Annotated in this window: 58 protein-coding genes (2 of these 58 cut by a window edge); 43 read left to right on the forward strand and 15 right to left on the reverse strand. The window is 43.0% G+C overall.

Annotation, left to right across the window (positions count from 1 at the left end; all coding sequences use genetic code 11):
• Positions 1 to 99: the end of a chromophore lyase CpcT/CpeT gene (locus AN944_RS13940; protein ID WP_055025242.1), read on the forward strand. Its footprint begins 534 nt before the window's first position; the window shows 99 of its 633 coding nt (coding positions 535-633); its start codon lies beyond the left edge, outside the window; it ends in the stop codon at positions 97 to 99.
• A 283-nt stretch (positions 100 to 382) separates the two neighbouring features.
• Complete coding sequence (locus AN944_RS13945; RefSeq protein ID WP_055025243.1) at positions 383 to 1,234, forward strand: mechanosensitive ion channel family protein; 852 nt, start codon at positions 383 to 385, stop codon at positions 1,232 to 1,234.
• A gap of 86 nt (positions 1,235 to 1,320) precedes the next feature.
• On the opposite strand, the gene yjjG is transcribed toward AN944_RS13945, so the two are convergent.
• From yjjG to AN944_RS13960, 3 genes are all read right to left on the reverse strand, one after another.
• Complete coding sequence (gene yjjG / locus AN944_RS13950) at positions 1,321 to 2,004, reverse strand: pyrimidine 5'-nucleotidase (RefSeq protein WP_055025244.1); 684 nt, start codon at positions 2,002 to 2,004, stop codon at positions 1,321 to 1,323.
• 33 nt (positions 2,005 to 2,037) lie between these two features.
• Positions 2,038 to 3,105, reverse strand: a complete 1,068-nt coding sequence (locus tag AN944_RS13955) for a phosphotransferase enzyme family protein (RefSeq protein WP_055025245.1) — start codon at positions 3,103 to 3,105, stop codon at positions 2,038 to 2,040.
• A gap of 125 nt (positions 3,106 to 3,230) precedes the next feature.
• Complete coding sequence (locus AN944_RS13960; RefSeq protein ID WP_055025246.1) at positions 3,231 to 4,451, reverse strand: hypothetical protein; 1,221 nt, start codon at positions 4,449 to 4,451, stop codon at positions 3,231 to 3,233.
• A gap of 343 nt (positions 4,452 to 4,794) precedes the next feature.
• Between AN944_RS13960 and gmk the strand changes: the two genes are divergently transcribed.
• From gmk to AN944_RS14105, 29 genes are all read left to right on the forward strand, one after another.
• Entirely contained in the window at positions 4,795 to 5,418 is a 624-nt protein-coding gene (gmk, locus tag AN944_RS13965) for a guanylate kinase (protein WP_055025247.1), read from the forward strand.
• A gap of 61 nt (positions 5,419 to 5,479) precedes the next feature.
• Positions 5,480 to 5,758, forward strand: coding sequence for a DNA-directed RNA polymerase subunit omega (gene rpoZ, locus AN944_RS13970; protein WP_055025248.1), 279 nt, complete (start codon positions 5,480 to 5,482; stop codon positions 5,756 to 5,758).
• Between the two features lie 13 nt (positions 5,759 to 5,771).
• A complete protein-coding gene (spoT, locus tag AN944_RS13975) occupies positions 5,772 to 7,889 on the forward strand; it encodes a bifunctional GTP diphosphokinase/guanosine-3',5'-bis pyrophosphate 3'-pyrophosphohydrolase (RefSeq protein ID WP_055025249.1) in 2,118 nt (705 codons plus the stop codon).
• Between the two features lie 113 nt (positions 7,890 to 8,002).
• A complete protein-coding gene (locus AN944_RS13980; protein ID WP_055025250.1) occupies positions 8,003 to 8,386 on the forward strand; it encodes a RidA family protein in 384 nt (127 codons plus the stop codon).
• Positions 8,387 to 8,783: 397 nt separating this feature from the next.
• Positions 8,784 to 10,439 (forward strand): AMP-binding protein, encoded by a 1,656-nt coding sequence (locus tag AN944_RS13985; RefSeq protein WP_055025251.1) that lies wholly within the window; start codon positions 8,784 to 8,786, stop codon positions 10,437 to 10,439.
• Between the two features lie 199 nt (positions 10,440 to 10,638).
• On the forward strand, positions 10,639 to 11,565 hold the full coding sequence (locus AN944_RS13990; RefSeq protein WP_055025252.1) for a calcium/sodium antiporter: 927 nt from the start codon (positions 10,639 to 10,641) through the stop codon (positions 11,563 to 11,565).
• A gap of 217 nt (positions 11,566 to 11,782) precedes the next feature.
• Positions 11,783 to 12,472, forward strand: a complete 690-nt coding sequence (locus AN944_RS13995) for a tetratricopeptide repeat protein (protein ID WP_055025253.1) — start codon at positions 11,783 to 11,785, stop codon at positions 12,470 to 12,472.
• A gap of 73 nt (positions 12,473 to 12,545) precedes the next feature.
• On the forward strand, positions 12,546 to 13,697 hold the full coding sequence (locus AN944_RS14000) for a sensor histidine kinase (RefSeq protein WP_235530922.1): 1,152 nt from the start codon (positions 12,546 to 12,548) through the stop codon (positions 13,695 to 13,697).
• A gap of 3 nt (positions 13,698 to 13,700) precedes the next feature.
• Positions 13,701 to 14,321, forward strand: a complete 621-nt coding sequence (locus AN944_RS14005; protein WP_055025254.1) for a response regulator transcription factor — start codon at positions 13,701 to 13,703, stop codon at positions 14,319 to 14,321.
• Positions 14,322 to 14,528: 207 nt separating this feature from the next.
• Complete coding sequence (gene recG / locus AN944_RS14010) at positions 14,529 to 16,604, forward strand: ATP-dependent DNA helicase RecG (RefSeq protein ID WP_055025300.1); 2,076 nt, start codon at positions 14,529 to 14,531, stop codon at positions 16,602 to 16,604.
• 133 nt (positions 16,605 to 16,737) lie between these two features.
• Complete coding sequence (locus tag AN944_RS14015; protein ID WP_055025255.1) at positions 16,738 to 17,610, forward strand: DUF3014 domain-containing protein; 873 nt, start codon at positions 16,738 to 16,740, stop codon at positions 17,608 to 17,610.
• Between the two features lie 265 nt (positions 17,611 to 17,875).
• Positions 17,876 to 18,646, forward strand: a complete 771-nt coding sequence (locus AN944_RS14020; RefSeq protein ID WP_055025256.1) for a beta-ketoacyl synthase chain length factor — start codon at positions 17,876 to 17,878, stop codon at positions 18,644 to 18,646.
• A gap of 18 nt (positions 18,647 to 18,664) precedes the next feature.
• Positions 18,665 to 19,513, forward strand: a complete 849-nt coding sequence (locus tag AN944_RS14025; protein WP_055025257.1) for a 1-acyl-sn-glycerol-3-phosphate acyltransferase — start codon at positions 18,665 to 18,667, stop codon at positions 19,511 to 19,513.
• A gap of 28 nt (positions 19,514 to 19,541) precedes the next feature.
• A complete protein-coding gene (locus AN944_RS14030) occupies positions 19,542 to 19,796 on the forward strand; it encodes a phosphopantetheine-binding protein (RefSeq protein WP_055025258.1) in 255 nt (84 codons plus the stop codon).
• 8 nt (positions 19,797 to 19,804) lie between these two features.
• The gene (locus AN944_RS14035; protein ID WP_055025259.1) at positions 19,805 to 20,053 is read left to right on the forward strand and encodes an acyl carrier protein; all 249 of its coding nucleotides are present in this window, start codon (positions 19,805 to 19,807) and stop codon (positions 20,051 to 20,053) included.
• On the forward strand, positions 20,053 to 20,604 hold the full coding sequence (locus AN944_RS14040; RefSeq protein WP_055025260.1) for a hypothetical protein: 552 nt from the start codon (positions 20,053 to 20,055) through the stop codon (positions 20,602 to 20,604). The genes AN944_RS14035 and AN944_RS14040 overlap by 1 nt, the downstream gene beginning before the upstream one ends.
• A complete protein-coding gene (locus AN944_RS14045; RefSeq protein WP_055025261.1) occupies positions 20,597 to 21,964 on the forward strand; it encodes an AMP-binding protein in 1,368 nt (455 codons plus the stop codon). Before AN944_RS14040 ends, AN944_RS14045 begins: the two co-directional genes overlap by 8 nt.
• Entirely contained in the window at positions 21,957 to 22,340 is a 384-nt protein-coding gene (locus AN944_RS14050) for a thioester dehydrase (RefSeq protein ID WP_055025301.1), read from the forward strand. The genes AN944_RS14045 and AN944_RS14050 overlap by 8 nt, the downstream gene beginning before the upstream one ends.
• Positions 22,337 to 24,091 carry a glycosyltransferase gene (locus AN944_RS14055; protein WP_055025262.1) on the forward strand — a complete coding sequence of 585 codons (1,755 nt, stop codon included), beginning with the start codon at positions 22,337 to 22,339 and terminating at the stop codon, positions 24,089 to 24,091. Before AN944_RS14050 ends, AN944_RS14055 begins: the two co-directional genes overlap by 4 nt.
• A gap of 4 nt (positions 24,092 to 24,095) precedes the next feature.
• Entirely contained in the window at positions 24,096 to 25,658 is a 1,563-nt protein-coding gene (gene hutH, locus AN944_RS14060; RefSeq protein ID WP_055025263.1) for a histidine ammonia-lyase, read from the forward strand.
• Between the two features lie 2 nt (positions 25,659 to 25,660).
• Positions 25,661 to 26,149 carry a thioesterase family protein gene (locus AN944_RS14065; RefSeq protein ID WP_055025264.1) on the forward strand — a complete coding sequence of 163 codons (489 nt, stop codon included), beginning with the start codon at positions 25,661 to 25,663 and terminating at the stop codon, positions 26,147 to 26,149.
• Positions 26,146 to 27,009 carry an outer membrane lipoprotein carrier protein LolA gene (locus tag AN944_RS14070; RefSeq protein WP_055025265.1) on the forward strand — a complete coding sequence of 288 codons (864 nt, stop codon included), beginning with the start codon at positions 26,146 to 26,148 and terminating at the stop codon, positions 27,007 to 27,009. Before AN944_RS14065 ends, AN944_RS14070 begins: the two co-directional genes overlap by 4 nt.
• Positions 27,009 to 29,480: an MMPL family transporter gene (locus tag AN944_RS14075; RefSeq protein ID WP_055025266.1), complete on the forward strand. Its 2,472-nt coding sequence runs from the start codon at positions 27,009 to 27,011 to the stop codon at positions 29,478 to 29,480. The genes AN944_RS14070 and AN944_RS14075 overlap by 1 nt, the downstream gene beginning before the upstream one ends.
• A 16-nt stretch (positions 29,481 to 29,496) precedes the next feature.
• The gene (locus AN944_RS14080) at positions 29,497 to 30,774 is read left to right on the forward strand and encodes an NAD(P)/FAD-dependent oxidoreductase (protein WP_082420024.1); all 1,278 of its coding nucleotides are present in this window, start codon (positions 29,497 to 29,499) and stop codon (positions 30,772 to 30,774) included.
• 2 nt (positions 30,775 to 30,776) lie between these two features.
• Positions 30,777 to 31,358 carry a DUF3261 domain-containing protein gene (locus AN944_RS14085; RefSeq protein ID WP_055025268.1) on the forward strand — a complete coding sequence of 194 codons (582 nt, stop codon included), beginning with the start codon at positions 30,777 to 30,779 and terminating at the stop codon, positions 31,356 to 31,358.
• Between the two features lie 73 nt (positions 31,359 to 31,431).
• Entirely contained in the window at positions 31,432 to 32,670 is a 1,239-nt protein-coding gene (locus tag AN944_RS14090; RefSeq protein ID WP_055025269.1) for a beta-ketoacyl-[acyl-carrier-protein] synthase family protein, read from the forward strand.
• 1 nt (position 32,671) lies between these two features.
• The gene (locus tag AN944_RS14095) at positions 32,672 to 33,172 is read left to right on the forward strand and encodes a thioester dehydrase (RefSeq protein ID WP_055025270.1); all 501 of its coding nucleotides are present in this window, start codon (positions 32,672 to 32,674) and stop codon (positions 33,170 to 33,172) included.
• A gap of 71 nt (positions 33,173 to 33,243) precedes the next feature.
• On the forward strand, positions 33,244 to 33,975 hold the full coding sequence (locus AN944_RS14100; protein WP_055025271.1) for a 3-ketoacyl-ACP reductase FabG2: 732 nt from the start codon (positions 33,244 to 33,246) through the stop codon (positions 33,973 to 33,975).
• Positions 33,972 to 35,204 (forward strand): beta-ketoacyl-ACP synthase, encoded by a 1,233-nt coding sequence (locus tag AN944_RS14105; RefSeq protein ID WP_055025272.1) that lies wholly within the window; start codon positions 33,972 to 33,974, stop codon positions 35,202 to 35,204. The genes AN944_RS14100 and AN944_RS14105 overlap by 4 nt, the downstream gene beginning before the upstream one ends.
• 9 nt (positions 35,205 to 35,213) lie before the next feature.
• Here AN944_RS14105 and AN944_RS14110 read toward each other — a convergent pair whose 3' ends face one another.
• On the reverse strand, positions 35,214 to 36,344 hold the full coding sequence (locus tag AN944_RS14110) for a 2OG-Fe(II) oxygenase (protein ID WP_055025273.1): 1,131 nt from the start codon (positions 36,342 to 36,344) through the stop codon (positions 35,214 to 35,216).
• A 153-nt stretch (positions 36,345 to 36,497) separates the two neighbouring features.
• Here AN944_RS14110 and AN944_RS14115 point away from each other — a divergent pair, with 153 nt between their 5' ends.
• Together AN944_RS14115 and AN944_RS14120 are read left to right on the forward strand one after the other, a co-directional pair.
• Complete coding sequence (locus tag AN944_RS14115; protein WP_225442151.1) at positions 36,498 to 37,250, forward strand: hypothetical protein; 753 nt, start codon at positions 36,498 to 36,500, stop codon at positions 37,248 to 37,250.
• A gap of 188 nt (positions 37,251 to 37,438) precedes the next feature.
• Positions 37,439 to 37,783 (forward strand): rhodanese-like domain-containing protein, encoded by a 345-nt coding sequence (locus AN944_RS14120; protein WP_055025274.1) that lies wholly within the window; start codon positions 37,439 to 37,441, stop codon positions 37,781 to 37,783.
• Between the two features lie 77 nt (positions 37,784 to 37,860).
• Here the strand turns inward: AN944_RS14120 and AN944_RS14125 are convergent, their stop codons facing one another.
• From AN944_RS14125 to AN944_RS14140, 4 genes are all read right to left on the reverse strand, one after another.
• On the reverse strand, positions 37,861 to 38,358 hold the full coding sequence (locus AN944_RS14125; RefSeq protein ID WP_055025275.1) for a thioesterase domain-containing protein: 498 nt from the start codon (positions 38,356 to 38,358) through the stop codon (positions 37,861 to 37,863).
• A gap of 12 nt (positions 38,359 to 38,370) precedes the next feature.
• Positions 38,371 to 38,820, reverse strand: coding sequence for a D-aminoacyl-tRNA deacylase (dtd, locus tag AN944_RS14130; protein WP_055025276.1), 450 nt, complete (start codon positions 38,818 to 38,820; stop codon positions 38,371 to 38,373).
• Positions 38,821 to 38,866: 46 nt separating this feature from the next.
• Positions 38,867 to 39,436 carry a hypothetical protein gene (locus AN944_RS14135; RefSeq protein WP_055025277.1) on the reverse strand — a complete coding sequence of 190 codons (570 nt, stop codon included), beginning with the start codon at positions 39,434 to 39,436 and terminating at the stop codon, positions 38,867 to 38,869.
• Positions 39,437 to 39,631: 195 nt separating this feature from the next.
• Entirely contained in the window at positions 39,632 to 40,612 is a 981-nt protein-coding gene (locus AN944_RS14140; RefSeq protein ID WP_055025278.1) for a virulence factor BrkB family protein, read from the reverse strand.
• 87 nt (positions 40,613 to 40,699) lie between these two features.
• Between AN944_RS14140 and AN944_RS14145 the strand changes: the two genes are divergently transcribed.
• The 3 genes from AN944_RS14145 (at position 40,700) to AN944_RS14155 (ending at position 43,159) form a co-directional block, all read left to right on the forward strand.
• Complete coding sequence (locus AN944_RS14145; protein ID WP_055025279.1) at positions 40,700 to 40,921, forward strand: hypothetical protein; 222 nt, start codon at positions 40,700 to 40,702, stop codon at positions 40,919 to 40,921.
• A gap of 29 nt (positions 40,922 to 40,950) precedes the next feature.
• Positions 40,951 to 41,598: a DUF2959 domain-containing protein gene (locus AN944_RS14150; RefSeq protein ID WP_055025280.1), complete on the forward strand. Its 648-nt coding sequence runs from the start codon at positions 40,951 to 40,953 to the stop codon at positions 41,596 to 41,598.
• Positions 41,599 to 41,968: 370 nt separating this feature from the next.
• The gene (locus AN944_RS14155; protein ID WP_055025281.1) at positions 41,969 to 43,159 is read left to right on the forward strand and encodes a GGDEF domain-containing protein; all 1,191 of its coding nucleotides are present in this window, start codon (positions 41,969 to 41,971) and stop codon (positions 43,157 to 43,159) included.
• A 164-nt stretch (positions 43,160 to 43,323) separates the two neighbouring features.
• Here the strand turns inward: AN944_RS14155 and flhA are convergent, their stop codons facing one another.
• The 7 genes from flhA to AN944_RS14190 form a co-directional block, all read right to left on the reverse strand.
• The gene (gene flhA, locus AN944_RS14160; protein ID WP_055025282.1) at positions 43,324 to 45,405 is read right to left on the reverse strand and encodes a flagellar biosynthesis protein FlhA; all 2,082 of its coding nucleotides are present in this window, start codon (positions 45,403 to 45,405) and stop codon (positions 43,324 to 43,326) included.
• Between the two features lie 15 nt (positions 45,406 to 45,420).
• On the reverse strand, positions 45,421 to 46,554 hold the full coding sequence (gene flhB / locus AN944_RS14165) for a flagellar biosynthesis protein FlhB (RefSeq protein ID WP_055025283.1): 1,134 nt from the start codon (positions 46,552 to 46,554) through the stop codon (positions 45,421 to 45,423).
• 2 nt (positions 46,555 to 46,556) lie between these two features.
• Positions 46,557 to 47,330 carry a flagellar biosynthetic protein FliR gene (fliR, locus tag AN944_RS14170; protein ID WP_055025284.1) on the reverse strand — a complete coding sequence of 258 codons (774 nt, stop codon included), beginning with the start codon at positions 47,328 to 47,330 and terminating at the stop codon, positions 46,557 to 46,559.
• A 64-nt stretch (positions 47,331 to 47,394) separates the two neighbouring features.
• Positions 47,395 to 47,664, reverse strand: a complete 270-nt coding sequence (locus AN944_RS14175; RefSeq protein ID WP_055025285.1) for a flagellar biosynthetic protein FliQ — start codon at positions 47,662 to 47,664, stop codon at positions 47,395 to 47,397.
• 95 nt (positions 47,665 to 47,759) lie between these two features.
• Positions 47,760 to 48,488, reverse strand: coding sequence for a flagellar type III secretion system pore protein FliP (gene fliP / locus AN944_RS14180; RefSeq protein WP_055025286.1), 729 nt, complete (start codon positions 48,486 to 48,488; stop codon positions 47,760 to 47,762).
• A gap of 1 nt (position 48,489) precedes the next feature.
• A complete protein-coding gene (fliN, locus tag AN944_RS14185; RefSeq protein WP_055025287.1) occupies positions 48,490 to 48,852 on the reverse strand; it encodes a flagellar motor switch protein FliN in 363 nt (120 codons plus the stop codon).
• Entirely contained in the window at positions 48,845 to 49,726 is an 882-nt protein-coding gene (locus tag AN944_RS14190; protein ID WP_055025288.1) for a flagellar motor switch protein FliM, read from the reverse strand. Before AN944_RS14190 ends, fliN begins: the two co-directional genes overlap by 8 nt.
• Positions 49,727 to 50,342: 616 nt before the next feature.
• Between AN944_RS14190 and AN944_RS14195 the strand changes: the two genes are divergently transcribed.
• The 7 genes from AN944_RS14195 to fliI form a co-directional block, all read left to right on the forward strand.
• Positions 50,343 to 51,239, forward strand: coding sequence for an OmpA family protein (locus tag AN944_RS14195; protein ID WP_144430198.1), 897 nt, complete (start codon positions 50,343 to 50,345; stop codon positions 51,237 to 51,239).
• Positions 51,236 to 52,531, forward strand: a complete 1,296-nt coding sequence (locus AN944_RS14200) for a sigma-54-dependent Fis family transcriptional regulator (protein WP_082420021.1) — start codon at positions 51,236 to 51,238, stop codon at positions 52,529 to 52,531. Before AN944_RS14195 ends, AN944_RS14200 begins: the two co-directional genes overlap by 4 nt.
• 30 nt (positions 52,532 to 52,561) lie before the next feature.
• Complete coding sequence (fliE, locus tag AN944_RS14205; protein WP_055025290.1) at positions 52,562 to 52,915, forward strand: flagellar hook-basal body complex protein FliE; 354 nt, start codon at positions 52,562 to 52,564, stop codon at positions 52,913 to 52,915.
• 78 nt (positions 52,916 to 52,993) lie between these two features.
• Positions 52,994 to 54,709: a flagellar basal-body MS-ring/collar protein FliF gene (fliF, locus tag AN944_RS14210; RefSeq protein ID WP_055025291.1), complete on the forward strand. Its 1,716-nt coding sequence runs from the start codon at positions 52,994 to 52,996 to the stop codon at positions 54,707 to 54,709.
• An 18-nt stretch (positions 54,710 to 54,727) separates the two neighbouring features.
• Entirely contained in the window at positions 54,728 to 55,738 is a 1,011-nt protein-coding gene (locus AN944_RS14215) for a flagellar motor switch protein FliG (RefSeq protein ID WP_055025292.1), read from the forward strand.
• A 35-nt stretch (positions 55,739 to 55,773) separates the two neighbouring features.
• Positions 55,774 to 56,568, forward strand: coding sequence for a flagellar assembly protein FliH (fliH, locus tag AN944_RS14220; protein WP_055025304.1), 795 nt, complete (start codon positions 55,774 to 55,776; stop codon positions 56,566 to 56,568).
• Positions 56,558 to 57,671, forward strand: the 5' portion of a protein-coding gene (fliI, locus tag AN944_RS14225) for a flagellar protein export ATPase FliI (RefSeq protein ID WP_200913377.1). Its footprint extends 242 nt past the window's final position; only the first 1,114 of its 1,356 coding nucleotides appear in the window; its start codon is at positions 56,558 to 56,560; its stop codon lies beyond the right edge, outside the window. The genes fliH and fliI overlap by 11 nt, the downstream gene beginning before the upstream one ends.

Consider the following 57,671-nt stretch of genomic DNA (forward strand, 5'->3'; position numbering starts at 1 on the left):
ACCAAAGACAGTATTCTGAGTTGGGATCGCGGCTATGACGGCGAGGATAAGCAAGTGTGGGGTGCAGAAAAGGCTGGCTATATATTCTTGAAGCATTAATCCGCTTTATCACTTCTAGTGCAATTTCATGTTAGCGAAGCTGTCTTTTTATCAAAGCTGGATTTTTATCAAAGCTGGATTTTTATAAAAACGGTATTCTGGCAGCTTCGCTTTCATTTACTTTTCTGCATTTTAACGTTATTACCACTGCGAGTGTGTCTTGCTTACATCGAAAGATTTTTCCATTAAAATTACTGGTCAAAGCTGACTTAATCTATGGCTATGTTACAGTGAACCTTATAGCTGAATTCATCACCAAGTTATCGTTATTAAAGAAGGTTTTGTGGAACAAGTTACTATCGTCATTGATTTTTTAGCAACTTATAAGTTGTTTGTTACTGTACTAATTATCCTACTGCTGTCGATGCTTAAACGCTTTGTGGTGTCTAAGATCCGTGGTGATGTGGCTTTTGTGAGTGAAGGCCAACGTAAATGGATGTCTCGCACCAAAAACGGCACCTTTATTTTAATCGTCATGGTGTTGTTTTTACTGTGGCAAACCGAGATTAATAAATTTGCACTATCGGTCACGGCTATTGCGATTGCCTTTGTGGTGGCGTCAAAAGAAATCATTTTGTGTTTTACCGGCTCGATACAACGTGCAAGCTCACGCTCATTTGTAATTGGCGACTGGATTGAAGTGGGCAAGCTGTGTGGTGAGGTCATCGAGCACAATCTAATGGCGACGGTGATCCAAGAGATTGATTTACACCATGGTCAGTACCATTACACGGGGAAAACGGTGACCTTCCCTAATAGTATGTTCTTTAGTTATGCGGTGAAAAACCTTAACTTTATGAAACGCTATGTGTACCACAGCTTTACGATTACAGTGGTTGAGTTTGTAAACTTGTATCCGCTGTTCCCTAATTTAGTTGAAAAAATTGAAGCTCACTGCGAAGACTTTTTAGAAGTCGCCACCCGCTACAACAATGTGATAGAAAAGCATGCAGGAGTCGATTTGCCAGGGCCAGAGCCTCATATTCATATCCATAGTGGGCCTGCTGGCGAGCAATTAGTGAATATTATGATTTTTTGCCCGACTGAACGTGCGACCCATTTAGAGCAACATATTAGAGAAGACTTTATGATTGCTTTTCATAAGGCATTTCCAAAGTCTGCGGCAAGCGAATAACTCTTACAAACTGAACGAAAAAGCCACTCAATTGAGTGGCTTTTTATCAATGATGGCATTGACGTTAAGCTGTCTAAAAAAGAGGTTTAGCGGTGACTTGAGTGCAATTTATCGTGCAGTTGATGCAAGTCTTTGACTTCAAAGGTGGGGGTAATCCCATCGACTACATCCTTTCCATGATGATTAAGCCAACAGGTATCAATACCTGCATTAACGCCACCAAGAATATCCGAATGCAGGTTATCACCCACCATCAATACAGTGTTTTTGTCTGGATGACCCATTAGCTCAAACGTGTGCTCAAAAATACTCACATCGGGCTTAGCTTTGCCAAACTGTTCAGAAATCACTACGTGTTCAAAAGCAGGTTTAAATCCAGTGCGTTCTAATCGCACATTTTGTAATTCTGTTAAGCCGTTAGTGATGATCCCTAAACTGGCTTTACCTTCTAAACTGTTAATGAGTTTTTTAGCGCCCGGTAACGGCTGACAAATATCTGCCATAGCAGCTAAAAAGTCGCTATTAAGCTGCTTGGTCGTTAAGCCTAATTTGGTCGCCCAGTGTAAAAAGCGTGTGTGTTGCAGCTCCGCGGCATCGATTAATCCTTGCTGATAATCAACCCATAACTGCTTATTTACGGTTTGATAAAAAGCGAAATCACTGGCATTAAATTCGATATCAAAGCGAGAGAACATCAGCTGTAAACCAGCAAAAATATCAAAATCAAATAGGGTTTCGTCGGCATCAAACAAAATCCATTGGTACTTCATGATTTACCCTTACTGATATATACAGTGACTGAATTATTCAAATAGCGTCATCAGTTGCGCTTCTTGTGCAACTAAGCTTTTGTATACGGTTAACTGGTTGGCAGCTCTGTCGAGGTTATGGCCTTCGCGATGAATACCGAAATACACATCACCATTTAAGTGATCGGTTAAAAAGCGCGACCCAAGCATTAACGCCATTACCTTTATGCCTAACCACAAACTACGTTTTTCTAGCGGGGTTAAAATTGCAGCTAATTGGTCGGTATACGCTTGGGTGGCTGCAGCAATGATTTCAGGACGAGCAACGACCTTATCAAGTGCTGTTGAGTCTTCTTCCTCTGGCGAGCAAAACGCGCGCACCATATCACCAAAGTCATACATTAAGTAGCCTTTCATGCAGGTGTCGATATCAATAACTGCCATGCTCGACATGTCACGTTTATCGAATAGCATGTTGTTGATTTTGGTATCGTTATGGCAAACACGCAGCGGTAATTGGCTTTCTATTTGTTCAAGCTCTGCAAAAAGTGCCTGCTGAGAAAGCACAAAGTCAGCCCAAGGCTTACAGTGCTCAAGCCTGCCTGCGTTATCTTCGGCAATGGCTTGTTTAAGCTGCTCGATACGTTGCGGTAAGTTTAAAAAGTTGGGAATAACATCGATTAGGCTGTTGGCATCTAAGTCACTTAATGCAAAAGCGAAGTGGCCAAAAGCACTGGCCGCCATTTCAGCTTGCTCAGTATTGGTGACGACTTCAATCGTATGGCTGTTAGCTAAGTAGCTGATGGCGCGCCAGTAACCTCTATCACCAAGGTCGACAGATAAGCGACCATCTTTTAATACGACAGGAGAAATGACATCAAGCTGATACTCACCAAGAGTGGACTTTTGTATTAGGTGATGACTGACTTTTGCCGCATTATCGATTAATACGTCTGGCTCGGTAAACACAGTAGTATTAATTTGCTGTAGCACAAGTTGCCCTGTAGACCATCTCACCAAAAAGGTTTGGTTAATATGGCCATTGCCTAACGGGGCAATACTGGCATTTTCATCAGTAATTCCATACAAAGGCAAAATTGTTTGCCTAATAAACTCCACCACCCAACACTCCATATTTTTTATCGCGAGCCCGATAGTCTAATCCATCCCTGAGCACAAGACTAGCTATGCACCAGTAATGCCTTAAAACTCAACAAAAACGACACTATTCACGCTATCTCACGAGGTTAAAGGCTTTTTAAGTAGTGCGCAAAATCAGGTTGACTAGACAATGTTGCTTGGCTGCCCTTCAAACTGAAATTAAATCCGCACATTTTAAAACTACCTCGCATGGCTATATTGTTGATGATCTTAGCGTTATCTAGAGGAGAAAAACGCGCTTCAGTACCGCTGTCTGCCATTAAATCTACCTGCATAGGGCGGAATTTGCTGCCGTCATTAAACACTAATTCAGCACAGCGTTTATCGCCTTCTGCGTTATCTAAACGCCAAATAGATTGCGCATCGCCTTCATCACCTAACCAGCGAATGATTAAAATGTCTTGTTGTAAAATCAGCCAAAACCCATCTGGTAGCTTAACTCTTGCTGTCTCGCTAATGATTGCAGGCTGCTCGATAGGCGCTATTTCTACTGGCTCTTGTTCAACATCGCTGTTACTAAATAGTAAGCTTATGAGGTAAATAATTACCGTAATGACACTAACAACACCCAGCCCTTTAGCTAGCATCATTAGCGTTTTTTGATTGTTTTGTCCCCAAACAAGCCATGACTTTAGCAGTTCAGATAACGAGCCAGACTCTAATGCACCACGGTCAACTCGGTAGGTCGGTTTATCATCGCTTTCATAAGCGGCTTGCTCATCAATATTATGTTGTTGGGCTTTAATATCATCTTTATAAACGGTTTCATGCTGATAACCTGGCTCATAACTGACATCATCGGCATCATAAACAGATTGCTCATTATCTTCAGTCATTGATGAAAACGCATGCTCGCCGCCCATAACTGGCTCTTGTCTTCGGCGTACATCGCCAAGCTTTACCGATGCTTTAGCATGAGGCCCAAAGTAGCCCATAACATAAGCAGGTTTACGCTGATTTGTTTTAGGCGCAGCAAGCCAAGCAAAGCAACCCGCTGTCAGCGCAGCAAGAATAAAAACAATACTAGACACAGCCACAGGGAAGCTAAAACTGAGCGACATACTAAACAGCAGCAACAACAGTACAGGGATCGCAAGCAACGTATTGGGTTTAGCCGCATCTTTTAAGCGACGTAAAGTGCTTAACGCGCAAATAGGTAACGCTAAGACAGCTGCAATTAATGTCACAATCGAGTTTGAAAAAAGTAGCGCAATCAATAACACAAAGACTAAGCAGCTTAATTGAATGGCTAAGGCTCTTAGGCCGTTATCTCGACCTTGGCGACAAAATAAGGAGGCGAATGACACAAGCAATCCCAATATCTAAATAAATGAACTGTTGGCAGACTAAACAATTTCAACGCTAAAGTCAGTGAAACCCACGTAAAATGGCACAAAAAAATGCTAAAAAGCACTATTTGGTACTAAATCGAAGGGGAAACTTATCCATTGTCTTTTTCGATTAAGGTTAAATTCAGGCTAGTTAGGTGCTGCATCTATATCAGTCGGGGATTGAGTGCTAAATTCAACGCAGAATTCTTTGCTATTTTTAGTGCAGATTTTTGCATTTTTCTCTATCACAAATCTCGCAAATTGTATGGCTTTGAGTATAATACTCGGCCTGATAAATAATCTGGTTGGAAATTGCACTATGAGCGCTCGAGGAAATCTATTTATTGTGTCTGCCCCAAGTGGCGCCGGTAAATCTTCACTTATCTCTGCTTTACTGAAAGATAAGCCAAGCGACATGCAAGTGTCTGTGTCTCATACCACCCGTCAGCCACGTCCAGGTGAAGTGAATGGTCAACATTATCACTTTGTCTCGGTTGAAGAGTTCAAAGCGCTTATTGCTGAAGAATCCTTCTTTGAATGGGCTGAAGTGTTTGGTAACTATTACGGCACATCCCGCACGGTTATTGAACAAACATTAGCAAATGGTATTGATGTATTTTTAGATATTGATTGGCAAGGCGCTGAACAAGTCAAAAAACTCATGCCAGAAGCCATTGGGGTATTTATTTTACCTCCTTCAAGAGCTGAACTTGAACGCCGTTTAACTGGCCGTGGTCAAGACAGCCAAGACGTCATTGACGGACGTATGGCTGAAGCTGTATCAGAAATGTCACACTATAAAGATGCAGATTATATTATTGTAAATGATGATTTTGATGTGGCTTTAGGCGATCTTTGCGCGATCATTCGCAGTCAAAGATCAACCTGTGCTAGTCAGATCCATACTCACAGTGGTATGATTAACGATCTGTTGGCAGATTAATTGTCATAGTGTACAATTTTGCGTCATTTTTTTCCCATAGATAACACTGGAGTTTCACCACATGGCTCGCGTAACTGTAGAAGACGCCGTAGAACAAATCGGCAACCGTTTTGACATGATCCTGGTTGCAGCGCGTCGTGCACGCCAAATCGCTGTGCAAGGTAAAGACCCTATGGTTGAAGAGATGAATGATAAGCCAACGGTTATCGCTCTACGCGAAATCGAATTAGGCTTAGTCACCTCTAACACTTTAGATGCTGACGAACGTCAAACTGTTCGTGAGCGTGAAGCCGCTGAAATTGCTGCTGTTGCAGCAATTGCTGAAGGCCGTACGCTTTAAGGAGTAGCGCCACTTGTATCTGTTTGAAGGTCTTAAGGAGTCTGCGTCAGGTTATTTAGAACCCGCGCAAGTAGAGTTACTCAAGCAGGCGTACATTGTTGCGCGTGATGCCCATGAAGGGCAAATGCGCACAAGTGGCGAACCCTATATTACCCATCCCGTTGCGGTAGCCCGCATTGTGGCTGACATGCGTCTTGATCACGAGACATTAATGGCAGCCCTGCTTCATGACACCATCGAAGATACCCCTGTTACTAAAGAAGAGCTCACTGAGTTATTTGGCGTAACCGTGGCTGAACTCGTTGAGGGTGTATCAAAACTCGACAAAATTAAGTTTCGCGATAAAAAAGAAGCCCAAGCCGAAAACTTCCGCAAGATGATGATGGCAATGACGCAGGATATCCGCGTTATTTTGATCAAGCTTGCTGACAGAACGCATAACATGCGTACTTTGGGTGCATTACGTCCTGACAAGCGTCGTCGTATTGCTCGCGAAACCTTAGAAATTTACGCACCGATCGCCAACCGTCTTGGTATTCATAATATCAAAAGCGAGTTAGAGGATTTAGGTTTCCAAGCCTATTATCCAATGCGTTACCGTGTGCTTAAAGAAGTCGTTAAAGCAGCCCGTGGTAATAGAAAAGAACTGATTAACAGTATTGAAGGTGCGATTACGACTCGTCTTGAAGATGCCGGCATTAAAGGCACTGTCAAAGGTCGTGAGAAAAACCTTTATTCCATCTATCGTAAGATGAGCAATAAAGAACTGCAGTTTCAAGAAGTCATGGATATCTATGCGTTCAGAGTCATGGTCGATTCCATTGATACCTGTTACCGCGTATTAGGTGCCATGCATGGTCTTTACAAGCCGCACCCTGGGCGTTTTAAAGATTATATTGCGATTCCAAAAGCCAATGGTTACCAATCATTGCATACCTCATTATTTGGCCCTCATGCGGTTCCTGTTGAAGTACAAATTCGTACTGAAGAAATGGACTTAATGGCAGATAAAGGGGTTGCTGCTCATTGGATGTATAAGAGCGGCACCAGTAGTTCGCAACAAAGTACCACTCAAATTCGTGCCCATAAATGGATGCAAAGTCTGCTGGAGCTGCAACAAAGCGCCAGTAGTTCATTTGAGTTTGTGGAAAACGTTAAAACCGAACTCTTCCCAGAAGAAATTTACGTCTTCACGCCTGAAGGTCGTATTTTAGAACTTCCGGTTAACTCGACTGCCGTCGATTTTGCTTACGAAGTGCATACTGATGTGGGTAATACCTGTGTTGGCGCACGTGTTAACCGTCAAGCATACCCACTCAGTCAGCCATTAATCTCCGGTCAAACTGTTGAGATTATTACCGCTAAGGGCGCACGTCCAAATGCCGCTTGGTTGAACTTTGTGGTAACAGGTAAAGCGCGCGGTAAAATCCGTCAAGTACTGAAGAGCTTGACCAGTGACGATGCTGTAGCATTAGGTAAACGCCTATTAAATCATGCCTTGGGTGAAACCAAGCTTGATAGCATTGATGCTGAGCAACTGGATAAGGTCATCTCTGAAACCAAACATGACGATTTAGAGTCACTCTTGGCGGATATCGGCTTAGGTAATGCCATGAGCATTGTGATTGCTCAGCGATTACTGGGTAAGAACCTCACAACTAAGAACGAAGATGACGACGATCACGAAGAGCATTTAATGCCGATTCGTGGTGCTGAAGGTATGCTTGTTACCTTCGCAAACTGTTGTCGCCCGATTCCAGGTGATGCCGTCGTTGCCCACGTGAGTCCTGGTAAAGGCTTAGTGGTTCACATGGAAAACTGCGCCAATATTCGTGGTTATCAAGGTGAGCCTGATAAATATATTCCAGTACATTGGGATAACGTTGAAGGCGAAACTTACCAAGCTAACTTGCGGGTTGAAATTGTTAACCATCAAGGCGCTCTAGCTAAGATCACCAATATTATCGCTGCGGCAGGCTCAAACATTCATAACTTGAGCACTGAAGAGCGCGATGGCCGTGTTTACCTCATTAACCTGCGTATCTCAGTTGATGATCGTGTTCACCTCGCCAATGTCATGCGCCGTATTCGCGTATTGCCAGAAGTCTTGCGCACCTCACGTAATCGCTAGTAAGATTGCTAATCTAACTTTCCTAAGCTGAATGACTCTAACTCTATGAGGCAGCTTAGGTTTGCTTGCATTTTATTTTCAATTTTGAAGTTTTTACTTTCGCAGAGGGCGTCATGGCAGAAAAAATCATTATCGCAACCGATAAAGCTCCACAAGCAATTGGCACATATTCTCAAGCTGTAAAAGTGGGTAGCACTGTTTACCTATCAGGCCAAATTCCGTTAGTTCCAAGCACAATGGAAATGGTCAGCGATGACTTTTCTGCGCAAGTTGTGCAAGTATTTGAAAACTTAACTGCAGTATGTGAAGCCGCTGGCGGCAACATGTCAGATATTGTGAAGCTCAATATCTTCTTAACTGACCTTTCTCACTTTGCAACTGTAAATGACATCATGGCTAAATACTTCAGCCAACCTTACCCTGCACGTGCTGCAATTGGTGTAAAACAGCTTCCAAAAGGCTCTTTAGTCGAAATGGATGGAATAATGGAGATCTAGGTCACAAACCGACTTTTCCTCTACAGGGCGCCAATAGGCGCCCTTTTTATTAGAGCTATTACTCGATAACGGTTCACATCTCAGCTGAATATGCTAGTTTATTAGTTGTATTTATTAAAAATTAACAGCTTAACGTTTGCGAAGAATGCGTTAAATCGCCATACTGATAATCATCGTGTTCATTATTTACTCGTTCAATGGGAGCCAGTTAGTGTAATACCTGAAGATGTTACATATGTGAGTACTAGTCGTACTTTATGCATATATATAACGTTTTAGGCCTACATAACTGGTCTGAACTGATTAAATATTCAATGCGATTACAATAGATTATTACGTTAAAGACATTGAAATAAACACGACCTACATTAAAACAAAAAAGAACATGGAATCGTCAATGGAAAATCTAATGAAAACGCCAGTAGAAATGTTGTCGCACTGGGTAGAAACCCAGGGTAATGAAGTCTATTTACGCCAACCTATCAATGGTCAGTACGTTGACTTTACTTGGCGTGAAGTACAACAAAAAGTTCAGCAAGTTGCCGGTGCACTGCGTCATTTAGGCTTAGTACCAGGCGATAAAGTCGCAGTACTTTCTAAAAACTGTGCTGAATGGTTTATCACTGATTTAGCATTAATGCATGGCGGTTATATCAGTGTGCCGATTTACCCAACAGCAAATGCTGAGACTATTCGTTATGTCCTTGAGCACAGTGAAGCTAAAGCCATTTTTACAGGTAAATTAGATTTCTGGGCTGATCAAGAAGCCGGTGTAGGTGGTGAAATCTTACGTCTTGCAATGCCATATGACACCATGCCTTCTCAGTATCACTGGGACAAAATTCTTGAACTTGGCACGCCATTAGTTGATGCGCCGACGCCAACCGCAGAGCAAGTCATGACGCTGATTTATACCTCAGGCTCTACCGGTAAACCTAAAGGCGCAATTCAAACATTTGGTAGCTACGGTTGGACTTGTGAAGCCGTCGTACGTGATTTAAAAACCAATACCACTGACAGATTATTATCTTACCTGCCATTAGCCCACATTACTGAGCGTGTCGCAATTCAAGGATCATCATTCTACTCAGGTTCTTCGGTCGCCTTTGTTGAAAGCCTAGACTCGTTTGTTGCAGATGTGCAGCGCTGTCGTCCTACGGTATTTTTCTCGGTGCCACGTTTATGGACACTATTCCAGCTCAATATTATTGAAAAAGCCGGTGAAGCTAAATTGGACTTCCTGCTTAAAGTCCCCATCATTAGCAGCTTAGTTAAACGTAAGATCCAAAAAGGCCTAGGGCTGGAACATTGTCGTTTGCTGGGGTCAGGTTCAGCACCTATTCCACCAAGCCAGCTTGAGTGGTACCACAAAATCGGCATGAACATTTCTGAAGCTTGGGGCATGACTGAAAACTGTGCTTACTCGATAATTAACTTCCCATTCGATGCCACTAAAATTGGTACAGTTGGGCGCCCAGTCGAAGGTTGCCAAGTGCGCCGTAGTGACGAAGGTGAGCTGATGGTTAAAAGCCCTGGCTTAATGCAAGGCTATTACAAACAAGAAGAAGTCACCAAAGCTTGTTTTGATGAAGATGGTTTTTTCCATACTGGCGATTTATGTGAAATTGATGATGAAGGCTTTATCTCAATTACGGGTCGCGTTAAAGACAACTTCAAAACCTCAAAAGGTAAGTATGTTGCGCCAGTCCCAATTGAGCGTAAGTTAGCTCAAGATTCACATATTGAATTATTGTGTGTCATTGGTTCGGGTTTACCGCACCCTGTGGCATTGGTTCAATTATCAGAAGGTGCTGCGTTGCAACCTCGTGAAGAAGTACGCTCATCACTCAAGGCGACCTTAGACAGCATTAACCCTAACTTAGAATCACACGAGCATGTTGACGCTATGGTTGTGGTAACAGAGCCTTGGACCATTGAAAATGATGCAATGACTCCAACGCTTAAAATTAAACGCCACGTGCTAGAAAAGCAGTTTAGTGCCAAAGTTGATGGTATTCGTGGTGCGAAAATTTGCTGGGAAGATGAAATTTAACCCGCTGTTTGGTTAGACTGATTAAAGCACACCTTATTGGTGTGCTTTTTTGTTCCTGGTATTTGCGAAATAACCCTATGCTATACCTAAGCTATATGAACAAAATTTAACCTCCGGCTCGATAATTTAAATTGCGCAAAACTAAAAAATCACTATGCTTGCCGTCCATTTCGGTTTCAGCCATTTTTGAGAGTGAATCATGCTAATTATGTTGTCGATTATCGGCGGTTTTTTGATTTTAACCCTAGGTGCAGAAGCACTCGTGCGAGGAGCAAGTCAAATCGCGCTCAAGTTGGGACTTACGCCGCTTATTATCGGTTTAACAATCGTGGCCTTTGGTACCAGCGCCCCTGAGCTTGCAGTGAGTGTTAAATCAGCTATTGCAGGTAATAGCGGAATTGCGTTGGGCAACGTTATCGGCTCAAACATTGCCAATATCGGTTTAATCTTAGGAATAACCGCGCTTATCCATCCAATAAAAATCGAATCACAAATGGTGCGCCGAGATATCCCTATTATGATTGCGGCCTCATTATTGTTTTGGGGGTTATTACTGGATGGTGGTTTAAGCTTTTTTGATGGCGTCATTCTCACTACGTTGCTTATCAGTTACTTATTATTTAGCTATTTCACAGCAGACAAACAACAAAATGACGACTCTGAAAGTGCAACAAATCAAAGCAACCTCCTTTCAGTACTAATGATTATTGTCGGTATTTCTATGCTGGTCGGAGGCGGTATTTTGTTTGTCGATGGCGCAGTTGCTATGGCAAAGTCGATAGGTATTAGTGAGGTGGTTATTGGCCTCACCATCGTCGCGATAGGTACCAGTATGCCAGAGCTTGTCACCTCTATTGTGGCAGCACTGAAAGGCGAAAGTGATATAGCGATTGGTAATGTTGTTGGTTCAAACCTATTTAACATTTTAGGAATTTTAGGAGTAACGGCCCTCATCCACCCTATTATCAGTAATGAGATAAGCCAAATAGACTGGGTGGTGATGATCGCATTAGCAGCAGTACTACTGCCCTTTGCTTACACAGGCCTGCGGATTGGTCGCCGAGAAGCTGCTGTTTTAGTCGCCAGCTATTTAGGCTATATCAGTTACTTAGTGATCCAAGCGTAAGTGTAAACGGTTCAGTCTATGCGATAGGGTAAAACAAAAAGCCTAAGACGATAACATCAGGACTAAACCATAAGCCAGCATGCTAATTCAGTATGCTGGCTTTTTTATTAATGACATTTGTCATCATAAACTGATGACGTTTGTGCCTGCACACATTCACGCCAATATTGAATACTAACTCTGCACTCAACACACACTTGAATAAACGGAGTTAATCATGAAAACATTATTTATTGCCGCTACCTTATCTTTAGTCAGTCAAACCAGTGTCGCAGATATCAGTAGTATTGATGCAGCAGCCAATACCATGAACCTTGAAGCGCTCAATCAAATCAGCCAGCAAAGTGTTGATTATGAACATGCATATGCCCAATACCGTATTGCAATTACTGCCAATATTTTAGGACAACGTGGTGTCGCAAAACGTGCGCTTACTGATGCACAAGCCACACTTGAAGCAGTTATCAGTCGTGAAGATCATGCTGAATCGATGACATTACTCGCGCAAATCTATGGCATGCAAATCGCTTATGACGGCGCTAAAGCCCAACAATTATCATCTAAAGCAGGCGCTTTATTACAGCAGGCTGAACAATTAAGTCCCGATAACCCTCGAATTGCATTAGTTAAAGCTATGAGTGCATTTTACACGCCTGCGCAATATGGTGGAGGTTACGACAAAGCCAGTGAGTTGGCCTCAATAGCCATTGCACGCTATCAAAACCCTTGTGATGAGATCTGTTGGGGACATGCTGAAGCTTACACTTGGCGAGGTCTTGCCAAACAAGAGCTCGGTCAACAAGACGCTGCAGAGCAGGACTGGCAACAAGCGTTAACCATTAATCCAGACTATGGTTGGGCTAACTTCCTGCTAAACCCAACCTCTACAGTGAATGCTAGTCAATAATGCCACGGGGCCTGTAAGCTACTGCTACCCATTGCCGATGGGTTGCAGTATGCTAACTTGTTAAGGAAAGGTTATGAATACTCAAGATACTGGCAATCAGTCTGCTCAAGGAATGGTTCACACGGATATGACCACTAACGAAAACAACCACCCAGAAAAAGCCTACAAGCAAAAAACGGCTTGGGTCTATTTGTTAAACCTCACTTTTTATTTCATACCTATTTGGTTTATGCGTGATGATGTTATGCGTGTAAGCATTAGTCTATTGCTATTAATTCCGTTCTTATACGGTTATTTTTGGGCTTATAAAAGTAGCCAAGCAAAAGCCATATACCCTATATCCTTAATGATTTCGACTGCGGTTATCGCCAGTTTATTTACCAGCGGCGGAATTTCATTTTTTAGTTTTGCGGGCTTTTTTATTGGTTTTTTTTACTCATTACGCACCAGCATTATCAGCTTTATCGCCATCAGTATTGGGTTATGGACACTAAACTATTTTGTAGGGTATCCCGCATTTTATTTCCCGCTATACGGCATGTTAATCGTGTTTGTGGTGGGATTATTTGGTGTAGTAGAACATAACAATGAGCGAATTAGACGTCAGCAACGTCAATCAAATGATGAAATTGCCAGTTTAGCGACTGCCCTTGAACGAGAAAGAATTGCTCGAGATCTTCACGATATTATGGGTCACAACTTATCGTCTATCGCCCTTAAAGCGCAGTTAGCGGAAAAACTCGTTGAAGCAGGAAACCTGCCTTTAGCAAAAGAACATTTGAGTCAATTAGCAGAAATAGCCAGAGACAGCCTTAGTCAAATCAGACAAACAGTATCGGATTATAAACATAAAGGCTTGGCTGACACCTTACAGCAATTAACCGCATCCCTTCGAGAGCAAAGCATAGAAGTGAACGTCAACGGTCAACTGCCCGAGATGCCCAAGTTATATGAATCACAACTAGGGTTAATGTTTACTGAACTAGTCAATAACATGCTCAAGCACGGCACCGCAACTGAATGTTGGTGGCAGTTTAGCCATCAAAACAACACCCTAAACGTACGTTTATCTGATAATTCATCAACACAGGCGATAGTGGAAGGGAATGGACTAAAAGGCATCGCAGAACGGGCTCAATTGCTCAAAGGCGCATTTAACTATCAAATTACCGATGGTTATCAGTTCACGATTTCATTGCCTCTTTCTACCGATAAGGACAGCTGATTCATGAAAATTTTACTGGCAGAGGATCAAGCTATGGTGAGAGGAGCGCTTTCAGCACTGCTCACTCTTAGCAATGATGAAACCATTGGCCCAGTTGAAGTCACAGAAGCCGAAGACGGCACTCAGGCTATTGCGTTACTCAAACAACACTCGTTTGATTTACTGCTCAGTGACATCGAAATGCCAGGGCATACAGGCCTTGAATTAGCGCAATGGCTTAAAGAACAGCAAGGTGCAGCACTGCAAACCAAAGTCATTATCTTAACCACCTTTGGTCGAGCCGGTTATATCAAGCGAGCGCTTGGCTGTGGCGTCGATGGCTTTTTATTAAAAGATGCCCCCACAGAAAGTTTATTATCGGCAATCAAGCAGGTCATGGCTGGCAAAAAGGTGATCGATCCTGAGCTTGCAATCAGTGCCATCGGGGATATTGATCCGCTAAATGATAAGGAACGAAAAGCGTTACGATTTGCCAGCGAAGGATTATCTACCAGTGATATTGCCGCAAAGCTGTTCATTGCCGAAGGGACAGTCAGGAATTACTTGTCTGAAGCGATCAGTAAGCTTAATGCCAGTAATCGTATTGATGCTGCCCGTATCGCTAAACAAAAAGGCTGGTTATAGCGTTGCTTAGCTGCCAAAAAGGGGAATATTATTGCCTTGTATTCAAACTCTGCTAAGATAGGCATAAATATCTGTATATATTTACAGTACTATTGTCTCTAGCAAGCATTCTCACTCGATAGTGAACTGTATAACTTATTGGATAACTCTGTTAACCCTTGCTAGCATGATAGCGCCAACACTCGACAATATGAAGGCATTGTGGATTTGCAACCATTGGATCAGGTTCCTATTACCGACTTAAAAGGCGTAGCCAAAAAAGTCGCTGAAAAACTCGATAAGCTGGGTATTAAAACAGTACAAGATGTGCTGTTTCATCTGCCTATGCGCTACGAAGATCGCACCCAAATCTATCCCATTGCGAGTTTATATCCTGCCATGTATGGCACTGTCGAAGCAGAAATCATTTCTACCCAAATTGTCCCTGGCCGCAAACGCATGCTGACCTGCACTATTGCAGACGACACAGGAATGCTAACCCTACGTTTCTTTAACTTTTCAGTTGCCCAACGTAATGGCATGCAAAACGGCGCGATTATTCGCGCTTATGGTGAAATTAAGCGCGGTAAAAGACACTTTGAGATTATTCATCCCGAATACAAGATAATCAAAGAAGGCGAGAATCCAGCATTAAGTGATTCACTGACCCCCATTTACCCTTCAACAGAAGGTCTTAAACAAGCCAGTTGGATTAAACTAACCGAACAAGCACTGACTCACCTAACTCACGGCGGGTTAACCGAGTTGCTCCCCGCCGAGTTGCAACCCAATAATATGAGTATTAGCCATGCTTTACAGTTAATACATAGGCCTCCCAATGACATCGAACAAGCTGACTTGGAGATGGGGATGCATCCAGCTCAGCAGCGGTTAGTGCAAGAAGAGTTATTGGCGCACAATTTAAGTATGCTAAAGCTGCGTCAACGTAACAACCTTGATAAAGCTGTCACACTTTCGGCAACAGGCCAACTACTAAACCCGTTTTTAAAAGCCCTGCCCTTCAAACCCACAGGGGCTCAACAGCGAGTGGTCGCAGACATAAGCCGAGATATTGAGAAACCAACACCAATGATGCGTTTAGTGCAAGGTGATGTCGGTTCAGGAAAAACCTTAGTTGCTGCACTGGCAGCGCTACAAGCCATTGAAAATGGCTACCAAGTGGCGATGATGGCACCCACCGAATTGTTGGCTGAACAACATGCTATTAATTTTGCAGCGTGGTTTGAGCCGCTCGGACTAAAAGTCGGCTGGCTTGCAGGTAAACTAAAAGGCAAGGCAAGGGCTCAATCACTAGCGGATATCGCTGATGGTAGCGCCAATATGGTCATTGGCACCCACGCCATCTTCCAAGAGCAAGTCAATTTTGACAAATTAGCACTGATAATTATCGATGAGCAGCATCGCTTTGGAGTGCATCAACGGTTGGGCCTACGTGAAAAAGGCATTAGCCAAGGTTTTCATCCTCATCAATTGATCATGACAGCCACTCCGATACCTCGCACATTAGCAATGACAGCTTATGCCGACTTAGAAACCTCTATCATTGATGAGCTACCACCTGGCAGAACGCCTGTCAGTACAGTTGCTGTGAGTGATAATCGCCGTGATGAAGTCATTGAGCGGGTCAAGCAAGCAGCCTTAAACGACAATCGACAAATTTATTGGGTCTGCACCTTAATTGAAGAATCTGAAGTGCTGGAATGCCAAGCTGCTGAAGATACAGCAGAAGAGCTCAGTCGTTTATTACCAGAGCTCAACATTGGTCTGGTGCATGGACGAATGAAAAGCGCAGAAAAACAGCAAATAATGGCTCAATTTAAAGCGGGTGAGCTACATTTACTAGTGGCAACCACTGTGATTGAAGTTGGTGTTGATGTACCCAATGCCAGTTTGATGATTATTGAAAACCCCGAAAGGCTGGGCTTAGCGCAATTACACCAATTACGTGGTCGTGTCGGTCGCGGCTCAGTCGTGAGTCATTGCCTACTGCTTTACAAAGCGCCATTGTCGCAAACAGCAACAAAACGACTTGGTGTATTAAGGTCGAGTAATGACGGTTTTGTTATTGCCCAAAAAGATTTAGAGATCCGCGGCCCAGGTGAAGTGCTCGGCACTCGTCAAACTGGGCTGGCAGAAATGAAAATAGCAGATTTGGTCAGAGACCAGTATTTAATTGAAAACACCCAAAAACTTGCCGCACATGTCATGCGACAAGTACCTGAAAATGTTGATGGCATCATTCACCGTTGGTTAGGTGATCGCCAGCAATACGTACAAGCATAAATTATTGTTAACTTAGGTCTATTATCACTAGACAAGCGTTAATAATATTGCAGAATGAGTGATGAGCTTGAGGCTAAACAATATTTATCTCGTGTTCAGTTCCACTTTTGATGTTTAAAGCTAAGGAATAGAAATGCAAGTCAATCAAGAAGACAGAGCAACACCACAATCGAGCCGTGCAGGTGGCAGCAATGCAGGTGTTATCGGCGTAACCATTGCCGTTATTTTGGCTGGTGCAGGTTATTTCTATTTCACGTCAGAGCCGTCTGAACCTGAGGTGATAGCCCCAACACCAGTACAATTGCCAGAGCCGGTGCCTGAACAGCCCATCGAGCAAGAGCCAATTGAAGAAGTGATTGTTGAACCAGAAGTGGTAGAGCCGACCGAAATCATTCCAACAGAACCTGAAGTGGTCGTTGAACCACTACCAGCACTGACCGAAAGTGATGATTTTGTAGAGCAAAAAACCATTGAAATGGCTGATGGAATGAAAATCGAATCCATCATCCTTAAAAAAGACATTGCTCGCCAGTTTGTGGTATTTGTCGACAACATGGCACAAGGTGAAGTCATTCATAAAGCCAGCCCTTTAAAAGGTCCTAAAGACAGCTTTAGCGTCAGTGAAATTACCGACAAAATCTACTTAAACCCAGACAGCTACCACCGTTATGATCTCTATGCAGACATGATAGCGGGCATGAATGATGAACAGTTAATCAGTACTTTTGAAGAGTTATCGCCTTTATTTGACGAAGCATTTGAAGAACTTGGTTATAGTGACATGAGCTTCAATGAACGTATGGTAGAAGCATTTGATGTGATTTTGGCAGCCCCCATTATCGAAGATCCAATTGAGCTGTCATCAATCAGTGTTAACTATTTATTTGTTGACCCTAAACTTGAGTCGCTACCTAACATTCAAAAATTAATGGTGCGCATGGGGCCTGAAAATACCAAGAAAATCAAAGGTGCTGTAAGAAAGCTTAAACAACAGCTAAACAACTAGCTTTTGTAGGTATTTTTAGTACTAGCCAACCTATCGCAGCCAAACCCTAATCGAATAAGAGCAAGTTACTCGATTAGGTTTGCAGTTCAAGCACCCACAAAATAGCGACCTTATGTCGCTATTTTTTGTTTTTGTGATGCTAAATATTACGGTACAATTGCTGACGTTATTAAATTAACAACAAGCTGCCATATTCATAGCGTCCAAACCCTATCGATGTGGCCATCTCAGCAAGGGATACCTGAGTCGTACCAGAGGCAATGTAGTGCAATTAGTATTTGATATTCTTTCATGGGGCGCATGGTCTCTAGACTTTCAAGATAAAGAAAGCTGGCGCCAATGGGATAATGCTGCCAACCCAACTACAGAAAATAAAACCTCTCCCGCTTTAGCTCACGTGCCAGCCATGCAACGTCGCCGTTTTAGCCGCTTAACTAAAATGATGCTGACTGCAGCCCATGACTGCCAACCCGCAAAACATTGCCGCAGCGTGTTTGCTTCTCGTCATGGCGAACTCACTCGCACACTGGGTTTATTACAAGATATTGTTGATAAAGAAGCGCTTTCTCCATTAGCTTTCAGCCAGTCAGTACACAACACAGCCAGTGGCATTTACGGTATAGTGAGTGGCAATACCGCAGCTTCAACTTCTGTTGCAGCAGGTGAAGAAAGCCTATCCCAAGCCATGATTGAAGCATTTGCGCAGCTAGCTGAAAACCCGGAACCGGTTCTGCTTGTCTTTGGTGACGATCCTGTCCCGCCTATTTACAATCAATACACCCAAGAATATGAATTACCTTTGGCAATGGGCTTATATCTTGCCCCAGCCAACAGCACTGAGCATCAGCACACTGTTCTAGGTCAATTGACGCTATCAAACGGCAATACAAACGAGTCCCAGCCAATCAGTTATGCGCAATTTATTCATGCTATTGCTTCGCAAACTTCGCTAACAGGTCAATTGGCTCATTGGCAGTGGCAATTGACGCCACAATTAGATCATGACCACACGACCCAGCGACATGAAAGTCGTTGATATTATAAGTTGCAGAGTATGACGAATAAAAACAGCGCAGTAGAGTTCCCTGAACCGGCCCCTTACTTAACGGGGCTAGCATATGTACCTCGTTGGATAGGTGGCACCTTATGTTATGTTGTTTTTGGTTTAGGTGGACTATTAAGCTCGCTCACTGTTTTACCTGTATTACGTTTGTGGCCGGGTACAAAACAGCAACGAATTGCCAGAGTACAAAAAGCGGTCCACATTATGTTTAAAGGTTTTGTGTGGATGCTCAGTGCAACCGGAGTCATTAAAGTCAGTACCAAAACGCTCCCTAGCTTAAGCGAGGCAAAAGGAGTGATAGTGGTGGCTAATCACCCAACCTTGGTTGATGTGGTGGTGTTAATCAGTTTAATGCCCAATGCCGGTTGTATTGTTAAACAAGGATTATGGCGCAACCCCTTTATACGCGGTGTATTAGCATCAGCAGGGTATATTCCTAATCGTGGTGCAGACTTGTTACTAAAAGACTGTCAGCAAGTGTTAGCAACAGATACAAACTTAATTATTTTCCCAGAAGGCACTCGTACCCTTGTGGGGGCTAAAACAAATCCATTTGCACGTGGCGCTGCAAATATCGCATTACGTACACAAACTGATATCATGCCAGTCATACTTCGTATTGATGTGGCCGGACTGACAAAGCAGCAACCTTGGTACGAACTACCAAGGCAAACAATCAATATGTCTGTAGAAATGGGCGCACCTTTTGAGTACCTAAGGTATGATGCTAGTCAAAACAATGAAGCTAAAATGGCCAGAGTTCTGACAAGAGAGTTGCAGCAGTATTACGCTGAGCAACTCACAGCATTACCGCCATTACGCAACATGAGCAAACATTAATTACACCAATCACAATTAGAATATTAATATGAATTTACACAACGAAATTAAGCAGCTCATTATTGACTGCCTCGACTTAGAAGATGTCAGTATCGACGATATTGAAACTGACGCACCACTATTTGGTGAAGGCTTAGGATTAGACTCAATCGATGCGCTTGAGCTAGGTTTAGCAATTAAAAAGCAATTCGATATCAAAATAGAAGCTAATTCAGAAGCAACTAAAGCACACTTTTACAGCGTAGCAAGCTTAGCTAGCTTTATTGAATCACAGCGTTCTTAGGAGTCATCATGGAAAATCGTGATCAAATCCTAGACATGTTGACGCAAATTTTAGTCAATGATTTTGAAATTGAAGCAGAAGATATCACCTTAGATGCTTCACTTTATGAAGCACTTGATTTAGACAGTATTGATGCTGTGGATTTAGTGATAAAGCTTCAACAAATGACCGGAAAAAAGATTCAACCAGAACAATTTAAAACAGTGCGTACAGTTGAAGATGTCGTTAATGCGATTGAAGGTTTAATGAAAGATTAATGGTGCTAGTACTGCAAATTATCACCGCCATCGCACTTATTTGCTACCCGATAGCGGTGTATTTAGGTTTGCAGTTCTTACCACCAGGCGCAATAGCATTACTGCTTTGTGCTGTATTAATTGCGCGACTTGCGCTGAGTAAGCAACAACTTAAGTCTATGGCGCTGCCGCTACTGGTGGGCATTGGACTCACAGCTGCGAGCTTTATTGCTAAACGCAATGATTGGTTACTGTTCTACCCAGTGGTGATAAACCTCACCATGCTAGGGCTATTTAGTTACTCACTAAAACAAGGCCCAAGTATGATTGAACGTTTGGCCAGATTAAAAGAACCAGATTTACCTGATTCGGCCATTGGTTATTTAAATAATGTTACCCGTTTATGGTGTGGATTATTTATCATCAATGGCAGTTTCGCGCTCTACACTGCACAGTTTGCCTCGCTTGAATGGTGGACGCTTTATAATGGATTCATTGCCTATATCCTCATGGGTTTATTACTCGGTGGAGAATGGTTATATCGCAAATTTTGGTTGAAAAAACATGAATAACTTGCTGATAAACTGGCTACATAATGGCCCTAAAACGCAACAATTAATTAGTTTCAATCATCATGACATTGTGACGGGTTCACTGTTTACAGCCCATGTTGCCCATCTATTTGAACAACTTAATGCCAGCCCGATCAAACGTTGGTTACTCGCAGCTGAAACCAGTGATTTATTTGCTGCTGGCATGTGTGCAGCCTTGCTTGCAGGTAAGCAAGTGGTTTTGCCCGCTAATATCCAAGGTGGCACGCTAACTGAGCTAAACCATGCCTTTGATGGGGTAATTTCAGATCAACCTCTTAGTGAAGTTAAGCAATTTATTTTGCTTAAAAAAGAGCTCGGCCTTGCCAATAAATCTTGGCCTGAAACCAGCCAAATTGGCGAGTTAGTTTTATTCACATCAGGGAGTAGCGGCGAACCTAAAGCCATTGCAAAGTCAATTGAACAACTGGATGCTGAAGTCAGCATTTTAGAACAAACCTTTGCATCTCGACTGCCACAGTGCAGCGTTATTTCTACCGTTTCACATCAACATATTTATGGTTTGTTATTCAAAATATTGTGGCCTTTAGCTGCAAGTCGTCCGTTTTTAAGTGATCTCGTTGAATACCCTGAAACCTTAAGTTACTACATCGCCTTAATGCCGAACTTATGCTTGATAAGTAGCCCAGCCCAATTATCACGCTTGCCAGAAGCTTTGGAGTTTGAACAACAACAGTTAGCACCAAGTCTGATATTCAGTTCAGGTGGCCCTTTGTCATACGATGCCTCTCAGCACATTCATACCTGCTATGGTCAGTTCCCTATAGAGGTCTTTGGCAGCACAGAAACAGGCGGTATTGCCTATCGACGTCAAATGGAGCCAAACAGAACTTGGCTTCCTTTCAGCTGCGTTGAGATATGTGAGAATGATGAAGATGGTGCATTGATGCTCAAATCACCTTATTTACCTGCCAGTAATGGATGGATGAAGTGTGATGACAAGATTGAATTAGCTGAAGATGGCCGTTTTACCTTGTTACACCGACTCGACCGAATCGTAAAGGTGGAAGAAAAACGTTTATCTCTAGCGCAAATGGAAGGCTTGCTCTGCACTCATCCGTTTGTGAAAGAAGCTGCTGTGGTTCAACTAACCGAGCCAAGAATCATGCTAGGTGCGGCAATTTGCTTATCTGAAGAAGGATTAGAGCAGCTTGATGATGCCGGTAAATTAAGTGTCAATAATCACCTTAAAAAGCATCTATTAAGTCAGTTCGAACGAGTCACGTTACCACGCCGCTGGCGCTATCCTGATACATTACCGCTTAACGCACAGGGTAAGCGTGTACAAACCGATCTATTAGCAGTATTCAATGATGATTAAATCAGCGTTACCCCAAATATTAGCGCAACACAGCAATGAAGATGAGATCTGTTGGCGGATCTTTGTGTCTGCCGAGTTAGATTATTTTAAAGGCCACTTTGAAGAACAAGCCGTATTACCTGGCGTCACCCAACTTGATTGGGCAATTCAGCTTGGCTGCCAAGCATTTGGATACGAGCCTACCGTTGCCACGCTAGAAGTGCTTAAATTTCAACAATTAATGTTACCTGATACTGAAGTTGAGCTATTCATTAGCCATAATGCCGCCAAGTCAAAATTAACCTTTAGTTATCGTGATGGTGACAAACGGTTTGCTTCAGGCCGCATCGCATTAGCTTTGGCCTCTGCAACATGCAATAAGGATAGCCAATCATGAAACTGGCTCTGATTATTCCCAATTATAATCATCAACAAGCCATTGCTGACACATTAATCGCTTTAGCACCTTTAGGCTTGCCTTGTTATTTAGTTAACGATGGTAGTAATGATGAAACGCGTTATTTATTGCAATCATTAGCAGATAAGTATGATTGGGTAACCTTACTAACGCATCCCTTTAATCGAGGTAAAGGCGCAGCAGTTACCACAGGTCTGCGGGCAGCTTATGCAGATGGCTATAGCCATGCTTTGCAAATTGATGCCGACGGTCAGCACTGTCTAGATGATATTCCAGCCATGATTGAAGCCGCATCAGAACAACCTGTTGCGTTGATTTCAGGCAAACCCGAATACGATGAGTCAGTTCCTAAAGGGCGTTTATATGGCCGTTATATCACCCACTTTTGGGTGTGGGTTGAAACCCTGAGTTTTGATATTCAAGACTCAATGTGCGGTTTTAGGGTTTACCCTCTTGCTGCTACAGAGCAGCTATTTAAACAGCAAGCGTTAGGCGAACGCATGGACTTTGATATTGAAATCATGGTCAAGCTGCACTGGCAAGGTGTACCAATCAAGCATATTTCTACCAAGGTGATTTACCCTGAAGATGGCATTAGTCACTTTCAAGGTATTAAAGATAATGTCCGCATTTCAGCAATGCATACCGGCTTATTTTTCGGGATGCTAAAACGTTTGCCGCAAATTCTGTCAAAAAAAAACGCTAATAAGCACTGGTCAGCTATGGGTGAGCGTGGCAGTTATTGGGGAATTAAGCTCATTGCTGACAGCTATCGTTTAGGCGGTCATTGGCTTTGTAGAGCAATCATGTACCCTGTGATTTGCTACTTCTTCCTTACTGGCGTAACCGCAAGAAACGCCTCCATGGACTTTTTACGTCGAGTTAAGCGTAAACATCCGCAGCATGAACAATTATCTGATCCTGTTACTTGGCGAGACAGCCTGAAGCACTTTTTTGCTTTTGGAAATGCGGCACTGGATAGAATCGATGCATGGTGCGATCGTATTAAACTGGCACAGGTAGACTTTCCTGACAGACACGTTTTAGCAGACCAAGTGGCATCTGGCCAAGGTGCAGTATTATTGGTGTCTCACTTAGGTAACCTTGAACTTTGCCGTGCGATCTCTATCCACCAGCAACAAGTCAAAGTCAATGTGATGGTGCTGACCAGTCATGCAGAAAACTTTAATAACGTGCTAAAACAATTAAACCCAAATAGTGGTTTAAATCTGATTCAAGTCAATGAATTGGGACCAAGCACGGCGATGCTATTACAAGATAAAATTGCCGCTGGAGAATTAGTCGTTATCGCAGCAGACCGCACCTCATCTGATACTGCCGGTCGCGTTTTTTATAACGACTTTATTGATCAACAAGCTGCATTCCCACAAGGCCCCTTTATTCTAGCTGGGCTACTTGATTGTCCGGTTTACACTATGTTTTGTTTACAAGAGCATGGTCGTTATCGTGTCCATGTCGAACACTTGTCAGACAGTTTAAAAGGGCCTCGTAAAGGTCGAACAGAGCGATTAGCTGACGCGGCGACAGAATATAGCCGCCGACTTGAGCATTTTGCGACACAACAACCATTGCAATGGTTTAATTTTTACGATTTTTGGCGCCGTGATGAAGACTCCCAAAGAGATTCAGGCCCCACAGAAGTGACACCTTCGACTGAGCTGTCGTCGCCCTCACATTCAAGCAATCCCAATTTCAAGCAGGAACAGTAATACCATGAGCCAATCAACCACTTCTTCAGCAGCAACTTTGGCAACGGTCACTTTCGGTCAGCAATCTATTAGCTTAGAGCAAGTTGTCAGTGTCGCAAAAGGCGCACCAGTAAAGCTAAATGATAGCCAGCAATACCAAGAGTACATTCAAAAAGGCGCACGCTTTATTGATAGTCTCTTACATGAAGAAGGTGTGGTTTACGGGGTAACAACCGGTTATGGCGACTCATGTACTGTGACAGTCGGATTAGATTTAGTCCACGAGCTACCGCTGCATTTATCACGTTTTCACGGCTGTGGTTTAGGAGATATATTCTCGCCAATGCAGTCGCGTGCCATTATGGCTTGTCGTCTCAATTCCTTGGCTGTTGGTAAATCAGGTGTCACTTACGAGTTATTACAGCGTATTGAGCTACTGCTAAATTTAGACATTTGCCCTGTAATACCAGAAGAAGGATCGGTAGGCGCAAGTGGTGATTTAACCCCGTTATCTTATTTAGCAGCCGTTTTAGTCGGTGAGCGAGAAGTGACATATCAAGGTCAACGTCGCGCTACAAAAGACGTATACGCTGAGCTAAATATTGTGCCATTAACCCTTCGTCCAAAAGAAGGCTTAGCCTTAATGAATGGCACTGCGGTTATGACGGCTTTAGCTTGTTTAGCGTATGACCGAGCTCAGTACTTGGCACGATTATCAAGTCGTATCACCGCCATGGCATCATTAACGCTCAAAGGAAACTCGAACCACTTTGATGATATTTTATTTGATGCTAAGCCTCACCCAGGCCAAAACCAAATTGCCACCTGGATTCGTGAAGACTTAAATCACCATACCCATCCAAGAAACTCTGACAGACTGCAAGATCGCTACTCGATTCGCTGTGCTCCACATATTATTGGCGTACTGCAAGATGCATTACCTTTCATGCGTCAGTTTATTGAAACTGAATTAAACAGTGCTAATGACAACCCGATTGTCGATGGTGAAGGTGAGCATATTCTTCACGGTGGTCATTTCTATGGTGGCCACATCGCCTTTGTCATGGATTCAATGAAAAACACTGTGGCTAACTTAGCTGATTTAATTGACCGTCAAATGGCGTTAGTCATGGATCCTAAATTCAACAATGGGTTACCTGCTAATTTATCTGCAGCAACTGGCGCACGACAATCCATTAACCATGGCTTTAAAGCGGTACAAATTGGCGTATCCGCTTGGACTGCTGAGGCACTTAAAAATACAATGCCAGCCAGTGTTTTTTCACGCTCAACTGAATGCCACAACCAAGACAAAGTCAGTATGGGCACCATTGCAGCTCGAGACTGTATGCGAGTATTACAGTTGACTGAACAAGTCGCAGCTGCTGCACTGCTCGCAATGACTCAAGGTATTCACCTGCGAATTGCTCAACAAGAGTTGGCAGAAGAATCATTAACCCCTTCTTTGGCGAAAACCGTTCAACAAGTCAGTGCAGACTTTGAATTATTAACCGAAGATCGCCCACTTGAAGCCGTTTTACGTCAAAGTGTTAGCAAGATTCAGCTCGGTGAGTGGGAGGTCTGTTAACAATGAAAGCCATTTTTAGCACTGAATTAGAAATGATAGTGCCTTTTCATGATGTCGACTCTATGGGCATCACTTGGCATGGTAACTACTTACGCTATTTCGAGGTTGCCCGTTGTAAGTTACTTGACGAACTTGGCTATAACTATCGTCAAATGATGAATTCAGGCTATGCTTGGCCGATTGTTGATACCCAGCTTAAATATGTAAAAAGTAGCACCTTCGATCAAAAGCTCATTGTCCATGCCGCAATTGTTGAATGGGAAAATCGATTACGGATTAATTATCAAATTAAAGATGCTGACACCCAGCAACGCATCACCAAAGGCTATACCATTCAGGCTGCCGTTGAGATTAACACTGAAGAGTTGTGCTTCGTTACTCCGGATATATTTCGCGCGAGAATCCTGCCATTACTGGACGAATCAAGCCTCACTGATGAGCTCATTCAGGAACGTGAGCGATTATCATCACTGAAGGTGAGTGCGTCATGAAGTCCCTAGGCCGTTTTTACTGTGTACTCGTATTTTTCCTGCTAGTAGGTCAAACTTACGCATATGGCAATGGCGCAGACAAGACGAATGGCTTTGAGCTTAAGCAAGCTCAAACAAGTGAGCAAAGTGTCGGCGACACCACACAGACAAGCCTACCCGCTAATACAGTACCTAAAAAAATACAGCCAACAGCACTCAGCACAGCGCAAGTTGTCACTCTCTTTAATACGACCGCCTCCAACGAGCAGTTAACCCATCTTGCGAGCCAACTACAACTCGGGACGCAAGCCAAGGGGCTGTTTCAACAAACTCGCCATTTAGCGGTGTTAAAACGTCCACTAAAAAGTGCTGGTCAGTTTATGTTTAGCCAAGACATTGGCTTACTATGGCAACAGCAAACCCCTTTTAAAAGCACCTTGTTATTGAAGCAAAATACCCTGTTTCAACAAGACAGCTTTGGCAATATTCAACAAACAACAGCAAACCAAACCAGTTCAGCTATGGCAGAGCAACTACCGCAATTAATGCAAGGTCTTCTCACGGGGGATGTTGATGCGTTAGCTAAAGATTTTCATCTATACATGGCGCCCCAAATTGACCAACACAACCCATATTGGCAGCTGGGGTTAGTGGCCAAAGACCCGCTAATTGCTAAAGCCATCGGGGCTATGGTGCTCGAAGGACAGCAGCAAATACATCGCCTTACCATGCTATCTGAAAAGCCAACAATCGCCGAAAAAGACCAATTAAGCGGAGATAAAACCGTTATCGAGTTTGTGCATGTCAGCCCAACCCTTAGCAAAATGGATTTACAACAATTTGACCTTAAACCCACACCATCCGTGACTGAGGGTCAATAATGTCACGCCTTGCCAGCTGGTTTAACTCACCGCAACACGCATTATCACGATTTATCGTTTGGTGTTTACTCATCATAGTCGTCAGTGGATATGGGATAAATTTATGGCAAGCCGGTGCGACGATTCAAAGTAATATTTTGGCGATGCTGCCTAAAATATCAGAAGCACCACTGACCCAAACGGCATTAAATCGTGTCGAAAAACGCTTAGCCGATCAAGTTTATATCGGCCTGATTGCCGATAACAACGCTGAAGCGGTTAATGCGGCAACCCTGCTGATTAACCAGCTAAAACAAGAGCCAAGCGTCTTTACTGATGTTCGTAGTGGCGACAGTCATACCATGCAAGCCTTGAGCAAATACTACTTCTCAAAGCGGTTTATGTTACTGACAGAAAAACAACGGTCGGCACTTGGCATCACAGCACAAGGCTCGCCCTTATTAACGTCGAGCACACCCAAGCCATTGCCTCCTCAATGGCAAGGATTGCTCACTGCCGCGCAGCAACAGCTATATAGCGGTTTTGGTTTTGCCAGTAGCGCATTGTTAACGCAAGACCCACTACTGCTTTTTCCTGATAATTTACTGGCACTCGCGCCAATCAACTCGCTTTCCACTGAACAAGGAATACTGCTTGGTTCTAGCCAATCTCAGCCCGTTGCTATTGTTATTGCCAAAGGAGTACAAAGCGCTTTTAGTCCTCAAGGACAAGCAGATCAAAGCCGAGTGCTAACCGACAGCTTAGCGGAGATAAGCCGCCAATATCCTCAGATAGACACGATCCAAGCAGGCACCTTATTTCATGCCCAAGCAGCAACTGAAACCGCCAAATTTGAGATTTCGACCATTGGCAGCATCTCCCTAATTGGCGTGATGCTGTTAGTATGGTTCGCTTTTAGAAGTGTTATGCCGCTATCACTAGCCGTTGTGACACTTTCTAGCGGCTTTTTATTTGCCACAGTGGCCACACTCGCCCTATTTGGTGAAATGCACTTACTGACGCTGGTATTCGGTACTAGCTTAATTGGTGTGGCAATAGACTATAGCTTCCATTTTTACTGTGAAAAAATGGCGTTAAAAAACCAATCGGCCACTCAAGTCATTCAACGAATATTGCCAGCATTAACACTGGCATTAGTGACCAGCAGCATCGCATTTATCGCGATTGGTTTAACCCCTTTTCCCGGCATGCAGCAAGTCGCAATCTTTTGCGCTGCAGGCCTGTTTGGTGCTTATTTAACCCTAGTGTTTGCCTATCCTTTATTAGCCAATCATCGCTTACCTAGCGCGACTAAGGCATTATCATGGGCAAGTCGTTACCTAAATTGGTTAAATACAATCATCATCAGCCCCACTGATCGCAAGCTATCCAAAACAGCGATTGTGATGATGGTTGGCATACCTCTATTTATCGGCTTAGGTTTTACCCAACTCAGTAACGATGATGATATTCGTAACTTACAGCAAAGCCCTGATCGCATTGTCCAAGCCGAAAACCAGCTGAGGCAAATACTGAGTGGTGGCACTGACAATCAGTTTATTCTAGCCAGCGCTGATACCGAACAAGGTTTATTATCTCAGCTTGAACAGACTCAATCACTATTATCCCAAGCAGTAGAGGCAAACGAGATACAAAGCTTTGTTAGCCTAAGCCCCTATTTACCTAGCAAGTTGCAACAGCAGCAAAACTATCAAGCATATCAGGCACTCTACCTGCAGCACTTAGATGACATTACTGCAGGCCTTGGAATCGATGAATCCATTAAACCAGCGCTGCTCAAGCAGCTTGAGCAAGCAAGCAGCCAATTCATCGAACCAAACGCAGTGCTTAACATTGCAGGTGATGATTTAGCGGCATTATGGTTAGCACCATCAGAACACTCTCAAAGCCAGCAATATGGCAGTATTATCTTACTCGGCGGGATTAATGATTTAACAGCGTTAACACAACGAGTTAATGACAGCCAATTATCTATTACTGTAGTAGATAAAGTCGGTGAAATTTCTCAATTAATGAGCCAGTTTCGGCTCATTACATTGCAATTGTTGGCCCTAGTTTGCGCCATCGCTATTGTCATCTTTAGTGTAAGATTTGGTCTTAAATTGGCGGCAGCGATTGTGCTGGTTCCAGTCAGTTCCATTCTACTGACCTTAGCCAGTTTGGGTATTGTCGGTTCGCCATTAAGTTTGTTCCACGCGTTGGCATTAATTTTAGTGCTCGGTATTGGAATTGATTACAGTTTATTTTTTGCTTCGGTAAAACCGCATAAGAAGGCAGGGGCTAATGGAGTGATGATGGCAGTCTTTATGTCGGCTTGCTCAACATTGCTCGCTTTTGGATTGTTAGCACTCAGTCAAACCAATGCGATACATTATTTTGGCTTAACATTGTTGTTTGGGATCGGGTTTACCTTTTTACTCGCACCACTTATCAGTTTCATAACAAGAGAAGTTACCCAATATGGAAAGTAACCCATTCGGCACTAGCATGGATGAAAACAGTGCAAACTTACCTCAACATCTGCACGTCGATGTAGTGATTATAGGCGCAGGCCCTTCTGGCGCAGTAGCGGCTAGCTTATTACACCAGCAAAGAAAACGCGTATTGGTTGTAGAAAAGCAGCACTTCCCTCGATTCTCTATTGGAGAAAGTTTATTACCTTGCTGCATGCAATTTATTGAACAAGCCGGCATGTTGCCAGCAGTTGAAGCGGCGGGATTTCAATTTAAAAATGGCGCAGCATTTCGCCGAAATAATCAGTACACGACTTTTAATTTTACTGAAAAATTTACTCCCGGTCCTGGCACCACCTTTCAGGTACAACGAGGCCAGTTTGATAAGATATTGGCAGATACAGCGGTATCGCAAGGGGTAGAGATTCGCTATGGCCATAGTGTTAATGCTATCGACTTAGGCGAAAACCAACATGCCTCACCAGTGCTAACGGTGACTGATGAGCAAGCAAACAGTTATCAAATTACGGCACAATATGTACTTGATGCCAGCGGTTTTGGTCGAGTGCTTCCAAGGTTATTAGATCTTGAGCAAGCATCTAGCCTGCCTTCACGCAGTGCAATATTCACTCATATTGACGATAATATTACTGATGCAAATTTTGACAGAGAAAAAATTCTCATCAGCGTCCATCCGACACAAAAAGATATTTGGTATTGGCTTATTCCGTTCAGTAATGGCCGCTGCTCAATTGGGGTGGTCGCAGAGCCTCACTTAATTGAACATCACCAAGGTGATTTAGAGCAGCAATTATGGCAACTGATTAACGAAGAGCCTGGTTTAAAAGCGTTATTAAGCCAAGCTAAGGTCGTGCAAGAATGTGCGACGTTAAAAGGTTATTCAGCCAATGTGTCAACGTTAGCCACGCCTCAATTTGCACTATTAGGTAATGCTGGTGAGTTTTTAGATCCGGTATTTTCATCCGGTGTCACCATTGCAATGCAGTCAGCACAAATGGCTGCAACGACATTAGTGAAGCAGCTCGATGGCGAACAAGTTGATTGGGAGCAAGATTATGCCAAGCCCTTAATGCTTGGCGTAAATACCTTTAGAACTTATGTTCAAGCTTGGTATGACGGACGCTTCCAAGATGTAATTTTTTACAACGATCCTAATCAAACCATTAAACAAATGATTTGTTCCATCCTCGCAGGCTACGCTTGGGATACGAACAACCCTTTTGTTAAAGATTCAGAGCGCCGACTCAATATGATTGTTGATTTGTGCCGTGAACAAACGATAGCGAGTTAATCATGCGTCAATTAATGCCAGTCATAGGAATACTACTCGTCATGTTAACCACAGGCTGTAGCCACCAGCTACAGCGACAAACTTGCGTAAAGCTGACGCCAGAAGTGAATTATTGCTTGGCACCTTTGTTACAAAACAGCTCCAATAGCGAGCAAGTGTTAAGTCAGAAGATTAGCTTTACCCATGGTGAAAAGCATCACGAACTACTCACAGAACTTGCATTAGACACCTCAGAAATGACCTTAGTCGGCCTTGCTCCAATTGGACAGCCATTATTTACGGTCACCTATAACGGCGATGAAGTGTTAAGCCAACAGAACGTGTTAATGGGTGAAGATTTTAAAGCTGAGTATTTAATGGCAATTATGCAGCTGATATATTGGCCTCATGAGCAGGTCAATGGCTATTTAAACCAAGGTGAAATGATTGACTTTGATTGCCAACAACCACGATGCAGTGCGTTAATGGTGAATAAAAAACACGCGATTACAATTGATTACTCCGATGTTAACCCTTGGAAATCCAATGTGAGCTTACATTTTCCAGCCGCGAATATCACCCTAGTGATTACGCCATTGCTATAATGCAAAAATGTTGAGCCAGCAAAGTGCTATCTGGCTTTTCTAACATCACTGAATTTGAGATGAAACATTAACTATGAGCTGTGCCATAGCAATTACACAAATCGGGCTTTGTACGCCACTAGGCAATAGCAGTGAAGACGTGCTGCAAAACTTGCTATCAGCAAGCACTGACGCCATGGTGCTGCGTGATGACTTGCTGTTTAATGCAAGCACACGAGTCGGCGCCATTAATAATGCTAACCTTTTGGACATTCCTGCTGAATTGACGCAATTTGATTGCCGTAATAATCAATTGCTTTACACCGCCGCAGCCTCAATAACAGCCGATATCGAGCACGCTAAAAAGCAATACGGTGCAGATAGAGTGGCAGTGGTGCTAGGCACCAGCACATCAGGCATCTCTAAAGGCGAGGCAGCACTGGCCTATCATCAACAACATGGTGAATTTCCACCTAGCTATCATTATGCCCAACAAGAACTTGGCAGCACGAGCGACTTTTTGCGTCAGCTATATCAATTAAGCGGCCCTTGTTACACAGTTTCTACGGCATGTTCATCGAGTGCCAAAGTATTCGCTAGTGCTAAGAGATTACTTTTAGCTGATTTATGTGACGTTGTTATTGTTGGCGGTGTGGATAGTTTATGTCAATTAACGTTAAACGGCTTCAATGCCTTAGAGTCAGTGTCTAAAGGCTTATGTAATCCCTTTAGCCAACACCGTGATGGAATTAATATAGGTGAAGGTGCCGCCTTATTTGTGCTGAAAAAAGCACAGGAGGATGCGCAATCACGCTCGAAATCTCAGGTCTATTTAGCGGGTATTGGCGAGTCATCAGACGCTCACCATATTTCAGCGCCCCACCCTCAAGGCTTAGGTGCAATTAGCGCTATGCAGGCAGCACTTGCCGATGCCAGTATCACTTCTGCACAAATTTCTTACGTTAACTTGCATGGTACAGCAACGCCTAAAAATGATGCGATGGAATCCTTAGCCATGCAGCAAGTTTTTAATTCAAGCAATAACAACGAAGCGGCAAGCATCCCTTTATGTAGCTCGACAAAACCCTTAATTGGCCATTGCTTGGGCGCTGCTGGCGCCATTGAGGCGGCTTTTTGTTACTTATTGCTCAGTGACGCTAATCAGCAGCAACAATTACCGCCGCACGTATGGGATCAGCAACAAGATATGAATAACCCGATATTGCCATTCGTTACTCCAGGACAATCAGCCGAGCTCACATTCATCATGAGTAACTCGTTTGCCTTTGGCGGCAGTAATGCCAGTGTTATTTTTGCAAAAGCGGAGCATTAAAATGACTGAGCAACAGACCAAGCTAATCGCTCCTGAAACATTGCTATCGCAAGATATATCAGCCTTTGTGCCTCATAAAGCACCGATGATATTAGTGACACGCATTATTAAACATCAACCTGATAGCCTCACCACTGAAGTTGAGATCACTGAGCAAAGCGCTTATTTCAGTCAACAATTGAATGGCGTCCCTAACTATGTTGGTATCGAATACATGGCGCAAAGTATTGCCGCATTAGCAGGCGTGGAAGCGCACCTTATTGAAGATAAAATTCGAGTCGGCTTTTTATTGGGCACCCGTAAACTGAGCATGATGCAGCCAACGTATCTGCTCAATAACACATATCAAGTTGATGTGACTCGTTTATATCAAGAAGCATCAGGACTTGCGGTGTTCGATTGTCAAATTACTCTTGATAATGAAATCATTGCCTCAGCCAATGTTAATGTATTTCAGCCTCAAGATACCCAAGCTTATATCAATGAAACCTTATCGACTTAGGCTCGATATCAGTGACGAGCGTACTATGAACACAACGATTAATGTAAACCTGCAGTCCCTACGGAGAAACAATGACAACAACAAATAGAGTCCTAGTGACAGGTTCAAGTCGTGGTATAGGTAAAGCCATCGCGCTCAAACTTGCAGCGCAAGGCTTTAATATTGCCATCCATTTTCACAGTAACACTGCAGCGGCACAGCAAACTCAATCAGAAATCCAAGCCTTGGGTGTCGAAGCCAGTTTAATTCAATTTGATGTAGCAGACCGACAGGCTGCGAAGCTGCAAATTGAAGCTGATATTGAACAACATGGCGCTTATTACGGCGTGATTTTAAATGCAGGTATCACCAAAGATACTGCTTTCCCGGCAATGACAGAAGATGAATGGGACAGTGTTATTCACACCAACCTGGATGGATTTTATAATGTCATTCAGCCAACCATTATGCCAATGATCCAAGCTCGTAAAGGCGGTAGAATCATCACTATGGCATCAGTTTCTGGCATCGCTGGTAATCGAGGTCAAGTGAATTACAGCGCATCAAAAGCTGGACTTATCGGAGCGACAAAAGCACTGTCTTTGGAGCTTGCCAAACGCAAAATTACCGTCAACTGTATCGCACCAGGTTTAATTGAAACCGACATGGTTAGCGACTTCCCTAAGGACATGGTTAATCAAATCGTACCGATGCGCCGTATGGGTAAAGTGAATGAAATCGCCGGGCTCGCCAATTTCTTAATGTCTGAAGATGCAGCCTACATTACTCGCCAAGTGATTTCGGTCAATGGAGGCATGATATGAGCCATAGAGTTGTTATCACAGGTATTGGCGGTATTTCAGCATTGGGCCAAGACTGGCCAACTATCGCTAAACGGCTACAAGATAAATACAACTGTGTGATCACGATGACTGAGTGGGATAAATACCCTAATCTCAATACTCGTCTTGCCGCGCCAATAACCGATTTCGAGCAACCCAAGCATTACTCTCGAAAAAAAACCCGTTCCATGGGACGTGTCTCAATCATGGCAACGCGTGCCAGTGAAATTGCATTAGAAGATGCAGGCTTACTCGACGATCCGGTTGTGTCATCAGGAGATATGGGCATCGCTTACGGCTCATCAACTGGCAGTACAGACCCCATTATTGGTTTTGGTGACATGCTGAAACATGGCGATATGTCCGGCATCAATGCCACCAGTTATATTCGTATGATGGCCCATACTACCGCTGTCAATGTCGGCGTATTTTTCGGCCTAAAAGGCCGAGTGCATACAACAAGTAGCGCTTGCACTTCAGGAAGCCAAGCAATTGGCTACGCCTATGAAGCCATTAAGTTTGGACAGCAAAAACTGATGCTTGCAGGTGGCGGTGAAGAACTTTGCCCAACAGAAGCTGTAGTATTTGATACTTTATTTGCCACCAGCACGAAAAATGACTCACCAACAACGACACCAAGACCATTTGATCGTCAGCGCGACGGTTTGGTTATTGGAGAAGGCGCTTGCACCTTAGTGCTTGAGCAGCTTGAACACGCTGAAGCCCGTGGCGCTAAAATTTACGCGGAGCTCGTTGGGTTTGGCACTAATTCAGACGGGTTGCATATCACTCAACCCAATGCAGAAACAATGGAAGTGGCGATTCGATTGGCTATAAAGGATGCTGCAATCGCACCAGAGCAAGTGGGTTATATCAATGCCCATGGCACTGCAACTGATCGAGGCGATATTGCAGAATCACAAGCAACTTACGCAGTATTTGGTTCACATACCCCTATATCATCATTGAAAAGCTATACAGGGCACACCTTAGGTGCATGCGGCGCACTCGAAGCTTGGGTCAGTATAGAAATGATGAATGCAAATTGGTTTGCACCCAGCTTAAACCTTGATGAAGTTGACCCTGAGTGTGCACCATTAGATTACATTCAAGGCGAAATTCGCTCTATCAGCACAGACTATGTCATGAGTAATAACTTCGCCTTTGGCGGGATTAATACTTCGCTTATTTTTAAACGTTGGCAGGGATAAGACGCTTACCTAACGTACATGTAATTGTTGTAAACATTTTAGGTAGGACGTCGGCTTTACTCTTAACCATTTTGAGTAAAGCCATTTCTCACCTTTTATGACAGGCATTCCTTGGTGTAAAGATAAGGGTAAAGGCCCGTAACTATTATCGGTATTATTAAACACAACCAACCGTTTTTGTTTTGCTCGCACCGATTTCGATAACCTTGGAAAGTGCGTGTCTCCCCCTTGCTCAACATCATTAAGGTAAATTAAAACAGTTTTGAATCGTTGACCGCCATCTTTTAAAGCTTGTTCGCTGCCTTTATCGTTTGGGTGAAAAAAATCATAATGTGGCTTATATTCTTCCCCAACCTCATATTTAAGAACATTACTTAACTCACCGTTTTCGATAGGGATGTTGAAATAAGCAGCGATTTTCATCTCAATGTTAAGTAGCACCCAATCATTAGCAGTAGGCGCTAGTTGAGCCACAGAGCCTGTTCTAACATTACTCACAATATTTGAGCCACTCTCGCCATCAACAACCATAGAGCGCTTAAGCTCGCACAGTGCGCAGTTTTTTAGCCACAAACACTCAAAGTCAGTTAAGAAATCATCAACATAAAATAAGTTAATCTCAGGCGCTACCGATTCATACGTTAACTTAGAAAGGTCAGCCCTACGGATATCATTAAAGTCTAATAACGCTTCTTCATTGTCAGAAATTAAACCAAGTGACTCAGTTAACTGATTCACCTCTGAAATATGACGATTCTTCGTTAAAATTTGACTAGCTTTAGCAACAACGCCCTGTTGTAAATACAAATTTGCAGCAGCAATAATTGCCTCGGGATCGCCTTGCTTGAAAGCACTAAACAGATATGGTCGGAAGTCCACTCCCACCTCAGGGTGAAAATACAATATAAAAGCGGCTTTAAAATTAGCACCAGCAATATTCCCTTTGCACAGTTCAAAAAGGTACTTTAAGCCTATTTGTGGAGATTGCTGTAACAACAAGTCAGCCTTCATCAATAACGCTTCTTCGATAGCTAAATCAACCAAAGGTTGAAGCAACTCATCTGCCTTTGAAAAACGCTTATCTAGAATCAAAGCGTTTATCGTTTTTAATGCTTTTCTTGAATCTTCGCTTAAGGACATAGACTTCTTAATGATGTTAAACTGAACAATCAATACAGCTTAATGAAAAAACGATTAAGTACAACTTTGCAGACAAATAAAATTAGAAGAAATTAGAATCTTACTAAATAAATCAATGCGTTCACCATTAACTTCCAGTCATAAGGATATGTCATGAAACCAATGTGCTTATTGCCAATAGCCCTAATTGCCAGCTTCAGTTTACTCAGTCCAATCGCTCAGGCTGATACTTATACAAAGGAAGAATACCAACAGATATTTGCAGGTGATGATACCTATAAACAAGAGCAAGCCATTGAGTCTATTTTCTTCGTTGGTTTGAATGATCCCAGTACCTACCAATCGATTAAAACCAAGATAGATACCTTATTACCATCGGCCAAAGATAAGCATGTCATTGATAATATTGCCTGGTTAATAAAGGGGCTTGGCTATTCTGGCGATCCTCAATTTCGTGAATACCTAAACCAACTGGCACAAGGCGATGCTCATAAGAAAATCCGTAAATACGCCAAACGTGCACTAGCTGACTTATCAAAATTCGAGCAGTGGAACCCGATTTTACAAGACAAAAGTCAATACAACCCCGAGCAGTCTCATCGAGCTAATGTATATGCTGCAGCACTACGTAGTGACAACCTTGAGCTGATGAGAACGACGGCAAAACGTATCGCAAATGAGCGATTATTTGATAATTACATGCTGCAACAACTGGCAGCACAACTTAGCCCTATGCGTTTAATCGACGACAATAAGCTAGCCATAGATACTTACGCTTGGATAACACGTGCACTAGCGACCTCAGGTAATGAAGACTTTAAAGCTGATGTGGAAGCCGTCGCACAAAATGCAAAACAGAAAAAACTACGCAAATATGCCACTAAATATTTAGCGAAGTTTTATTAAGCCCATTGGTTAGTGATGCATGGGCGTTAATTCCTAAGTAATAAGCGGTAAGTCATAAACAATTTGTCATCAACATTAGTTATAGAGCATGACCACTTCATGCTCTTGTTATTAACAACCTTGATCTTTACAATGTATTAGAATAATCTTATTGAACAAAATCTAATACAAATCAAAGTGAGGTTCTAATGGTCACGGCAAGCACAACTTCGATTTCGGTAAATACCAAGCTGACAGGGGCACAAGCCACTGCAATCTGTTGGGAGTTAATTAAGCATGGTGCAATGCTAATTGATGTACGAAACCCTGATGAATTTGCGAGTGGCCATTTACCACAAGCCATAAACGTGCCGTTAACTGAATTACCGGTTTGGCTTGATGCCCATCATGTAGGGCAGCAATTTGTCGTATATTGTGGCGCCGGGATAAGAGCGCAAAAGGGTTGCGATATATTCGAGTCTAAAGGGTTCAATTGTGCAGTAAATGGTGGAGCAATGAAGGACTTACTGTGCTGCGAATCTTTAAGTCAGTAATCTAGTGAAGGGTACCCTCAACTAGGCCTATACGACGTGGTTGTGTCCTTGAATAATACCTAACGATTCTCTAAGAATTAGTAACTAAAATATAAGCCACTAAACGTAGCGCAGAGCTTACCTGCGCAATGTAATTGCACCTCAAGCTTAACCTTCGCTTTTTTACCATTATTAATTGCTTCGAAGACACTCATATCGGGTAACCCCGTCTCAGAAGAAGCTGATTTATCAGTCAGTGATTCTGGCCAAATCACTGTCACTATTGGCGCTTCGGTTACAGGAGCCAAATATCGAATGTTTGCATCGGCTAAAACAATATTACCTTCTACTCCAGCCAAGCGTTGTTGTAACCACAACATTCCCCACCCCGTTAGGGTCATTAAGGTATAAATACTGCCAGCAAACATAGTTTGATGAAGGTTAATATTGGGAGAAAGTGGCGCTGTAACAGTAAAGCATTGATTGTCAAAACTGAGCGGAGTAACTTGCATAAACTGACTCACAGGAATGGTTTGATGCCACGTCTGCGTTAACTCATTAAGTAAAACCGCTATCCTGGATGAGCCAGTATTCATGATGCCTTTCCGTTATACCTGAAGATTAAAGGTAACTGGACCATCGTTGAGCAATTCAACTTTCATATCTGCACCAAACTCACCCGTTTGCGTCACCACGCCTTGCTCTTGGCAATAGGCAACAAAAGCTTCATACAACTCATTAGCTTGTTCAGGGGTTGCAGCAGAAGAAAAGCTAGGACGTAACCCGCGGCCAGTATCTGCTGCTAAGGTGAATTGAGACACGACTAACAGTTCGCCACCTACCTGTTGCAGGTTGAGGTTCATCTTGCCATTTTCATCACCAAAAACACGGTAAGCCATCACTTTTTTAGCCAACTTACGCATTTTTTCCAAGTCATCATCTTTTTCAACACCAAGCAGCACTAATAAACCTTTATTAATGCTACCTGTGACATGCTTATCATCATCACGATGAACGGTGACACTGGCATGTGCCACCCGTTGAATTAACCCAATCAAAGTTACTTCCTATTAATCGACCCGAGAAAGCCGATATTCTACAAGATTATGCGCCCGTGTCAGGCTTAATCACAGGAATAGGTTTGATCAAGTGCTCAGAACCTTTAGGTAAAGATTTACCCACTTGCTTTAAACCTTCATCGGTCCACAACATAAAGCGACGTAATTCTTCAACTTGAATAGAATCAACAAATGTCGCAGCACCTTGAACCTGAATCACACCGCCATTTTCACGAACAACAAACTTTGCAAAATTAAGCTTTTGGTTTAATGAACCAATCAAAACCAACAGTTCTTTACTGCCGTGTAATTGCGGGTGAACGGCAAATAAACGGTTCGTTAAAATGCGATCTATTCCCTTTTCACTCATACTTGGTTGCAATACAAATTGATTATCGCCAAATTGCACAGCCACACTGGTAGGGCTGAGTTTAGTCGCTAAATAACTAGACTTAATCAATGCGTTATAAAGCGCATCAGCAGCTTGTTGGTCCGTCATTCCTGTCATGTCAATGCTGGCAGGGGCAGCAGATACAACACTTTCTGAAGTGTTATTATCTGTTGTTGCACAAGCCGATAAACCTAATACACATGCCGCTAAAATCAATTTTTTCATTTGCTTTCCTTATAGAATACAGACTGCACTACTGCCATAGCAGTAGGCTTTCATTGTGACTTCTGCTATTGAATGACATTTATAATTACCCCAAATGGGAGCGAAAAAGTCAGGCCACTTGCCCATGATAATGACAGAAGCCCAACAAAATTACTTAATATTTTGCTGATATACGCTTTATTAGACTCTTAGCAATCACGTTTTATTAGATGCCTGAGTGTTAAAAGTAGACGCTGCTTGATTACTCTTTTCTTGCTCACTTGCAGCGATACCATTGCTGTCATCACTGGCTTGCACCTCACTATTTTCCGAAGTGCTGTCAGCCAACATGTCTCTTTGTAAATATTCTGGCATTGCAGCGGTAATTTCAGCGCCAAGTAACACGATCATCCAAGACACATAGACCCAAACGAATAAGATAGGAATCGTCGCCAAAGCCCCATAAATGGCCTCATAACTCGGAAACTGAGTCACATAAAACGCGAATCCTTTCTTACCTGCTTCAAACAGCATTGCCGCAACGATAGCCCCAAGTAGCGCATGTAAAAATCGAACTTTTCTATTAGGAACAACCATATATAAAAGTAAGATTGATGCTACAGAAAACAACATTGGTAAACGCTCAACCAGCCAAGTCATCAGCCCTGAAATTTCTGCCATTTCAAATACTTTAAGTGACACGACATATGAGGTTGCCACTAAACTTGCCCCAATTAACACTGGACCTAAGGTCAGTACCATCCAATACATCGAAAAAGACACCACATAAGAGCGGGTCTCTGTGGTACGCCAAATATTGTTTAATGCTTTATCAATGGCAGAAATCAACATTAACGCTACGACCACTAACGCAATGACACCGACAAACGTGCCTTTCGAAGCATTTTCAACAAATTCATTGATATAGATTTGTACTGTGTCACCCGCTGCAGGTAAAAAATTGTCATAAATAAAACTTTCAATCTTGCCGCGGATCCCCTGAAATACAGGAAAAGCAGACAGCATCGACATGGTCACAGCAACCATTGGAACTAACGACAATAAGGTGACATAAGTTAAATGACCTGCTTTAACGTTAATTTGATCTTCAACCACACGTCGCTTTACATGGACGATAAATTTCCAAATACTGAGATTAATATTTTTTAAATACGCTACATCTATCTTATTTGTCACAATTTTCTCTGATTATTTATTTTCAATTACCGAGTTAACTTCGTACAATGTTATAACACGATAGTTACACTCCAAGGGAGTTTTTTAATGTCTCAACAAGGTTCAGCTGGCAATGTCATCGCCGCCATTGCCAGTGTTTTCTTCCCAGGCTTAGGGCAACTCGTTCAAGGCCGTATCATTGCTGCAATTTTATTCTTCGTGATCACTGCAGTGTGTTATTTCTTCTGGGTACTTATTATTCCCGCCATTATTGGAGCGGTGTTTCATCTTTGGAGCATCATTGATGCTGCCATGTTTAAAGCAGATTAATTTAACGACAACATTTAAGAGAGCATAAGATGAAGAAATGGATATCACTTGCCTTCCTTAGCGCAAGCTTGTTACTAAGTGGCTGCCAAAGCGCCTATTACGGTGCAATGGAAAAAGTTGGCTATCACAAGCGTGACATCATGGTGGATCGCGTTCAAGAAGCAAAAGAGTCTCAAGAAGAAGCACAAGAACAATTCAGTTCAGCTCTCGAAGAGATGCAAGCACTACTCGCTTTCGATGGCGGCGATTTAGAAGACGCCTATAACAAAGCTAAAGATGAATATGAATCAGCTCAATCAGCAGCCGATGAAGTTGGTAGCCGCATTGATAAAGTTGAAGATGTGGCCGAAGCCTTATTCGAAGAGTGGGAAGCTGAAATTCAAGAAATCAGTAAAGCAAGCCTTCGTCGTAATAGCACTAATAAGTTAAACGAAACTGAGCGTTCGTATAATTCATTAGTCAAAGGCATGCGCCGTGCAGAAGCCAAAATGCCTCCGATTTTAACCGCGATGAAAGATAACATGCTGTACTTAAAGCATAACCTTAATGCCCAAGCCATTGGCGCAATTAAAGGCGAGTTTAATAGCTTACAATCTGACATTTCTAGCTTGATTTCAGAAATGAATAAATCAATTGCTGAATCAAATAAGTTTATTGAGGCAATGGAAAAAGGCTAACTGCCACCATTGATATCATGAAGCATAAAATGGCGCTTGAAGACCTCTACCTTCGACGCCATTTTTATTGAGCCTAGCCCGCCCTTTCGCCTAGTCCACAGTTATCGGGTAAGAAGATGTTAACTTAAACCGATTTGATTTATATTTCAGTTTGCCGCATTCAAGGTCGCTCTGTTAGTAGCAGTTTTTATATAAACGCACCATGTCTAAACGGTAAGAAGCCTAAAATGGTAACAGGTATAAATGGCAACAGCATCGCTAGCTGCACCAATATGGAAGTCTACTCGCTACATACATTTAACCCGTAACGTCTTATATTAATTGCTAACTTTTTAATGCTTACTTTTATTAGTTTACTATGGTGGATTCAATGAGCAGCCTAATGCATACCATGCGCTTTTTTATACTGCCGATTATTATCACTTTTCTATCATTAGGCTTATTAGAACACTTTCAAACTCATTGGATTGATTGGCAAGATACCCTACATTTTGCACCTTATTGGTTATTGGCGGCATCTTCATTAATTTGTTTACAATTTAACCGTAGTCGACTGTTTTATATAGGTTTGATGTTACTCACCTTTTACGCATTACAAAGTAACCGTCTGTTTTTATCGCCTGTCATTCATCAATTTTTACCGCTTTTTGGCACCTTGGTGATCACGCTATTTTGTTTTATTAAAGATCGCGGCGTCATCAGTGTGCACAGTTTTTATCGTATCGGTGGCATTGTTCTTTGTGGTTTAATCGCCTATTGCTGGGTGTATCTCACTGGCCAATACTCGGCAACGATTGGTCAATTTCAGCAAAGTATTGGGTTAACAATCGAGCAGTCCCCCTTGTATCTGCTCCCTATTTATCCACTGGCAATCATCTTACTGTGTAAGCTCAGTTGGAAAAGCAACTTAGCACAAACCAGCCTTGGTATTTGTTTACTGCTATGGCTGGGCTACTTTTTGGTGCCGACTAACCTGCCGTTATCTGTACTATTTAGCTGTATTGCGATTAGCTTTTTAATCACAGTCCTGTTCGACTCTTACTTTCTAGCTTATCGGGATGAACTCACGGGACTACCGTCACGTCGAGCCTTGTTTAATTTAAGCCTAGCTTTAGGCAGAAAGTACACGGTTGCTATGGTCGATATCGATCACTTCAAAAGCTTTAATGACACTTATGGGCACGATGTTGGTGATGATGTATTAAAATTGGTGGCAGTAAAATTATCCAAAGTCACTGGTGGCGGCAAAACCTTCCGTTATGGCGGCGAAGAGTTCACGATTGTATTTCCCCGTAAAGACATAGAACAAGTTTACTCTCATCTTGATGATGTGAGGCAAAGTATTGAAGATTATGACATTGTGCTGAGAGATGAAAATAGAAAGAACAGCTCAAAGAAACAGCGTAATAAAGCCCCTGTAAAAAAGAAAACCGTCAACGTTACCGTCTCTATTGGCTGTGCCGAGCACAAACCTGAACACAGCTTTGAGCAAAGCATGAAACTGGCAGATAAAGCCCTGTATCGAGCTAAAGACAGAGGTCGTAACCAAGTCAGGTTTTAATACTCTGCACCACTTTTATCGTCATCACCGCTTTTATTTATCACTGCTATTCATCACTGCGTAGCGATTAGCTTTATTGGTGTTTGTCACAAGATTAACATTCAAAAAAGGCCAAAGCGCAAAACGCTTCGGCCTTTTTATTACACAAGGTTCAGACAAAGGTGTTAACCAAGCTGACCTGCCACCATAAGCTCTCGGCTCTCAGGTATTTCATTGTACGACAATACATGTAAGCCTCTTGCAAATGCTAAAGCATAGCGGGCCAGTATCGGCCTAAGCTGTGGTGCAACCAACAGCAGTGGACTATGTCCTTGCTCTTTAGCGTCAGCTAAGATTTGCGGCATACCTTGTTGCAACTGAGCCAGTAACGTTGGATCAACAGGGAAGCTATCCAGCGCGACCTGACCTTGCTGCTGCGATTGGGTTAAGGCGTTCATTAAGGTTTGCTCAAGCTCTGGCGCTAATGTCAGTACATTCAATTTGGGTTCAGCGCCAGCAATACTATGCACTATGTTATTTCTTAAAGCACAACGCACATCTGCAGCTAACAGTACTGGATCTTTACTGTTTTCACTGCAATCAAGTAGTGTGGTTGCAATTGTGCGGATATCTTTTAATGACACCTGCTCTTTCAGTAATAACCGATACACTTTTAACTGCACAATTGGACTTAACGCACCGTTAAGCGCTTCCGCTAACTTGGGCGATTGCTTTGCCAAGCGATCACTGAGTGCCAACACATCATCGTGTTGTAACATGTCAGGCAAGTTTTCACGGATCAGCTTACTGACGTGTGTCGCTATCACAGTGGCATTGTCCACCACCGAATAACCTAAGTTTAATGCTCTCGCTTTAGCGTCTTGGTCAATCCAAATCGCGTCCATGTTATAGGCTGGCTCTTTAGTAATGATTCCATCAATATCACCAAATACCGGCCCACTTTGAATCGCCATCAGTTTTTCAGCTTGCAACTCCGCTGTCGCTGTTGGGTTACCCATCATATTAATTTGATAAGCATTTGGCGCTAACGATAAGTTATCCCTCACCCGCACTTCTGCGAGTAAAAAGCCCGCTTGTTCGGACAAGGTGCGGCGGATCCCTGTTAGGCGTTTCTGTAACTCAGCGCCTTTAGTCCGCTCAACTAAATGCACTAGCTGATACCCCAAACGTACTTCAATCAAATCGGTATAAGGTAATGCATCCCAACTTGGTGGCGATGGTTCTGTAGTATTGCTTTCCAGTCGCTCTTCAAGCTTGGTTTCAACAATGGCGGGTTTATGCTGACTTTGCTTCCAAGAAGCAAAAGCCAATAAAGCAGCGAAAGAAATAAATACCATGCCAGGCATACCTGGCACTAAACCTAAAATCAGCATTACCAATGCTGCTGTTGCTAAGGTTTTTGGGTTTGCAAGCAGTTGCTTTTGCAACTGCTCAGGCATTTCTTCAGCATCCGAAACACGGGTTACAATAATCGCCGCTGCGGTAGCTAATAGTAATGATGGGATTTGAGCAACAAGACCGTCACCAATGGTCAGTAAGGCAAACGTCTTAAATGCATCAGCTGCGCCCATACCATGCATAAACACACCAATGGCAATACCACCAATAATGTTAATCAGCAGGATCAAGATGCCAGCAATAGCGTCACCACGCACAAATTTAGACGCACCATCCATCGAACCATAGAAATCTGCTTCTCGAGCAACTTCTTGACGTCGAACACGGGCTTGTTCTTGACTTAAAATCCCAGCATTTAAATCAGCATCAATTGCCATTTGCTTACCAGGCAACGCATCCAGAGTAAAACGTGCTGAAACCTCTGATATCCTTTCACCACCTTTGGTAATCACCACAAAGTTGATAATCATCAGAATTAAGAAGATCACGGCGCCTACGACATAGTTACCGCCAATCACCACTTCACCAAATGCTTGAATGACTTTACCTGCCGAGTCTCCACCATTGTGGCCTTCGATTAACACCACACGAGTTGAGGCAACGTTCAAAGTTAATCGCATTAAGGTGGCGAGTAGCAATATCGTCGGAAATACCGAAAACTCTAAAGGCCGACGTATGGATACACTGACTAGCAACACCATTACTGCAAGTACGATGTTAAACGTAAATAAAATATCCAACAGCCAAGGTGGCAATGGCAAGATGACCATCGCCAGAACGGCTAATAACATTATCGGAATACCGATGTAGCTTCGATTGCCAGTAAAGACTTGTGCAAACCAATTCATGGTTTAATGGTTCCTTTAATCATGTCGTAAATGGGGAGGAATATAAAAATGCGGCAATGGTTCAGGCTTCTCTTGGCTGCCTGTTCTTGCTGCTTTGATTTGCAACACGTAACTCAGCACATGCGCAATAGCGACAAACAATGCCGCTGGAATTTGTTGTTCAATCTTAGTGGAATAATAAATCGCACGAGCCAGTGCTGGGATTTCAATAATTTCAACCGCATTACGTTTTGCTACATCACGCATATAAAGCGCCAGTTCGTCCACTCCTTTAGCAATAACATAAGGCGCATCTGCTTTATCAGCGTCATAACGAAGTGCAACTGAATAATGAGTAGGGTTAACCAGTAATACATCGGCTTGTGGCACAGCAACATCAGCACGAGAGCGGCTAATTTTTTGCTGCATTTGGCGAATTTTAGCTTTAATTTCTGGCTTACCGTCTTGCTGTTTATGCTCATCTTTCACTTCTTGATGAGACATTTTTAGCTCGTTATGATGATGCCAATACTGATATGGCACATCGATAAATGTGATAATCAGCAGACCGACGCCTAAATAAAACATCCCAGTTGATATCGTATCAATGCTGTATTTAACGGCTTCATCTACTGGCAGCTGACTACTTGCCATAATGCCTTGCAAGTTACTCTGCAAAAAATACAGCATGATGCTGACTAGCAAAGTGATTTTTAAGACCGATTTAACCAACTCCACCAATGATTTAATTGACACCATTCGCCCTAAGCCAGCAATGGGATCAATACGGCTATATTTGAAGAAGGCATTTTTAATACTAAATAGCGGCCCACCAGGTAATGCGCCTGCAATCATGCCGATAGCGGCCACTAAGATAAATAACGGCCCAAGAAGATGTAGAATTCCGACAATCGCAGCCCCCATATGCATTTCTAGCATTTTGGGCTCATTTAACTGCTCTTTAGTAAGATTCATATTGAAGCGAGTAATTTCGGCCATTTCACTGCCTATCCACTCGGCGCTGCTCGTTAGCATGACAGCGCAACCAATGATCAGCGCTGATGCGGCTAAGTCTTTAGAGCGTGGAACTTGCCCTTGCTCTCGGGCTTTTTTGAGTTTTTGTGGTGTTGCCTGTTCAGTTTTACTTTGGCCGGTATCTTTATTGCTCATCACTAGCCCCCGATAAACTGATGCATGCTAGATAAAGCATCGAGGCAAATGTCACTATAGCGACTGGCAAGGCCGCTAAACGAAAAGAATACGCACAGCAGCCCCATTAACATCGACATAGGAAAACCTAAGGCAAACACGTTTAATGAAGGCGCAGATTTACTCAACACACCAAAAGTTAAATTAACCATCAACATAGCGACAATCGCAGGTAAAGCCAGCATAAATGCGGCCGCAAATAACCAGCCGACTCGCTCAACCAGTCCCATTAAAGGCAACTCAAATATGCCCATGCCAATTGGCCACAAATAAAAGCTATCAACGATAACGCCAATAGCAACTAAGTGACCGTCTAACGCCAAAAATAATAACGTGCCATACAGTAAAAACCATTGACCAAGAATAGGATTAGAGTTGCCGTTAGCAGGGTCGTTCATAATGGCCATTGCCAAGCCCATTTGCATTGACATCATCGCGCCCATCTTGGTCATTACACTGATCATGATCAGTAAGAATAATGCCAACATAAAGCCAACAAGCAATTGCTCAACGGCCAATAACGCAGCCCCTAGTGAGATAGCGTCAACGGCAGGCACTGGGGGTAAAATTGGCGCCACCAGAGCACTCAACAGCATGGCAAATAGCAGTCGTATTTTGACCGGAATATAGTTACTGCTTAAAAAAGGCATCACAATAAATGCCCCCATAAACCGACAAAATGGCCACCAAAATGAGCCAATAAAAGCACTGATTTGTACCGATGTTAACGACAACATCAGTTGCTATCTACCCAGTCAAAATTCAGCGGCTCAGCCATGCTAAATGCGTTCATCTACTCGCCTAACCAATCACATGGGGAATACTGAAAAATAGCCGCTCAAACAAGTCACTGATTTTCATCAACAACCACTCACCTGCAAATAACACCATCAACAGCGTTAACACTAAGCGAGGTAAAAAGCTTAATGTTTGCTCATTCACTTGGGTCGCCGCTTGGAACACAGCGACAATCAGTCCCACAATCAAGCCTGGCACGACCAATACGCCCACCATCATCACCACTAAAAATATCGCTTCAGCAAAAAATGACGTTAGCTCGTTTACATCCATCTTATTGCTCCCGCAGGTGGCCGCTTCAGCTGTTCAATCATCTGATTTGTACTGGTCATTAAAATCCATGCTAGATGTATCATCGTCTACCCTAGCTAGCCAAAGCTGCCTGTTAACGTACCCACAGTCATTGCCCAACCATCCACTAACACGAACACCATGAGTTTAAATGGTAGAGATATAATCAATGGCGACAGCATCATCATCCCCATCGACATCAAGACGCTCGCAACCACTAAATCAATCACTAGAAAGGGAATATAAAGTAGGAAGCCAATTTGAAATGCTGTTTTCAGCTCGCTCAATACAAATGCAGGCATCAAAACAAAGAAGGGGATTTCGTCTGCGGTTAATGTCACTGGCTCATTAGCAATTTTTAGCATTTGCTCTAAATCTGTTTCACGAGTTTGCGCCAACATAAATTGTCGTAAAGGCACTTCTGCCCTCACAATCAATTCTGTTAATTCAATTTCACCCTTGTCATAGGGTAAAAATGCATCTTCATAAATCACATCACCAACGGGGCGCATAATAAAAATAGACATGACTAAAGCAATGCCAATTAACACTTTATTAGGTGGACTTTGTTGTAAGCCCAACGCCTGCCTCAAAATTGCTAACACAATGATAATTCGAGTAAAGCTTGTCATCATCATCAACATCGCAGGTAAAAAACTTAGCAAGGTCATCATGGCTAAGATTTCTAACTTGACGTTCACGGTTTGCGACTGGTCGCCGTCCGCTAAAGTGAATAAGGTTAATCCATCATTAGCATAAGCACTGGGTGCTAATAGGCATAACAGAAGCAGGATGACACGAACCATATTAGTCGTTTGCTCCAGTTAAGCTTATCGCTTCCACTTCAAGCAATCTCACACCATATCGGCCATTCACTTCAACCACTTCACCACGACCTAACAAAGCACCATTAACACGAATATCCAATGGTTCGCCTACCATGCGATCCAATGCAACAACGTCGCCTTCTCCCATTTGGGTTAGCTCACCTAAAGACATTTCTGTACTCGCTAATTCCAATGTCACTTGCACTGGTAACTGGTGAAAAAATGACATCTCTTTTAAGGTTTTAGCCTTTGGAGCAGGTTGTGGCTCTGCTAGGGTATCTTCTAATAACAGATCATCATCAAGTAAGAATTCATCATCTTGTAAAAGTATATTTTCAGGCATGGGTAGAGTCCTCTGGGTGAAACGCTTCCTGGGTAAGTTTGGCGACCATTTGTCCATCATCATTATGAACAGTGGCATAAAATAGGGGTCTGCGACCGATAGTCACTGGGCAACGAGAATGCAAACTCATCGGTAAAATATCACCGACTTTCAAGCCTTCTAATGACGTCACAGGCATTAATTGATGACCAATTTCTAACGTGGCTTTTATCGGAATTTGTCTTAAACGCTGACTTAATTGGCTATTGAGGTTTTCAGCAGCTTGATATTCACTTGGCTGTTCAGCCATCAATCCCAAAGCAAATTCTGTCATGCATAACATCATTGGCGGGCCAACATGTTCTGCTGGAAAGCTCAGAGTCCAAGCAAGAGGCACCTCTAATGGCGTGGTATTCACCACCAATTCAAGATCTAAGCCGTCGTCATCGAGTTCAGTTATCGGTAAAACGTCCAACGCAGAACGCAATAAACGCTTCACCAAACGAAACTCAGACAAACTAGGCGCCCGTAAAGGTGACTGTAACGGGCTAGAGAAACTACCGTAATAACCGCTAGCTAACTGATCTAACGTACATTTATCAATTCGCCACCAAGCCAGCGGAGTTCGGCGGTAACTCATCAAAAACCACGCGTGGTTTAAGTCAGGTGTTACTGTATTCAAATCGGTTGAAAGCGATACTTTTGACAATGCGTGATGACCTTGGCCAATAATCGGCCCTAATAAGTCATTTATATTGTCGAGCAGCGTTCTATGGCAACGCTCTAGTTGCAATACTAGTCGGCTGCGTGCAAGTTTCTCTTGAACTAACGCAACGGCTCTCACTTTTGGAAGCTGCTGCTTCTTAATCAAACTTGCTTTAGCTGTGGTTTTCATTTTAATTTAAAACTCACTTAACTATAAAATATCCATAAATTAATAACCGTAATAATATGTATCAAAATTATATTATCACCCACACGCAACTGAACTAAAAACGACCACCTTATTAATATACAAACAATTCAGGCGACATTTTTTTGGCAAACAAATATATTTTGACAACCAAATATAATAAATCAGCTAGTAGTACATATAACAACGACCACAGAAACAGATAATCAAAACAAATAACCAACAACACTTAAATAATAAATAAATACCAAATATAAAAACAAAAAAATAAATATTATTACAAAGCGACTATAATCGTAAAAAACTTTAAATTTATTTTAAAATAACAAAAATTAATTTTTAAATTCAATAAAATCAGATACTTAAAAACCAGATAACTGTGTCTAGTTTCTATATAACTTAGAGGAATCAGTATTTCGGCAAGATACTACATCATTTAAATAACGAAAGACAATGACATATATATGAACAAACAATAAAGCTTGCACTATTTAAAACTTTTTATAAAAATTCATTTTAATCATTTTTCTTTTAGTGTTTAATACTGCAAAACTTTATTACGTTACAAACATAACAAATAAAAATAGGATGTTAGTAATTGAAAAAAATAATACTGATTACAATTATCGCATTTATTTTTCCGCTTAAATCGTATGCAGGAGTAATAGAGAATAAATATCAAACCAAGATGGAAAAATCTTCTTGGGAGTTCAGTGGAAATATATTTCACTGTGAAATAAGCCACCAAGTGGATGGGTTCGGAGACTTTATGCTCACCGCCACGCCTGGTGACGAGTTATTCATTAGTTTAACTGCTGACTGGCTGAGCCTGCGTGATCATGCCAGCGAAATAATAATTGAATCTTCTTCATGGCAGCAGCAGAACAACGCCCCTTTTGCACAATCAGAACTAAACTGGCAAGGTCATACCGCTAAAACGAGCCGAAACAGCGCAGCTTTTTTAGAGGCCTTAGAGCAAGGGCTCACGTGGCAAGTCAATATTGATCCAGGTAAAAATATCAAATATAAGGTGAATTCTTCACCCGTCTCTACTCGTGCCATCGTAAGAGAATTTAGATTATGTAAGCAAAACCTGCTGCCTAAGCCTTTTTCCTATGTACGCAGAGTGGATATGCAGTTTAATAGCAACTCGACACATCTATCTCCTGAGTACGAGCAGGATTTAATCGCAATTGCTCGCTATATTGCGGCTGATGACAATGTCACAGAAGTCCTTATCGATGGGCATGCTGACGCATCAGGAGATCACTTTGTGAACTTGCAATTAAGCAAGGAGCGCGCTTTTGAAGTTCAAGCAAGATTAATTGAGCTTGGCGTGCCCAATACAATGATTCAAGTGCGCCATCATGGCACAAGAACCCCCATTGCCAGTAATAATAGTGCCCAAGGACGTGAGCTGAACCGTCGCGTTATGGTGAGATTAGTTAAAACGAACAACCTTACCGCTCTCAAAACGCAGAAGGCCAGTCGATGAGTCAGCAATACTCAATCCAGTTGGTCGATTGCCAACTGTGTGAAACCGCTGCCGCATTATTGCTAAGCAATGGCTTTCAGTTATGGGGCAATCAACAGCCATCGCCTTGGCTGAATCTGGTGAATTTATCAGATTGTGAACCTGAACAAGTAGCACAGCGTTTAGCCATGTACCCGAGTAAGAATCAGATTGCCTTACTTGATCCAGAACAAACCGAATTGGCTAGTATTGCAATGCAGTCAGGAGTGCAAGATTACCTATTGCAGCCGATTGATAATCAACAACTTATTGCACTGTTAACCCGTCTAAAAACTTTAGATAAAATTGATTCAGACATCGTTGCATCATCCGCTGTTAGTCGTCAATTATTGATGCTTGCTCAACGTGCAGCAGTCACCAATGCTACGGTATTATTGACTGGTGAAAGTGGTACAGGTAAAGAGCCATTAGCCCGTTATATTCATCGTCACTCCAATCGTTCACAAGCCCCATTAATTTCGATCAACTGTGCGGCTATTCCTGAAAGTATTTTAGAGTCAATTCTATTTGGCCATGTCAAAGGCGCCTTTACCGGAGCTGTCAGCGATCAATCAGGTAAGTTTGAACAAGCCAATGGTGGCACTTTACTGTTAGATGAAATCGGCGAAATGCCGCTCGTCTTACAAGCTAAATTACTGCGAGTTTTACAAGAGCGCGAAGTTGAAAGAATTGGCAGCCATAAAGCGATACCACTCGATATTCGCGTGATTGCATCAACAAATAAAGACTTACGCAAAGCTGTTGAGAATGGTGAGTTTAGGCAAGATCTATTCTACCGCTTAGATGTATTACCGCTAAAAATTACCCCACTAAGACAACGTCGTGAAGACATCATGCCTATTGCAGAGCACTTTTTAGACATGTACCACAACAATAACTCTGAACAAGTCTGTTACTTCAGTGATCAGGCCCGTAGTGTACTGCTCGGCCATGACTGGAGTGGCAATGTAAGAGAGCTTGAAAATACAATTCAGCGCGCATTAATCATGCGCCGTGGTCAAGCTATTCAGACCGCTGACTTAGGCATAGAAGCAGAACAAACTGCTCAGTTAGCGCCTCAACAAAGTGGCCTGAAAGACTCTAAACGACAAGCAGAGTTTCAATACATCATAGACACACTGAAACGCTTCAATGGTCAGCGAAACCTCACCGCAGAATCTCTTGGCATGACAACACGTGCATTGCGTTACAAGCTTGCTCAAATGCGCGAACAAGGGATAGACATAGACCTTGCTCTTGGCAAAGTAGCGTAATTACCCTCTAGCAAATAGATAGGAAAACCAATGGCTAATGCAACCATGGTCAGTGCACCAATGACCAACGTTCAAACATTAATGGACCAAATGAATGTCCATTCAGAAATGGCCAAAGGCGCCATCAAAGTCGGTCCAAATCCGAGAGACTTTGGCACTCAACACCCTTCATTCACTGAATTGATGGAGCAAAAGGTTGCTGCAGTTAACACCGACCAAAACACCTCATCAGCACTTATGCGTGCTGTCGATAGTGGCGAAAGTGATGATTTAGTTGGTGCCATGGTGGCCTCACAAAAAGCCAGTTTGTCATTCGCCACTATGATTCAAATTCGAAACCGTTTGGTACAAGCGTTCGATGACGTAATGAAAATGCCGATTTAATCAATATTGATATAAATCAGTTCATTAACGATAAGTTTCAATAGCCTAAACCGCCTTAGTGCAAGGAAATTAGACACAATGCCTACAACTCTTACTCAAACTAGCCAACCCGTTACCGAGGTTGGAGAGAAAAAATCGCCTTTTGCGACGATAAAAGAGAAATGGACCAGTTTCAATCAAGGCGATAAACAAGTTGCCGTACTTGCGGTTTTCGCCATCGTCGTGGCCTGCGTCATCGTGCTTATGTTATGGACCGCAAGCCAAGGCTACCGACCTTTATACGGTAGCCAGGAAAAAGTCGAAACGGCGCAAATTATTGAAGTCCTTGAAACTGAAGGAATAAGCTATCGTCTTGATACTAATTCTGGGTTAGTTTTAGTGCCTGAAGACAGACTCGGCAAAGCGCGAATGATTTTGGCAGCCCGTGGCGTGAAAGCACAAATGCCGATGGGAATGGAGTCACTAGATAGTTCAGGGATTGGTACTAGCCAATTTATGGAGCAAGCTAAATATCGCTACAGTCTTGAAGGTGAACTCTCTCGTACCATTATGGCGCTACGTGCCGTTCGTACAGCCAGAGTGCATTTAGCTATTCCTAAAAAAACCCTATTTATTAGGCAGCAACCTGAATTGCCTTCGGCATCGGTCATGCTTGATCTTTATGCAGGTAGCAACATTCAATCAGAACAGGTTGAATCAATTGTCAATCTGGTTGCAGGCAGTGTCACAGGAATGACTGCAGAGCAAGTACAAGTTGTCGACCAACAAGGTAATCACTTAAGCTCAGCGTTAACCCTCAATAATGACATTACCCAAGCACGAGATCGCCAGCTCAAGTACACCCACGAGCTAGAGCAAAGCCTCATCAACCGTGCTTCAAGTATGTTAATGCCAATCCTTGGGCAAGAAAATTTCCAAGTTCAGGTCGCTGCGCAAGTTAATTTTAATCAAGTCGAAGAAACGAATGAGTCACTCGACCCTCAATCTGTTATGCGCAACGAACAGCAAAGCTCAAATGAAGTCAATGGTGACTTGGCTATGGGAATACCCGGTGCGCTCAGTAACCAGCCTCCAGCTGCAGAAGGTACTGAAACCAATCAACGCCGCAATGTCACTCAGCAAACTCAACGTAATTTTGATGTAGGACGTTCGGTTAAACATACCCGCTACCAACAAATGCAATTAGAGAACCTGTCAATTTCTGTGTTGTTAAATAATCAAGCTGCAGGCGAAAACGGTTGGACTGAAGCCCAACTTGAATCAATGAGCAACATGGTCCAAGACGCCATTGGTTTTACCGCTGCGCGTGGCGATCAATTTAGTATCAATAGTTTTGATTTTGCGCCAGTGAAAGTAGCTGAATTCCAGCCTATGCCATGGTGGCAAACAGAAGGTTACGAGTCATACCTGCGTTACTTTATTGGGTTACTACTCGGTATTGGACTGATTTTCTTTGTCTTACGTCCGTTAGTTCGCCACTTAACTAAAACCGTTGACTTAAGTGCGATGAAGGAAGTTGAAGAGCAGGATAATTATCAATATCAAGAGCCTAGCCCTGCGAAATTAGACAGTAGCAGTAGCAATAGTGATGCGCAGTCTCTTGCAGATGAGCTAATGGGACTCGGTCAGCCTCAAGCTGATGATGACCTAATGAATATTGGACTACCAGAAACCAGTTCTCCGCTAAAAGTGAAAATGGAGCACCTCAGTGTTCTCGCTGAAAAAGAGCCCGCTCGTGTAGCAGAAGTCATTGCCCACTGGATCAGCGACAAAGATGCTAAACAACACTCATAGCGAGATAGGAAAAGACTAATGATGAATGAACTTGATATTAACTTAGATAATCTCGACCAAGCTGCCATGATCCTATTGAGCATGGGCGAGAAAGGCGCAGCGCAAGTGATGGCTCATTTAGACCGTAATGATGTGCAGCATTTGAGCCATAAAATGGCTCGCCTATCGAGCATTACTCAAAATGAAGCCGACTTTGTCATAGGACGCTTTTTTAAGCGCTACCAAGAGCAATCAGGTATTGCCCGCGCCTCACGCTCATACCTGCAAAAAACCCTCGATTTAGCCCTAGGGGATCGTGTAGCAAAAAGCTTGATAGACAACATCTATGGTGACGAAATCAAAACCTTGGTTAAACGTCTTGAGTGGGTCGACCCTAAGTTACTTGCCCGTGAAATCACCAATGAACATAGCCAACTTCAAGCGGTACTTTTAGGTTTATTGCCACCTGAAAGTGCAGCCCAAGTATTATCAGGTTTACCAGAAGCAGGCCAAGACGAATTACTGGTTCGTATCGCTCAATTAGGAGAGCTTGAGCGCGGTGTCGTTGAAGAACTGCGCCACCTCGTAGAACGATGCATGCTCATAGCAATGGAAAAGAGTCATACTCAAGTATCTGGTATTCGCCAAGTTGCCGACATTCTCAATCGCTTTGAAGGTAACCGAGAGCAATTGATGGAGATGATTAAGCTCCACGATAAAAAACTGGCGGGTGAAGTGGCAGACAACATGTTCGACTTTATTATTTTAGGTCGTCAAAAAGCGGAAACCTTGCAAGAAATCATGGCGCTTGTGCCTGCCGATACCTTAGCGCTAGCGCTTAAAGGTATTGAATCAGATCTTAAGAAAACCTTACTGCAAGCGTTACCAAAGCGTATGTCTTCAGCGATAGAAACCCAAATTGAAGCCATAGGCACAGTACCATTGAGTCAAGCCACAGCAGCCCGCAAAGACATTATGGAACTGGCTAAGCAAATGATGGACGAAGGCCAAATAGAATTACAGCTGTTTGAAGAACAGGTTGTTGAGTAATGAGCCCATTTTTGACTGATCAAAAGAGTAAAGCCATGAACAAGTCACCGCATTCTGACAGACGCTTTCGCCTCAGCGGCGAGCGTGTACGCCGTCACCAATTTAGCCCATTACATGCAGACGAGCTTGCCCAAAACCATGAAGAGCCATCATGGCAAGATTACCAACAAGCTTTTGATAAAGGTTATGATGAAGGCGTCGTAAAAGGTCATGAAGCTGGCTTAGTTTCAGGCCACAAAGAAGGCCAACAATCTGGCTATGCCGCAGGATTTAATCAAGGACGAATTGAAGGGCAATTAAAGGGTAAAGAAGCTATTGATGAGCAACTTAATAACTTAATTACGCCATTGTCAGCAATGAAATCTTTGCTCGAAGAAGGTCATACTCAGCAGGTGATGCAGCAACAGGAGCTGATTTTAGATTTGGTTCGTCGAGTATCAATTCAAGTTATCCGATGTGAACTGACCTTACAGCCTCAACAAATTCTTGCCTTAGTTGAAGAAACACTAGCCGCGATTCCTGATGCTCCCACTGACGTGAAAATTCATCTTGAGCCATCAGCTGTCACGCAATTGAAAGACATCGCAGCTGATAAAGTGCAAGACTGGACTTTAGTCCCTGACAACACTATCAGTGCGGGCGGTTGTCGTATTGTGGGCGATAAATCCGATGCCGATGCCTCAATGGAAACCCGTCTCAATGCCTGTTTAGATCAAGTAGAGAATCACTTAAAACGCACAGATATCGAGCAACAACTGTCATCAGATACAAGTGTCAATCAGGCAGCAACAGATACAACAGACGAAACTCGAGGCGCCAGTGAGCAGTAGTTCGGCTCAAACAAGCGCCGAGATAATTGACTGGCCGTCTGTGCCAGTGGCACAAGTGTATGGCAAGCTCACTCGAGTCAATGGCTTGCTGCTTGAGGCTGTCGGCTGCCAACTAGGTACAGGCGATCGCTGCCATATTGAGTGTCGCAATGGTGGAGTCGTCGAAGCTGAGGTTGTCGGGTTTTACAAAGACACCGTCTGTTTAATGCCAATTGAACACACCTCAGGACTGATGCCTGGCGCAAGAGTGATCCCTATTGCTGAGCGCTGTCAAATACCTGTTGGTAAAGGCTTACTTGGCCGTGTACTTAATGGCTTAGGTAAGCCACTTGATGACCTTGGCCCTCTTAGCCAGATACAAACCATTCCTATGGTGCAAATGAGCACTAACCCGCTACAGCGTAAGCCAATTACCGAACCTTTAGATGTCGGGATCCGAGCTATCAATGCTTTATTGCCCGTCGGCCGTGGTCAACGCTTAGGGTTATTTGCTGGCTCTGGTGTCGGTAAAAGTGTGCTGTTAGGCATGATGACCCGCTTTACTGAGGCTGACATTGTCATCGTAGGGCTAATTGGTGAACGTGGCCGTGAAGTGCGTGAATTTATCGAGCAATCATTGGGCGAAGAAGGTCGACAACGTTCAGTTGTCATCGCCGCTCCAGCAGATACCACCCCATTGATGCGTATGCGTGCCATGCGACTGTGCCATCACATTGCTTGCGCTTACCGAGATCAAGGAAAACGAGTTCTGCTATTAGTTGACTCTTTAACCCGCTATGCACAAGCGCAGCGAGAAATTGCCTTAAGCTTAGGTGAACCACCGGCAACCAAAGGTTATCCGCCGTCAGCGTTTGCCCAGCTTCCTAGCTTGGTCGAAATGGCAGGAAACGGCCAACACCCTACAGGCACCTTAACTGCATTTTATACCGTATTAACGGAAGGTGATGATCAACAAGATCCTATTGCCGATGCAGCTCGAGCCATCCTTGACGGCCACATAGTGCTAGATAGAAAACTGGCTGAACAAGGCCATTACCCTGCCATTGATATTGGCGCTTCGGTAAGCCGACTTGCAGCGCAAGTTGCCAGCGCTGACAGCTTGT

It is taken from the genome of Shewanella sp. P1-14-1 (assembly GCF_001401775.1).
Taxonomy (GTDB): Bacteria; Pseudomonadota; Gammaproteobacteria; order Enterobacterales; family Shewanellaceae; genus Shewanella; species Shewanella japonica.

Excerpts from the sequence above, each read along its gene's own strand:
- AN944_RS13995 (WP_055025253.1), top strand. The coding sequence starts at position 11,783 with ATGAAAACATTATTTATTGCCGCTACCTTATCTTTAGTCAGTCAAACC.
- AN944_RS14215 (WP_055025292.1), top strand. The coding sequence starts at position 54,728 with ATGATGAATGAACTTGATATTAACTTAGATAATCTCGACCAAGCTGCC.
- rpoZ (WP_055025248.1), top strand. The coding sequence starts at position 5,480 with ATGGCTCGCGTAACTGTAGAAGACGCCGTAGAACAAATCGGCAACCGT.
- AN944_RS14065 (WP_055025264.1), top strand. The coding sequence starts at position 25,661 with ATGAAAGCCATTTTTAGCACTGAATTAGAAATGATAGTGCCTTTTCAT.
- AN944_RS14075 (WP_055025266.1), top strand. The coding sequence starts at position 27,009 with ATGTCACGCCTTGCCAGCTGGTTTAACTCACCGCAACACGCATTATCA.
- flhA (WP_055025282.1), bottom strand. The coding sequence starts at position 45,405 with ATGAATTGGTTTGCACAAGTCTTTACTGGCAATCGAAGCTACATCGGT.
- AN944_RS14200 (WP_082420021.1), top strand. The coding sequence starts at position 51,236 with ATGAGTCAGCAATACTCAATCCAGTTGGTCGATTGCCAACTGTGTGAA.
- fliN (WP_055025287.1), bottom strand. The coding sequence starts at position 48,852 with ATGCCTGAAAATATACTTTTACAAGATGATGAATTCTTACTTGATGAT.
- AN944_RS14150 (WP_055025280.1), top strand. The coding sequence starts at position 40,951 with ATGAAGAAATGGATATCACTTGCCTTCCTTAGCGCAAGCTTGTTACTA.
- fliR (WP_055025284.1), bottom strand. The coding sequence starts at position 47,330 with ATGTTGTCGTTAACATCGGTACAAATCAGTGCTTTTATTGGCTCATTT.
- hutH (WP_055025263.1), top strand. The coding sequence starts at position 24,096 with ATGAGCCAATCAACCACTTCTTCAGCAGCAACTTTGGCAACGGTCACT.
- AN944_RS14100 (WP_055025271.1), top strand. The coding sequence starts at position 33,244 with ATGACAACAACAAATAGAGTCCTAGTGACAGGTTCAAGTCGTGGTATA.
- AN944_RS14040 (WP_055025260.1), top strand. The coding sequence starts at position 20,053 with ATGGTGCTAGTACTGCAAATTATCACCGCCATCGCACTTATTTGCTAC.
- fliP (WP_055025286.1), bottom strand. The coding sequence starts at position 48,488 with ATGGTTCGTGTCATCCTGCTTCTGTTATGCCTATTAGCACCCAGTGCT.
- gmk (WP_055025247.1), top strand. The coding sequence starts at position 4,795 with ATGAGCGCTCGAGGAAATCTATTTATTGTGTCTGCCCCAAGTGGCGCC.
- AN944_RS14175 (WP_055025285.1), bottom strand. The coding sequence starts at position 47,664 with ATGGATGTAAACGAGCTAACGTCATTTTTTGCTGAAGCGATATTTTTA.
- AN944_RS14070 (WP_055025265.1), top strand. The coding sequence starts at position 26,146 with ATGAAGTCCCTAGGCCGTTTTTACTGTGTACTCGTATTTTTCCTGCTA.
- AN944_RS14115 (WP_225442151.1), top strand. The coding sequence starts at position 36,498 with ATGAAACCAATGTGCTTATTGCCAATAGCCCTAATTGCCAGCTTCAGT.
- AN944_RS14005 (WP_055025254.1), top strand. The coding sequence starts at position 13,701 with ATGAAAATTTTACTGGCAGAGGATCAAGCTATGGTGAGAGGAGCGCTT.
- AN944_RS14125 (WP_055025275.1), bottom strand. The coding sequence starts at position 38,358 with ATGAATACTGGCTCATCCAGGATAGCGGTTTTACTTAATGAGTTAACG.
- AN944_RS13985 (WP_055025251.1), top strand. The coding sequence starts at position 8,784 with ATGGAAAATCTAATGAAAACGCCAGTAGAAATGTTGTCGCACTGGGTA.
- AN944_RS14035 (WP_055025259.1), top strand. The coding sequence starts at position 19,805 with ATGGAAAATCGTGATCAAATCCTAGACATGTTGACGCAAATTTTAGTC.
- yjjG (WP_055025244.1), bottom strand. The coding sequence starts at position 2,004 with ATGAAGTACCAATGGATTTTGTTTGATGCCGACGAAACCCTATTTGAT.
- AN944_RS13990 (WP_055025252.1), top strand. The coding sequence starts at position 10,639 with ATGCTAATTATGTTGTCGATTATCGGCGGTTTTTTGATTTTAACCCTA.
- AN944_RS14080 (WP_082420024.1), top strand. The coding sequence starts at position 29,497 with ATGGATGAAAACAGTGCAAACTTACCTCAACATCTGCACGTCGATGTA.
- AN944_RS14085 (WP_055025268.1), top strand. The coding sequence starts at position 30,777 with ATGCGTCAATTAATGCCAGTCATAGGAATACTACTCGTCATGTTAACC.
- fliH (WP_055025304.1), top strand. The coding sequence starts at position 55,774 with ATGAACAAGTCACCGCATTCTGACAGACGCTTTCGCCTCAGCGGCGAG.
- AN944_RS14030 (WP_055025258.1), top strand. The coding sequence starts at position 19,542 with ATGAATTTACACAACGAAATTAAGCAGCTCATTATTGACTGCCTCGAC.
- AN944_RS14000 (WP_235530922.1), top strand. The coding sequence starts at position 12,546 with ATGAATACTCAAGATACTGGCAATCAGTCTGCTCAAGGAATGGTTCAC.
- AN944_RS14120 (WP_055025274.1), top strand. The coding sequence starts at position 37,439 with ATGGTCACGGCAAGCACAACTTCGATTTCGGTAAATACCAAGCTGACA.
- AN944_RS14135 (WP_055025277.1), bottom strand. The coding sequence starts at position 39,436 with ATGAAAAAATTGATTTTAGCGGCATGTGTATTAGGTTTATCGGCTTGT.
- AN944_RS13980 (WP_055025250.1), top strand. The coding sequence starts at position 8,003 with ATGGCAGAAAAAATCATTATCGCAACCGATAAAGCTCCACAAGCAATT.
- AN944_RS14190 (WP_055025288.1), bottom strand. The coding sequence starts at position 49,726 with ATGAAAACCACAGCTAAAGCAAGTTTGATTAAGAAGCAGCAGCTTCCA.
- flhB (WP_055025283.1), bottom strand. The coding sequence starts at position 46,554 with ATGAGCAATAAAGATACCGGCCAAAGTAAAACTGAACAGGCAACACCA.
- AN944_RS14110 (WP_055025273.1), bottom strand. The coding sequence starts at position 36,344 with ATGTCCTTAAGCGAAGATTCAAGAAAAGCATTAAAAACGATAAACGCT.
- AN944_RS14025 (WP_055025257.1), top strand. The coding sequence starts at position 18,665 with ATGACGAATAAAAACAGCGCAGTAGAGTTCCCTGAACCGGCCCCTTAC.
- AN944_RS14155 (WP_055025281.1), top strand. The coding sequence starts at position 41,969 with ATGAGCAGCCTAATGCATACCATGCGCTTTTTTATACTGCCGATTATT.
- AN944_RS14095 (WP_055025270.1), top strand. The coding sequence starts at position 32,672 with ATGACTGAGCAACAGACCAAGCTAATCGCTCCTGAAACATTGCTATCG.
- AN944_RS14015 (WP_055025255.1), top strand. The coding sequence starts at position 16,738 with ATGCAAGTCAATCAAGAAGACAGAGCAACACCACAATCGAGCCGTGCA.
- AN944_RS14090 (WP_055025269.1), top strand. The coding sequence starts at position 31,432 with ATGAGCTGTGCCATAGCAATTACACAAATCGGGCTTTGTACGCCACTA.
- AN944_RS14045 (WP_055025261.1), top strand. The coding sequence starts at position 20,597 with ATGAATAACTTGCTGATAAACTGGCTACATAATGGCCCTAAAACGCAA.
- AN944_RS14105 (WP_055025272.1), top strand. The coding sequence starts at position 33,972 with ATGAGCCATAGAGTTGTTATCACAGGTATTGGCGGTATTTCAGCATTG.
- AN944_RS14050 (WP_055025301.1), top strand. The coding sequence starts at position 21,957 with ATGATTAAATCAGCGTTACCCCAAATATTAGCGCAACACAGCAATGAA.
- AN944_RS14055 (WP_055025262.1), top strand. The coding sequence starts at position 22,337 with ATGAAACTGGCTCTGATTATTCCCAATTATAATCATCAACAAGCCATT.
- fliE (WP_055025290.1), top strand. The coding sequence starts at position 52,562 with ATGGCTAATGCAACCATGGTCAGTGCACCAATGACCAACGTTCAAACA.
- AN944_RS14145 (WP_055025279.1), top strand. The coding sequence starts at position 40,700 with ATGTCTCAACAAGGTTCAGCTGGCAATGTCATCGCCGCCATTGCCAGT.
- fliF (WP_055025291.1), top strand. The coding sequence starts at position 52,994 with ATGCCTACAACTCTTACTCAAACTAGCCAACCCGTTACCGAGGTTGGA.